Below are 57,671 nucleotides of genomic sequence, written 5' to 3' on the forward strand. Positions count from 1 at the left end.
AAATCTGCCGGCACTGCCTTCGATGGTTCGAATCCGTCTCCCTCCACCATATTCTCCTTAATTGGAAAATCGAAAAGCCAACTCATTGAGTTGGCTTTTTTCGTTTCTGAGCTATGTATCCTTCTAAACGTGTCTTTCTAAACTTATCTTTCTAAACACGGTCCTCAACTTCCTAAACACTAACCCATTACAACCCAAGAAAGGCTAAGCGATCTAGCCCATTCAAACATCAGTGTTCCCATACTTCTGCATGACGCTCACAAGCCAGATAAGCAGCGCAGCCTAAGCAATTGGTCGATACATGTTCTTGGCATTCATTCGCCATTCTCTGTTTCTGCTGCAAAGTAATCTCAGGCTCCAATACGGGTTCAAAGAACTTGGTCATTACTCATCACATCCAAATAGAATCAATTAGTTAGTTAGTTAGTTAGTTAGTTAGTTAGTTAGTTAGTTAGTTAGTTAGTCTCAGGTTAATCCAACCTTTGAGCAAGATACATCTCTTAATATTTGTCGTGATGACACATTTCCGCTACTCATGTTCTTTGTCGATTCCGCACGTTTCGTCATATTGGCATTGTTCCTTGAATCAAAACCCCTTCCCCCCACCCAAAAAAAGCTCAAAGCCAATTTCCCTGCTGCGACTTATAGATACATATCATTAGACGCAAAAAAGCCCCTGATGATTTCTCAGCAGGGGCTTTATATTATTTGGTGTCATTCCGAATAACTACATCCTATTGATGTTGAGTTAAATCCTGGAATTAACCTTGAATACCAACAATTAACCAAGGTGCATTTTGAGTCGTTAGGTCACGCTCTAAGTGCCAGATATCAGTGATATCTTCTTCAATGCCGTCTGCGGTGTCACGGTAGCGACCGCTAAACTGAAGGCTTAGCTGTGCTTTACTACCATCGTGGTCTGCGCGAACGATTTCAGCATCAACGTACATTACGTCTGTGTGCTGATCACCGTCTAGCTTGTTACGCTCAGCTTTTAGGTCTTCAAATAGGCTTGGAGATACGTATTCTTCAATCGTGTTTAGCTCGTTGTGATTCCATGCACCTTGCAGTGTACGGTAGTGCTCACGAGAACCGTTGATGAATGCCGCTTGATCAAAACCTGGTGGGTAGTTATGTGGAACATCGCTTTGTGCACCAAAACCGAAACCACCAGCGCTATTTTGCGAATGGGGTTGTGATTGAGGCTGTGCTTGCTCGAAGTTATGAACATTTGGTTGTTGCTTAGGTTGTTCAAACTTGTTCTGACCCATGCCGCCGAATGCTGGCTGTTGACCACGTGCATTCTGCTGATTCATTGAGCCCTGCTTCGCACCCAGCATTCCGCGTAGGAATTTAAACGCTAGGAAAGCAATCAGACCCATGATCAGAATATCCATGAACTGGATACCTTCAAATGCGCCACCAAAGAATGCAGCTAAAAGACCACCAGCAAGTAAACCACCTAGCAGACCGCCCATAAGGCCTTTCTTGCTAGAGTTAGCTGCTGCTGTTTTCTTGCCAGTTTGATCTTGTCGGATCGAATTTGTGTTTTGTTGTTTTGGTGCTGGAGCCGTTTTAAAGCTTTTGCCAAATGACTTACCACCACCAAACTTTTTCGCTTCCGCGATTGGCGTCACCGCGACTGTTACCAACAGGATCGCGACTAGTGAGAAAAATCGTTTCATTATTATCCTTTATAGGTTTTTTTATCTTTCGACACCTTAATCATACTCGTTAACAAAGAACAATGAAATATTCACGACGTTTACACATGTATCATAATATTGCGGCTATTAATTGATTACTAAACTAGCGAAGGGATTGACGGCACTCTGGGGCAGCATTAAAATATTGAACGATGTTCATTTAATAGAAAGTACTCATGGCAAGACGAAACGATCATACTCGCGAACAATTAGTGCAATTAACCTTAAAGACGGTAACCGACTTCTTAGAAGAGCACTCTTATCACGAGCTAAGTCTACGTAAAATTGCCAATATGATTGGCTATGTCCCTAGCACCTTGGTGAATGTATTTGGTAACTACAACCTACTCCTTTTACACGTTGTTGCTCAAACATTAGATGAACTGTCGTCCCAATCTGCTTCTGCTGTTGAACAATCGAGCAACCCTCAACAGGCTCTTTTTAATCTTGCATACTGCTATCACGATTTTGCACAAAAACACCCTCACCGTTGGCAGCTTATCTTTGAGCACAACATGAATGGTGAAAACCTTCCTGAATGGCAATCGAACCGTATTGATAGAATGACAGGTATGTTAGAGCAATTGCTGGTAGCTATTGCTCCTGAACACACAGAAAGCGAAGTCATTAAAGCCAGCCGTGTATTATGGTCTGGAGTACATGGAATTACTCTACTTAGCGTTGATGATAAATTTTTCGCCTCTGAACCTATCGATGGTAAAGAGTTGATCAATAACCTAATCTCAAACTACTTAACCAACTGGTAATCATTCAAGGAAAGACAATGAACAACAGCAGCCAATCTTCGCTGTTAACGCAAAAAAGGTTCCTACCCTACTTTATTACTCAATTTCTAGGCGCCTTTAATGACAACATATTCAAAAATGTTCTGTTACTGTTTGTTGCTTTCGCAAGCGTAGATACGCTGCCTATTTCCAGCAATCTATTCATTAATTTGGCCGCTGGTCTTTTTATTCTGCCCTTCTTCCTGTTTTCTGCTTTGGCTGGTGTACTGGCTGACAAATACGAAAAATCTTGGTTTATACGTAAAGTTAAGCTCCTTGAAGTGGCGATCATGTCACTGGGTGCGATCGGGTTTATCTACGAAAGCTACGGGATACTACTCCTACTTCTGTTCCTAATGGGAACGCAAAGTGCCTTCTTTGGCCCGGTGAAATACGCACTGCTTCCACAACAATTGGAAACCAAAGAGCTGGTATCCGGCAACGCTTTAGTCGAAACCGGCACATTCTTAGCCATCCTTATTGGTACTCTAGGTGCCGGTATTATTGCATCTGAAGAAAGCGCGAAGCTCATTGCCGCGGTATGTATTGTTTCTTTCGCCGTGCTTGGCTATGTATCAAGCTGCTTTATTCCACAAGCGCCGAGTAACGCACCAGATCTGAAAGTAAAGTGGCAGCCAGTAAAGCTAACCCGCGCGACACTGGCGATTGCAAAAAAAGATCGCCCAACGTTTCAAGCTCTGATGTCTATCAGCTGGTTCTGGTTCCTTGGCGCTGCTTATCTAACTCAGTTTCCAAACTTCACAAAGCTCCACTTGAACGGCACTGAAAGCTCGGTTGCCTTTTTGTTAGCTCTATTCTCGGTCGGTATTGCGATAGGTTCTTTGGCTTGCGATAAGTTATCAAATCACAGAATTGAAATCGGCATCGTACCAATGGGTAGCCTAGGTATGTCGATTTTTGGGCTATTGATGGCGATATCCATTCCTGAGTCCTTGCCTGAATTTACTTCTTTCCATCAATTCGTGACGTATTCAGAGCTGTGGCCGCTGTTTGCTTATCTTCTGCTCTTGGGTGTCTCTGGCGGTATCTTCATTGTTCCTCTGTATTCTCTGATGCAGTTTCGAGCGAAACCAGATGAACGCGCTCAAGTGATTGCCGGGCTCAACATCTACAATTCACTATTCATGGTGGGAAGCGCCGTTTTGGGTATTGTTTGCCTGAGTGTTCTCGATCTTTCTATTCCACAGCTATTTGTGTTGCTCGCGATAGGGAATACTTTGGTTATGCTGTACCTGTTTTATCAGGTGCCTATCTACGCTTTCCGTTTCTTTACATGGGTGGTCACTCACACCATGTACCGAGTTAAGCACAAGAACTTACACCATCTTCCAGAGAATGGCGGCGCACTGATCGTATGCAACCATGTGAGTTATATGGATGCACTGCTTCTGAGTGCGGTTTGCCCTCGCTTGATTCGGTTTGTGATGGAAGAGGATTACGCCAAGCTGCCTCCACTACGTCGATTCTTAAAAAGAGCAGGAGTTATTCCAATCTCCGCGACCAACCGAAACTCGATTAGAAACGCTTTCAAAGAAGTTGAACGAGCCCTAGATGAAGGGCACATCGTCTGTATTTTCCCTGAAGGCAAGCTAACCGCTGATGGCGAAGTAGCCGAATTCATGCGTGGTATGGAGCTGATTATCAAACGATCTCCTGTACCTGTGATTCCAATGGCACTTAAAGGGTTATGGGGCAGTTACTTCAGTCGTTATAAAGGTCAAGCTTTCAAGGGACTACCCACCCGTTTCAGGGCCAAGTTAGAGATAGAAGCTGCCGAACCTATGCTAGCCAAGGAAGCTTCATGCGACACGCTTCGACAGTCAGTCTCTGATCTTCGCGGCTCACTACGCTAAATAACCAAGCCTTTATTCATATCAGCTGAACAAACGTTTAGTTTTACTTAACGTTTGTTCAATTCATTTAGACTTACTTACCATTGCGTTAAGCGTATAGTCTTCCACTACGCTGCCAATACTAGACGCGACGAATTAAATATAATGAATCTAAAAAAGTCTGTTCCATTTTATCTTGCTGCTCTGTTTTGCTTAACCCCATGGGTGAGTTCACCGACGGCACTCGTGATCGGCTTCCTTCTTGCGAGCTTAGGTTTAGTCCCTGAGCATCTAGAAGTGGGCAAACTCACCAAAAAGCTACTGGCCTACTCGATTGTCGGCTTAGGTTTTGGCATTCAGTTTGAGAAAGCATTAGCGGTCACAGGCGATGGTATTGGCCTCATTGTCACGACGATTATTGGTACCTTGGTCATTGGTTGGTTCTTGGCAAAACGCATGGGATTAGATCGCACCACGGGTTACCTTATCTCTTCTGGTACCGCAATTTGTGGTGGTAGCGCCATTGCCGCCGTAGCACCGGCCATCAAAGCTGATGATGAACAGATTGGCTTGGCGTTAGCCACTGTATTTGTGTTGAACTCGGTCGCCCTTTTCTTGTTCCCAATGATTGGCCATGCACTAGAGTTAAGCCAACAAACTTTCGGAACATGGGCTGCCATCGCGATTCATGATACTTCCTCTGTAGTCGGCGCAGCATCAGCATATGGCGAAGAAGCACTGACCACAGCAACCACATTGAAGCTCGCTCGCGCACTTTGGATTATCCCAATCGCGTTAGTCAGTGCAATGATCTTCAAGAACGATCAAAAGAAGATTACGATTCCTTACTTCATTTTCTTCTATTGCGCTGCTATTGCTGTTAGTGACTTGCTGCCACAATTTGAGATGGTCTATCAAGGTATCTTTGATGTGTCTAAGCGTGCATTGGTGGTGTGTCTATTCTTGATTGGTTGCGGTATTTCAGTAGAGAAGCTTAAAGCTGCTGGGCCGAAGCCATTGATGTTTGGTATTACAATGTGGACGATGATTTCGACAGGCTCATTAGCGTGGTTAACTCTCGCATAATACGCCTAATTACACCCAATACGTAAAGATGCACTGTAGATTGGTTAATGTATTAACCAGACACTCAGATTAACGAGCAACAAAACAAAAAGGCAAAGCTCTAATGGGCTTTGCCCCTATCGTTTTTAGTGAAAATATCGTTTGTAGTAAAGATATTCTTTGTTACAACAATCACGAATCAAACAGGGGCTTATCACTCTTCTTGCTCTCTCTTTTCATTAAAACAAGTACCACAACCAGCGCAAATGCAGTAAGTTCAGCCAATGAACGAGTCAGTCCTGACGAAACGAGCGCTTGGCCTATCTGCAGCAAAACCGCAATGATGAGGGCAACTTTCATAATAAGACCTTATTCTATAATCCGTTATTTATAGAGCTTATTATGATGGATGGTTATAAAGATAATAAATTCTGTTTTGAACTATCTAATTGCTAAATTAACTAACCTAGCGTAACTGCCCCTCTAGCCACTTAATAAACGTTCTTACCTTAGGTCGCTTTTCAGTGCCTAACGGACAGATCAATTCGTATCCTTTATCAGTATCCATACTTGGATAAGGCGTTATGAGCTCACCAGTCTCAATGTACGGCTTTACAAAATGATAGCGCCCCATTGCCACGCCGATATTATGCAGAGCACTCTGTACGCCCATATCGCGATGACTCACACAATAAAACTGCTCAAACAGATTTACATCGAGTTGATTGTGCTTGATCCAACGCTGCCACACATCAGAGCCTAGCGCATGAATGAAATTAATCCGGTGTAACGACTCTAAACCATCATCAAAGATGTCGTGTTCAGCGGCATAACTCGGCGTACACACCGGAATATACTTTTCACCAAACAGACGCTGTCGATGCATATCTTTGAGATCTTCAGCACCATAGTAAATGGCGACATCGAGATGATTTTGATGAAAGTCTTGCTCTTCTTGAGAGAAAATATTGAGGTTGAACTTTGGGTATCGCTGTTTGAAATCAGCTAGCCTTGGTAGCAACCAACTGTTAGCAAAGGCAGGACTGGTACCGATATTGATCTGCCCATACAAGTCTGTGTTAGTAATGTCTTCGATTTCGCCAAAAATAGAGCTCAACGACTTCGATAACGTGCGTTGAAAGCGTTGCCCTTCTTCGGTCAGTTCCAGCTTACGAGTGCCTCGTACAAACAAATTAAACCCAAGCTCTCCTTCCAACACTTTGATTCGATGGCTAACGGCTCCCTGAGTCAGATGCAACTTTTTTGCGGCTAACGTAAAGCTCATTTTCTCGGCAGCAACATTAAAAGTATGAAGATTTCTAAGTAAAGATTGATGGTTAGCCATACGAACTCATGCATTAAAAATTTTAATCCATAGTACTACCCGTTTCGTTTGTTTGCATTAAGAAATAAGTTTCTAATAGCCGCAGTTACTTAAAACCCTGCCTCGATCAATATTTAACTCCATAAGTTGACGAGCAGAAACATTAAAAAAATTAATTACAAACTTAGGGGCACGTATGAATATACTCGGGTATATGCAAAAAGTAGGTAAGGCATTGATGGTTCCCGTAGCCACACTGCCAGCTGCAGCAATCCTTATGGGGATCGGCTACTGGTTGGATCCTGTTGGTTGGGGTTCTGAAAGTATCTTAGCCGCATTCTTGATCAAATCAGGTGGTGCGATCATCGACAACATGGCGGTTCTGTTCGCGGTGGGTGTCGCATTTGGTTTAAGCCGTGATAAAAATGGTTCTGCCGCACTGTCTGGTTTTGTGATGTTCCTCGTCGTGACCACGCTACTTGCTCCAGGCTCAGTTGCTCAATTGATGGATGTTGAGTTAAGTGAAGTACCAGCGGCATTCGGAAAAATCAGCAACCAATTCGTGGGTATCATTGTCGGTATCATCTCTGCTGAGATCTACAATCGCTACTCAACGGTTGAGCTTCCTCAAGCTTTAGCTTTCTTCAGCGGTAAGCGTTTGGTTCCTATCCTTACCTCAATCGCAGGTATGGCGCTCTCTTTTGCTCTGTTATACATCTGGCCTGCTGTTTACGATGCTCTGATCGTTCTAGGAATTAAACTAGAAAGCATGGGCGCTGTGGGTGCCGGTCTGTTTGGTTTCTTCAACCGTTTGTTCCTATCCGTTGGTATGCACCACGCACTTTATCCTGTGTTCTGGTTCGACGTTGTGGGTATTAACGATATTCCAAACTTCCTCGGCGGTGCACAATCTATCGCTAACGGTACGGGTATTCCGGGTAAAACAGGTATGTACCAAGCGGGCTTCTTCCCTATCATGATGTTTGGCCTACCAGCAGCAGCATTGGCGATGTACCACTGCGCTGACGCGAAAAACAAGAACCAAGTATTCGCAATCATGCTTGCCGCTGCAATGGCTTCGTTCTTCACAGGCATTACAGAACCGCTAGAGTTCAGCTTTATGTTTCTAGCACCTGTATTGTTCCTAGTGCACGCTGTGTTAACAGGTCTGTCGCTTTACATTGCAGCAAGCATGGAATGGATGGCAGGCTTCGGCTTCTCTGCAGGCTTTGTTGACTTAGTGCTATCAAGCCAAAACCCGTTAGCGACTAACTGGTACATGTTACTAGTTCAAGGTGTGGTGTTCTTCGCGCTTTACTACGGTATTTTCCGTTTCGCTATCATCAAGTTCAATCTCCGTACTCCGGGTCGTGGTGAAGAGATGGAAGCAGAACGCGAGACAGAATCTCCAGAAGCGTTAGTTAGCCTAACCAACAACTACATCGAAGCTATTGGTGGTGCAGACAACATTCTAGAAGTGGACAACTGTATTACTCGCTTACGCTTAACAGTAAAAGACTCTTCAGAAGCAGACAGTGACAAACTGAAAAAACTAGGTGCTGCAGGCGTCGTTCCTATCGGAAAAGGTGGACTACAAGTCATTATCGGTTTAGGTAAGGTAGATAAGGTTGCTGAACAAATGAAGAAGGCACTCGCTTAAGCTAAACAGCCAGATGCAAAGATAAAAGCCTTAATGACCAGATAGAATATTAAGAATTTGTGATGGTTTCACCACCATCACAACCCCCTGAAGCGCAATTACGACTAGTCACCGTGTATTGCGCTTCATTTTATTGTTCTCAGTTCTATTTAGAACGTATCTGCTGTAACCACTGTGCCAATCCTGCGCGTGAAACCTTAATGCCTAGCTGTTCTTGATGAGGCATTAGATAGTACTCGACAGGAAATTTGAACCGTTCAAGACGGCCATTTAATTGCTCGGCAAACCATTCTTTGGTTGGTAAATCCGTACAATCCACAATAGCGACAGGTCGAAACCCGAATTCATCATCTTCAATCGGAACGATAAACGCCTGATTGATTAAAGATAACTGATTCAGTGCTCGTTCAATTTCTTCACAGTGGATATTCTCTCCCCCAGAAATAAACTGATTATCAGCACGACCAATTATCGACACTTGTTCGCCATCCCATTCGCCGAGGTCTTTACTGTCGAACCAACCGTTCTCATCCACCAATGGTGTTAACTCGCCCTGATAGTAATAACCAGAAGCAAGCGTATTGCCGCCAATAAAGATACGTTGATCTTCAATTTTCAACTGGCGTTGGTCGAGAACAAAACCTGCAGTATTACTAGAATCGACTGGCTTCGCGGTCACTGTTGAAGCTGCTTCTGTCATACCGTAGCCAAGCCAAGTTTCAATGCCCATTTGTTGAGCTTCAAGCCCTAGCGCTTCTGGGATATGGCTACCGCCTAAAAGCACATGAGTTAAAGTAAGTGCTTGCTTACTCTTTAGTAGCCTATGTAGTTGAGTAGCCACTAAAGAGGCATGGCTGCAACCTTCAATGTCTGTTTCAAGTTGGCCTGGCCCTATTTTGATGCAGCCACCAGCCGCCAACCAACGATGGATAATCGCCAATCCCGACACATGGTACATCGGTAAGCTAAGCAACCAAGTGTCAGCTTGTTCAAAGTTGAAAACGTCTAGTAAACCCTGAGCTGAACATAAGTGTTGCTGTAACGTGTGAGCCACCGCTTTCGGGTTTCCAGTAGAGCCAGAAGTGAATATGATGCTTGCTAGATTTTGCGGATTGAAGTTGGAGTCTTGAGATGTCGTTATCCTATTATCATCACCATCGACCTTCACTTCATCTAAGCAAGACAAGGTCACCAACTGAGTATTCAAATCGACAGTCTCTGATTGCTCTATCCCGCTACTGTCCAAAAGCCAAAGGTAGCTTTGTTGACCTGCTTGATATAAGGAATCGAGCTTTTGCTTCAGGCGTAAGCTAGGCTGAGGCATGGTGAAAGCGCAAATAACACCCAAATTGAGTGCGGCAAGATAAGCAGGAATCACTTCAGCTTGGTTCTTACCAACAATCATCAGTACATCACCTTCAGATAGACCTTGATGAGATAGCTGTTGTTGGTACTCACTCACCAGCACAGACACTTGCTGCCAAGTGTAAGCGCGGTTAGGAATCACTAACGCTGCTTGATGTGGGTTCTGCTGCGCCCACTGTACCCAGAGCGGGTGAGGATTAGATTGTGGACGCATCATAAGATAACCAAGTTATAGATTGAGAACGGTCTAAGCCAATCGAACGATCAGCCTAAGAAGACCAAATCAATTGCTGTTGTTCAAGCGTTGAAACTGGAAGCTGACAACCCGGCCAAGAGACTTCTAGCTGTTGCTGATACAAGCCAATCGTATCAAGCCCTGGAACTTCATTAGGCAAGTACTGTTGTGCCAATCGAGCAATCTGAGTTAAGCCAAGGCTAGACTCTATGCTTGAGCTTAGTACAGGTTTAATACCAAGCTGCTCCGCACGCTCAATGATTGCCACACAACGCTCTACTGAGCCAATCAAGGTTGGTTTAATCACAACCGCTTTAACACCCGTTAAGTCGCTAAGATCAAATTCTGGGCTTCGCACCGCTTCTTGCAATGTTTCGTCCCATGCAATCGCAACACCGTGGTCAATAGCAAAAGCTAAGCTGTCTTCTGGCTTCTGACAAGGCTCTTCAATAAAGCTAATACGCTGACGCAGTGACGGCGAAATGTATTTAATGAACTGCTTGGCTTTTTCTGGTTTCCACGCGCGGTTGGCGTCAAGTCTTAGGGTCAAATCAGGGATCGACTCAAGGAATAAGCTGACAAGCATGCCATCACGAATCGCTTCATAAAGACCAACTTTTACTTTGGCAACCTTCTCGCCTTTCATCTCATTCAGCACAGGGATCAATTCATCTGGATCGCCTGTACACAACGGCGCGGCTTGGTAGTTACCTTCCGCATTGAGTTCGCCTCGTAATTCCATTATCGCCATCGAAAAACCGAAGGCAACAGAAGGATATAACTCATCAAAAGGCGTTTGAGGGTTATTGTGGCTCCAAAGCTCTAATTCGTGTTGCAGCTGAATGCCAGCTTGTTCAGCATCTTCTTGGCTAAAACCTGGCAAAGGCGCAACTTCGCCAAAACCAGTTTTACCATCACACTCAAGTTGGATGATATAGCCAACGCGTTCGTTCAACTTATTGTCACGAAGAATCACACCACTATCCATAGGTAATTGATAACGGTAGAGTTTAGCGTGACGCTGAGAATTCACTGAGTTCATAAAGTTTCCTAAAAAACGGGGAACATCAAAACAAAACGAGCCGCTATTAGCGACTCATTTTAAAGAAGAGAAAGACTATGGGTTACGCGGAAATTTGTCGAAATCAGGTCGACGTTTCTCGTTGAATGCGTTTCGGCCTTCTTGGCCTTCTTCTGTCATGTAGAACATCATGGTTGCGTTACCCGCCAACTCTTGAAGGCCTGCTTGGCCGTCACAGTCTGCGTTTAGTGCGGCTTTCAAGCAACGCAGTGCCATTGGGCTGTGTTGAAGAACTTCACGACACCAACGAACCGTTTCTTTTTCTAGGTCAGCAACAGGCACGACTGTGTTTACTAGACCCATGTCCAATGCTTCTTGAGCATCGTAGAAACGACACAAGAACCAGATTTCACGCGCTTTCTTTTGGCCAACGATACGAGCCATGTAAGAAGCACCCCAACCGCCATCGAATGAACCTACTTTAGGACCCGTCTGACCGAACTGAGCGTTTTCAGCTGCGATAGTAAGGTCTGCCATCATGTGAAGTACATGACCGCCACCAACTGCCCAACCCGATACCGCTGCGATTACTGGTTTTGGACAAGTACGAATTTGACGTTGGAAATCAAGTACGTTCAGGTGATGTGTACCTGAATCATCTTGATAACCGCCGTAGTCACCACGGATACTTTGGTCACCACCAGAACAGAACGCCTTCTCACCAAGACCCGTCAAAATGATTACGCCAACCTTCTCGTCATAACGAGCATCAGCCAATGCATTGATCATCTCTTTTACGGTTTGTGGACGGAACGCATTGTGGACTTGAGGACGAGCAATCGTGATTTTCGCAATACCGTCGTCAGACTTGTGGTACTGAATATCTTCAAATTGACTGCTTTCATCGCGCCAGTTAACTGCTGCGTAAAGTTCTTCTTCTGTGATGCCTACTGTTTTAGCCATGGTGATTCCCATTGTTCTATTAGAGACCACGACTAACGAATAGTCGTGACGGTGTTGCTCTGCTTTTGATAGTGCTTGATACGAGAGAACCGCTCAGTCAGTTTAGCGGCGACTGGCGATACATTGGATGATCAGGTTGGAAAACAACTCTGGTTGCTCAAAATGAACATTATGACCAGCGTAATCAACCTGACTATATTCAAAGCCACTATTCTCAGCTAGCTCCATGAATTTACGATCTTTTTCACCACACACATAATGCAATTGATGCTCATGAGATTTCAATGTGGCACGTAAATCCGGTTGCTTAGCTAACGAAGTAGATAACAACATATTTGCTACGGATACTCCAAGGTTACCACTACGCTTTATGACCAAAGTTTGTCTTTGCTCATGATTTAGTGAAGAAAAGACGCTTTGTTGATACCAATCGTCTAAAACATCTTCAATCGACTGCTGCGCAAAGCGGACAGCCCACTGCGTATCATGTACTAACCTTTGTGCTCGTTCTTCATCACACTCCAGACCAAAGTTGCCACCTTCAATAATGACTTTCTCAAGATTGAGCGTTTCGAAGCAAGGGCTTGTCACCCCATACATGGCAAGCCTACCACCCATAGAGTAGCCAATCACCACGATAGGATAATCCGCAGGAAGATCGTTGAGCGCAAGTTGAGAAGTGATGCACTGAACGATTTTCTTGCAGCAATGATCAAAGCCTACCGGATCGATAAAGCGACTTTGTCCGTGCCCGGGCAAATCTATGCAAAGACGAGGAAAGTCCTCTAGATATGGATGACATGCGCTCCAATCATCACCGCTTCCGAGTAAACCATGTAGAAAAACAAGCAAAGGTTTGTCAGAAGATTCTTGTACAGCTGGGTAATAATTGGAGTAAAGCATGTAAAGTCCTTAGGCTAATGCCTCGGTGAGCATTGAACTGAATTGTTTCAGCAAAGTAGACGCTTGTTCGGGAGGCGTCTTAACTTCAACGAGCAAGGTACCCTGACCTTGTTCGAAATGTTGTTCGACAATCGTTTGATAGCAATTCAAAGTTTCTGGCGCCGCATAACCAAGCTGGAATTGCGCAGCAGCGTGTTCAAAACTGAAACCATGGGGCATTTTATAAAGTGACTGTTTTTGCTGCTCTGGTACCGGCAACAAGTCAAAGATCGCACCGCCATCATTGTTAGTCACAACAATCACCATCGGCGTTACATTGTGAGTAAACAGAGCCAGTGAATTGAGGTCGTAAAGCAAAGAGGTATCGCCAATCAACATTATCAAGGGGTTTTGGTTGGCTTTCACCACACCCGCAGCCGTCGCCACCAAGCCATCAATGCCCGATGCGCCACGATTACTGTAAACTTGATTCGCAGATATTGATGACAGCATATCCACCAGCCTTACCATCAAGCTGTTTCCCACAAACAACTCTCTGTCTTTAAGTCTAGTCGACAAGTCAACTGCAACGCTCAACTCGGTCAGTTGGTCATTATTGGATATTTGTGCCAATGCCAATTGTTGAACCGTATTCGCGATTTCGACCAAAGGTGCAGCCCAACCTGCATGTTGACCTAACAAGGTAGGTAAATGCTGTTCTGACACCCATGACTCGATATCAGCAACGATATGGGTTTGAGGCAGATGATCTTGGTTGATTCGGTGCGTATCTGGTGACACAACAATGTATTGTGACGAGCAGAATGATGAAGCTTGCGACTTTATCCAATGATTAAGGCGCTTAGAAACAACACGCTCACCGAACTGAAGGATGAAATCACATTGATTGAGTTGCGCTTTAGCTACGTCACTCTGCATCCACAGATCATAATGCTTCCAATCACTTGTGACACCTGATTGAGGATCGCAAAAAACTGGCCAGCCTAATGCAGTGGCAAACTGCTGAGCTTTTGTCGCTTGTTCAATATCGAGCGAACCGAGAATAACCACACCCTTACGTCCAAGATACTCACTTGGAGCAATCGGTTGTGTATTCACTTGATTAGGTAAAAACGTTTGGCTGTAACAAGCTGTTCCCGACTTCCACCCAGAGATACTGGATGTGTATTCCGCATACATTTCCGCGCTATTCGCAGAATATAGAGGCTCAGGGAACGGACAGTTGATATGAATCGCACCGCCAACATTGCGTTGTTTCGCTAGCGCGTTATCAACGGATGTCAGAAGCCAATTCAATGAAATCTGTGTGGTTGGACTGGGTAGATTTAAAGCACTTTCAACATGGGAAGAAAAGATGCCTTGCTGTTGAATCGCTTGATTAGCGCCACAGTCGACTAAATCGATAGGTCGATCAGAGGTCAGCAAAATCAGTTTCTCTCGTGTCAGTCCAGATTCAGCCGTCGCAGGAAGCAAATTCGCCACAGCAGTACCAGAGGTGACAATCACGGCAACTGGCTTATTGCTGGCTTTTGCTAAACCTAACGCAAGAAAACCAAGCCCACGCTCATCAAAGTGCGTGTGCAGTGTCAGTTTTGGATTGGCTTCGGCTTCGAGTGTTAATGGTGTTGAGCGCGAGCCTGGCGCAACACAAACATGTTCAACGCCGCTGCGGGCTAACTCTTCAAGTAACGTATTACACCAAACTCTATTTAATACGGCTTGGTCGTGGTTCATGACGCCACACCCAATGGTGGATGATCTGAAATTAAGCTGAGCAGAGTCGACATTTTCTTATTCAACTCTTGCCACTCATGTTCAGCAACCGATCCCGGTACGATCCCGGCACCCGCAAACAGTTGTACTTGATCGTTTACAATCAAGGCACTTCGAATCGCGACACAGAATTCAGCGCGTTGATGGCTAATATAACCAACAGAGCCTGCATACCAACCTCTCGCAAACGGTTCGTGTTCAAGTATGAAATCCATCGCTTCTTTACGAGGTAATCCCGCTACCGCAGCCGTCGGCTGTAAGGCAGCAAGCAACTGCACACCATTGACGCCGTTATTGAGCTGAGCATGGATATTACGTTTAAGATGTTGCACCTTACGCAAACGCACTAGGCGCGCCTCTTTTTCAACGTGTACCGTTTGAGAATGAGGAGTGAGACGCTCAATAATGTCGTCGACCACATACTGGTTTTCATTGAGGTTTTTACTGTCTTGAGAAAGCCAATTGGCTAACTCCATATCTTCTGTCGCGTTTTCTCCGCGACCAATGGTTCCAGCAAGCGCTTCAGTATCAAGCTCAGTGCCATATCGACTGTACAAACGCTCTGGCGTTGAGCCGATAAAGCTGTGTTTGGAATCCAATACCAACATAAAGTGAAAGCTGTGATGGTTTTGCAGGTAGCTGGCCTTAAGCAACTGAGCCGCGCAGATTGGCGCATCGAGTTGCAATGTGGTTTTACGCGCCAAAACGACTTTTTTGTACTCTTCGTCGCTAATGCCTTTCAGCACTTTATCGACAAGGTTGCCCCACTGCTCTCGTTCTGGAACATGGTTAATCTGCTCAATGTGCGCCGACAAAGGGGCCAATATCGCCGCTTCGACAGAAAGCTTATTTAGAGCATTAATAGAAGCAACACGATCAGGGGATAAGTTGACGGCTAACGACCAAGTATTGTCAAAGCGGATCAGTTCAACCTGAGGAAGGAAGAAAAACGATTCCATGCAACGGCGGTTTTTTGCGGTGTGCCCGTCAAACGAGCGCCCACCCCAGATTCGTTGGTCTTCACCAAGAATTGCGTACGCGGGAGCGGGATCAGAAAAAGTATGTATTTGCCCGAGCGCAACGACCTCTTCACGAGTATCACGTGACTGCCAGTAGAACTTTGGAAAGAGCGGTTGAGCATGAAGCCATTCTATAAATGCAAACGATGGTTTTTGCGTTAGAACTTCAACACAACGAACTTCACTTGCTTGGGCATTTTGTACTCGCTCAATCAAAGCGGAGATAGTTTGCTGGAAATGTGACAAATCGACCTCGTTCACATCTAAATTATTATTATATTAGTTTGATACTTTATGGGCAGCACCCACTTAGATCAAGAATCTACTATATCTTTTGAACATTCGTGTGATTTTAAGCGATCTAGCCCCTTTATTCACCTTAGCCAATAACAAAGAAAGCGATTAATTAAAATTTAGAAAAGAGTGACAACAAAAAGACCAAACGTGACACTGAAATGCGACATTCATCAGATTTTTATTCTATCAAACCCCATTTTGCGGTACTTTAATAAAGTATTTAAATTAATTTCAGGAAATCGGCAATGCAAAATATCGGGATGTCGTCAAAACTCAACAATGTATGCTACGAAATCAGGGGGCCTGTACTCAAACATGCTAAGCGCATGGAAGAAGAAGGGCATAAAATACTGAAGCTTAATATTGGTAACCCCGCCCCATTTGGTTTTGACGCCCCTGATGAAATCCTTGTTGATGTAATCCGTAACCTACCGACATCTCAAGGTTATTGCGACTCAAAAGGCATCTATTCAGCCCGTAAAGCGGTTGTTCAGCACTACCAGAAAAAAGGCCTACGTAACCTTGATGTAGAAGACGTTTACATTGGCAACGGCGCATCAGAGCTTATCGTGATGTCTATGCAGGCGCTACTGGATAATGGTGATGAAATCTTAGTTCCTGCTCCGGATTACCCACTATGGACAGCGTCTGTTGCACTTTCTGGTGGTACACCGGTTCACTACATGTGTGATGAGGATGCAGATTGGTATCCAGACCTTGATGACATGCGTGCGAAGATCTCACCAAAGACTCGCGGCATCGTTCTTATCAACCCGAACAACCCAACAGGCGCTGTATACAGCCGTGATTTCCTATTACAAGTTGTTGAAATTGCTCGTGAGCACGGGTTAATTATCTTCGCTGATGAAATCTACGACAAAGTGCTTTACGACGGTGCGGTACACACTTCAGTTGCAACGCTTGCCGAAGATGTATTAATGGTCACATTCAACGGTCTGTCTAAGGCTTACCGTGTATGTGGTTTCCGTGGTGGCTGGATGTTCTTAACGGGTCCAAAACACATAGCGAAAGGCTACGTTGAAGGGCTAGAAATGCTGGCCTCGATGCGTTTGTGTGCCAACGTGCCAATGCAACACGCGATCCAAACCGCGCTCGGCGGCTATCAGAGTATTAATGAACTGATTCTGCCAGGCGGTCGACTACTTGAGCAACGCGACCGCGCATGGGAGCTGATCAACAAGATCCCTGGCGTTTCTTGTGTTAAACCGAAAGGCGCAATGTACCTGTTCCCTAAGATCGATACCAAGATGTACAACATCAAAGACGATCAGAAGTTTGTGCTCGACTTCCTTAAGCAAGAGAAGGTGCTATTGGTTCAAGGTACTGGCTTCAACTGGCCAAAACCGGATCACTTCCGCATCGTGACTCTGCCACATATCGAAGATCTAGAAATCGCGATTGGTCGTCTAGAGCGCTTCTTGCAGACTTACAGCCAAGACGACCTCATCGAAGGTTAATAAGCACAAAGAAAGATGGCTACAATTTGCTGTTTTAAAAGACTTTAACTTGTATTCATTCACTTCTATGCTTAAAAGGCTCCTGTTTGGGAGCCTTTTTTGTATCCGCTGTCTCGTGTCCCTGTGCAAACACAAGATACGAGTGGAGCATTGCTTATACCAATCACAGTAAGTAAGTGTTCAGAAATAGCGCAGGGAAAAAACTTGAGAACAAGGCAGCTCTTTTCGACAAGCAGCTTTGATAAGTAGTTATTCTACAATCAAAAATTCTAACAAAGTTATCGAGTTTTTTAACAAGCTAGGATGACCAGTTATTTACTACGATTGGTACTATAAGGACATTTATGAAACAGAGCCATTTCTTCGCCCATCTCGCACGCATGAAGCTTATCCAACGCTGGCCTTTGATGCGCTCAGTCTCAAGCGAGAACATTTCAGAGCATAGCCTACAGGTCGCTTTCGTCGCCCACGCCTTGGCGCTTATCAAAAACAAGAAGTTTGATGACAAACTCAACCCAGAACACATTGCTCTGCTTGGCATGTACCACGATACCAGTGAAGTGCTAACAGGTGATTTGCCGACGCCAGTTAAATACTACAATCCAGACATCGCACAAGAGTATAAGAAGATAGAAGCGGCAGCAGAGCAAAGACTGCTTTCAATGCTGCCAGAAGAGTTCCGAGACGACTTCGCACCCTTCTTAATATCTGGAACAGCAAGTAAAGAAGAACAAAGCATCGTTAAGCAAGCCGACACTATCTGCGCTTACCTCAAGTGTTTGGAGGAGCTCAGTGCGGGCAACCATGAGTACGAACAAGCGAAACGCCGACTAGAAGAGACTCTCGAACAGCGTAAAAGCCCGGAAATGGACTACTTTCTCACCACATTTGCGCCGAGCTTTGAATTATCACTAGACGAGATAAGCTAGCTGGGTATAAGTTGAGTGTAATTAGCTAAATAAATCAATTTGATAGGTGCTATTTTGAATTCTCCACTCGAACCACCATTTGAACTCGAACAAGAATGGCAACATCGAAATGACGATGAACATAAAATAAGGCGTGATGACCACCGTAGCCCGTATCAACGCGATCGTGCGCGGGTGCTTCACTCTGCCGCTTTTCGCCGCCTCCAAGCAAAAACCCAAGTTCATGGCACCACGGTAAACGATTTCCACCGAACTCGCCTTACTCATTCGCTAGAAGCCGCTCAGCTGGGTACCGGTATCGTTGCCCAGCTGAAAAAAAAGCAGCCCGAGTTTCGAGATTTGTTGCCTTCAGACAGTTTGATTGATTCATTGTGTCTTGCTCACGACATTGGCCACCCACCTTATGGGCATGGTGGCGAAGTCGCGTTGAACTATATGATGCGCGATCATGGTGGTTTTGAGGGCAATGCTCAAACATTTCGCATTGTCACGCAGCTAGAACCTTACACTGAACATCACGGGATGAACCTATCTCGACGCACTTTGTTAGGTCTGATTAAGTACCCTTCTTTGCTGAGTGAGGTTCAAGCTAAATTACAATCTGAGCCTGTTAAGCATCAACGACAGCTCCGAGCCAAAGATTGGATGCCAGCAAAATGCATCTACGATCATGATGAAGAACTTTTTAACTGGGTACTGGAGCCGCTTTCAAGCAGCGACCAACAGCTTCTAAAACAGAAAAGAAAAAAACACACCGAACCTCTTGAACATAATAAGACAAAATATAAGTCACTTGATTGTTCGATTATGGAGCTTGCTGATGACATCGCGTATGGCGTCCACGATTTAGAAGATGCGATTGTGCTTGGCTCTGTCACCAAATCTCAATGGGTCGAGTCGGCTTACCCTCAACTTAAAGAGATGGCAGACCCTTGGGTTTGTGAACACCTAGATTCAATCACAGAGATGCTTTTCTCTGGTGAGCAATATCGTCGAAAGGATGCGATTGGTGGGATAGTCAACGCACTGTTGACCAGTATTTCGATTGAACGAGTAGATGCTAGATTTGAGAATGTACTGCTTGCTTACAATGCGGTGCTTGAACCGAGCATGGACGCCACACTCGACAAACTGAAACACTTTGTCAGCGAGTTCGTGATTCAAGTGCCACAGGTTCAAGTGATCGAATATAAAGGTCAGCAGATTATCATGGATATGTTTGAAGCATTCAGCGCAGATCCTGAACGCTTGCTGCCACTACCTATCAAGATGCAATGGCTACAACATCAAGATGAGTCTCGAAAAATGCGCGTGATTGCGGATTACATTTCATCAATGACCGATGATCTTGCGCAGAAAATGCATCAGCAACTGTTCTCAGCTCATACCGAGTTTTAATTCCTGGCTCACTTTACTGAAACAGCTTAATCTAAGTAGTTTTTCTCAAACACGCCCGGTGGCATTTGATTGATTTGAAACTGAATCATTCGGTCAAATGCCGTTAGCAGAGGGCTAAAGTCTCGATCATTTTCTAACAAGCTCAACAGATGATAACCCGCCTCTACTGTCGAAAGGCTGTTTTCACTTGGCGCTTTGCGAATTCGGTAATTACCCTTGAGATCTTTCGGCAAGTGAACCGTATTCAGCGCATGCAAGTTACTCGATACTTGCCACATTTTGAACGCCTTCTTCCACGTGCCATCCAATAAAATCACACGCAGCTTCTTATTTGGAGATGTTGCCGACTCAACTGAAATAGAGTTTTCACTTGGGTATAAAATCACATGTTGGTAATGTTCATCGGCCAGCAATGCGTTCAATTGTTCGTTGTCTGAAAAATCTTCACCGACAAGCGTCACGCTGTTATTTAGAGATAACGAGAGGATACGCGCAGTTCCCATCGGGCGATGCTCTTCTGATGGGTGCTGAAGAATGATAAGCTCAACATTCGATTCGAGTGGTGTAACCCACTGGCAAATACAAGCTTTCAAAGCCTTGCTGCATTGGGGGCAATAACGAGACATGGATTTAATGTGTACCCTGTTTTAATTTTCACTTCACTTTTATGCGTCTTATTCCAATTTGAGCCAATACAAGCTTGGGTCGTATGGGATAGCAATGCGATTGCCGAGGGGCAATGGTGGCGGATCCTAACAGGAAACTTTTCACATACCAACTACTCGCACCTTCTGATGAATCTAGCAGGCTTATGGATCATCAGCTATCTGTTTCAACCGAGTAAAAAACAGCTTGTTTTTGCTCTGCTTGTGATTAGTTTAGTGACTGGAATCGCTCTGTTGTTTTCGAGTATTCAGATCTATGTTGGCCTATCTGGCACTTTGCATGGGTTGTTTGGCTTATTCGCGCTCAGTGAGGCTTTAAACGGTAGGAGATCAAGTTGGCTGTTAGTATTGGGATTAATCGCTAAGATCGCTTGGGAGCAGCTTATTGGCCCTTCTAGCACGACTGGTGAACTGATTAATGCTCGTGTCGCGATTGAAGCCCACCTAGCAGGTGCATTGGCCGGAGGCTTCATATCTATCGCTTCATTTCTAACAAGTAGACAAACGGATTAAAGTTGAATTCTTTCGCGGTTCTTTTTAACCGTGGCTTCACCTATCCCTTTCACACTCACCAAATCATCAGCAGTCGTAAATGCCCCGTTTTGATCCCTGTAATCGACGATCTCTTGAGCTTTCTTATCCCCAACACCAACCAATAGCGCTGACAGCTCTTCAGCTGTCGCGGTATTGATATTGACCGTAATTTCAATGCCATCGTAAAGCTCTGCCTTAGTTGGGCTGTCTGCATACGCTGCGGGGCTTAACAGAATCAGAAATGTAAGAAATAATGTTGAATATATCGTGCGCATAAACCGTTCCTTTGTTCAAAAAACGTAACTTATGCATTTGCTGCGCTAGATAAAACACTCACCAGACAAAAATAAAGCGGGTCACCTAAGTGACCCGCTTCGTTATACATCTAATTTTCATCAATTTGTTAGCTAGCTCGCAAACCGAGTTGCTACACTACTTTCAAGTTGTCTTCTCAAGTTGCATTACTCGGCAGAAGACTACCGAGTAAATTCAAAGCTTATTGAGCTTGACCAACGATGTAGTATTCAACGTCTGCATTTTTACGCAGTACGTTTAGTACATTAGTAAGGTCTTGTTGATTACCAACGCGCTCTAACTGTGCACCAAGTTGTGTGCTGTAAGCAGGGTTGATTTCAGCCGTTACTTTAGAAAGCTCAACAACAACGATGTTACCGTCTTGATCTTTAGATTGACCGAACACAGCTTGGCCGGCTTCTGGTTTCGCTAGAGCGAATACAGATGCCGCTAATGGCGAGTTACGGTCAATCGTTTCAAGTTCAGTGAACTCAAGGTTGTTGTCCGCTAGTACTGCTTCATTGCCTTGCTCAAGTTCGTTCACTAGAGAAACACCTAGCTCAACCGCTTGCTGCTCTGCTTGTACAGCAGACAATGCAGCGACAACTTGATCTTTCACTTCAGCTAGAGGAAGAACTGTCTCGTCGCGAGTCTCTTCTACACGTACAACAATAACGTGCTCAGGAGCCACTTCGATAACTTCAGAGTTCAAACCGTCTTCTTTCACTTCAGGGCTCAAGATAGCTTGCATTACTGCAGGCGTCATCAGAACTTCTGGAGCGTCAGCTTGAGAGATGAAATCAGTCGTCGTGATCTTTGCGTTGATAGCTTCAGCAGAGTCGTCTAGAGAATCTGGGAATTCAAACGCTACTTTTTCAAGTTCAGTTTGTTGCTCGTAGAACTGATCAACTGCGTGTTGGTCTAGAAGCTCTTGCTTAATATCAGTAGCAACTTCAGTGTAAGGCTGAGCTTGAGATGCTTTTACTTCGTCTAGCTTGATGATGTGGTAGCCAAAATCAGATTTAACTAAGCCAGTTGTATCGCCAATATTCACAAGAGCGAAAGCCGCGTCTTCGAATGCTGGGTCCATAACATCACGTTCAATCCAACCTAGGTCACCGCCAACGTCTGCACTACCGAAGTCGTCAGATTTCTCTTCTGCTAGCGTAGCAAAATCAGCGCCTGCATTTAGCTCGTCTAAGATTGACTGTGCTTTCGCTTCGTCATCACCTTGAACTAGGATGTGACTAACTTTGCGTTGCTCTTCAGTAGAGTACTTGTCTAGGTGCTCTTGGTAATATTTCTGTGCTTCCTCATCACTAACTTCAAGCTGCGATTTAAGAGCTTCAGCAGAAAGTTCGATGTAAGACACCTTAGCCTGCTCTGGACGAGTGTAAGCCGCAGGGTTCTCTTGGTAGTACAGTTCGATTTGCTCGTCAGTTAACTCGATATTTTTCGCTAGGTCAGCAACAGATAGTGTCACTGTACGAATGTCACGAGTTTGAGCAATAAGCTTGCTCTGAATATCAATTTCGCCTTGAAGAACAAATTCACTGCCTTGAAGTGCAGTCACAAGCTGGTTACGCATTAGGTCACGACGCATGTATTCAGCGAAGCTTTCTGCGCTGAAACCTGCACGACGTAATGCCGATTGGTAAACTTCTTGGTCGAATTGACCAGCCGTTTGGAACTGAGGCATTTCTAGAATCATGGTACGGATTTGAGAATCACTGATTCGTAGGCCTAGAGACTCTGCTTGCTGCTCAAGTAGAACATCGTTGATCATGCGATCAAGTACTGACTTACGGAAAGACTCAACGTATGTAGGGTCTGCAAGCATTTGAGCGAAGTAATCGCCAAGTTGAGATTGCATGCGATTACGTTCGTTTTGGTAAGCTTGTTCGAACTCACCACGAGCAATTTCTGTGTTGCCAACTTTAGCTGCTGCGTTGTTACCGCCACCGGTGATGTAGCTGCCTACACCTGCGAATACGAATGACAGGATAATCAACCCAAGGATAATTTTTACCGCGATGCTATTCACGCCTTCGCGTAATCGATCCATCATAATTTAAGTGCTCTCCGGATATGAAGCATTGGCTTCAAAATAAAAATCTATTCACGCGATATTATCAGAAAAAGAAATGCGCATCAGTAGGATGCGCATAATTTAAATAAGTTCAATGTGCTTTGCACATATACTGTTTAAAAATGAAACATCATTGTTCAAACAGTAAACGCATATTACTGCCTTCCCCTCACAAAAACTTGAGGTTTCAGCAACAAAAATTAGTTACATGCGTCTTTAAGTGCTTTACCCGCTTTGAAGCCAGGTACTTTAGCTTCTGCGATTTGGATCTCTTCACCAGTTTTTGGGTTACGACCTGTACGAGCAGCACGAGTACGAACACTGAAAGTACCAAAGCCAACAAGTGCAACTTGGTCGCCTGATTGTAGCGTTGTGCCAACTGCTTCGATGAAAGCGTCTAGAGCGCGACCAGCTGAAGCTTTAGAGATGTCTGCGTTTTCTGCGATTGATTCTACTAGTTGTGTTTTATTCACTGTTTTTCCCCTATGTGTCATCTGTGACTACTTCTCGATGACTGTACGTTCCATTTTGGTTTTAATTTAGCCGCAAGCCTTATTACAAAAGGGCTGCCGCTTTAGTCGAATAACTTAGCGTCCAAAAAAAACGCTGACAAGCCTTTTCGGGTCTATCAGCGTAATTCTTTACTTATTTTTGCTATGCATCACTATTTTTTCACGTCGAACTCGACCCCTGACGGATCTCGTTCTAGTGCGACTTTCAGTACTTCATCAATCCATTGAACCGGAATCACCTTCAAGTCAGCGATTACGTTGTCTGGAATCTCTTCCAAATCACGTTCATTGTCTTTAGGAATCAAGACCGTTTTAATACCACCGCGGTGCGCTGCAAGCAGCTTTTCTTTCAAGCCACCGATAGGTAAAACTTCACCACGAAGGGTAATTTCACCGGTCATACCAACCTCTGCTTTTACAGGGTTACCCGTTAAGCTAGAGACCAATGCAGTACACATTGCGATACCCGCACTCGGGCCATCTTTTGGCGTTGCACCTTCCGGTACGTGAACATGAATGTCACGTTTCTCGTAGAAATCGGTGTTAATACCCAAATTTTCCGCACGAGAGCGAACCACTGTCATTGCCGCTTGAATCGACTCTTTCATCACATCGCCTAGTGAACCGGTTTGCGTTAGCTTACCTTTACCTGGCATTGATTCAGTTTCGATGGTCAGTAGATCGCCACCTACTTGCGTCCATGCTAAGCCAGTTACTTGGCCGATACGGTTGCTTTCATCCGCTTTACCGAAGTCATGACGTTGCACACCTAAGTACTCTTTCAGGTTATCAATGTTAACCGTTACAGATTTAAGGTCGCTGTCTAACAAGATATTCTTCACTGCTTTACGACAGATCTTAGAGATTTCACGCTCTAGGCTACGCACACCCGCTTCACGCGTGTAGTAACGAATGATGCCGATGATTGCAGAGTCTTCAATCTCAATCTCATGAGGCTTAAGACCGTTGCGTTGAACTTGCTTGTCCAATAGGTGGCTCTTAGCAATGTTCAGCTTTTCATCTTCTGTGTAACCCGACAGGCGAATCACTTCCATACGGTCCAATAGTGGGCCCGGAATATCCATCGAGTTAGACGTTGCAACAAACATCACATCAGATAAATCGTAATCGACTTCTAGGTAGTGATCGTTAAATGCGTTGTTTTGCTCAGGGTCTAGTACTTCTAGAAGCGCAGAAGATGGGTCGCCACGCATATCAGAAGACATCTTATCGATTTCATCTAATAGGAACAGTGGGTTCTTAACACCAACTTTAGACATCTTCTGGATTAATTTACCCGGAAGTGAACCGATGTACGTACGACGGTGACCACGAATCTCAGCTTCATCACGAACGCCGCCTAGCGCCATACGTGTGTACTTACGACCCGTTGCCGCGGCAATCGAACGGCCTAGTGAAGTTTTACCAACACCAGGAGGACCAACAAGACAAAGGATTGGACCTTTTAGTTTGTTGATACGGTTTTGTACTGCCAAGTATTCGAGAATACGTTCTTTAACACGTTCTAAGCCGTAGTGATCTTCGTTTAAGATCTCTTCCGCTTTCGCTAAATTCTTTTTAACTTTTGAACGCTTAGCCCAAGGAACGCCTACCATCCAATCAATGTAACTACGTACTACTGTTGCTTCAGCAGACATTGGCGACATCATTTTCAGTTTTTGCAGTTCTTGCTCAGTTTTTTCACGAGCTTCTTGAGGCATCTTAGAATCTTCGATCTTCTTCTTCAGAGTCTCGAATTCATCAGGCGCGTCGTCCATCTCGCCCAGTTCTTTCTGAATCGCTTTCATTTGCTCATTCAGATAGTACTCACGCTGAGACTTTTCCATCTGTTTCTTAACGCGGCCACGGATGCGTTTTTCAACTTGCAGGATATCAATTTCTGACTCCATTTGGCCCATCAAGAATTCCAGGCGTTCCGTCACATCTGAAATTTCTAGAACGTGCTGCTTATCTACCAGTTTAAGTGGCATGTGCGCAGCAATCGTATCAGCAAGGCGAGCAGCCTCATCAATACCGTTCAGCGAGGTTAGAACCTCTGGTGGAATCTTTTTGTTCAGCTTAATAAAGCCCTCGAATTGATTGATCGCACTGCGAACAACCACTTCTTGTTCTTTTTCGTCAAGTTCTGAGGTTACAACGTATTCGGCATCCGCTAAGAAAAACTCACTCTCTTTGAACTGGTGAATTTTTGCACGCTGCTGACCTTCGACAAGTACTTTTACGGTACCATCTGGCAGCTTTAGCAACTGAAGAATAGTAGCGACTGTACCTACGTTAAATAGGTCGTCGATTGAAGGCTCATCAGTGTCCGCTTCTTTCTGCGCTACAAGTAGTACTTGTTTGTTAGCTTCCATTGCCGATTCAAGGCAAGTAATCGATTTTTCACGACCAACAAACAATGGAATAACCATGTGTGGGTAAACCACTACATCACGTAGAGGTAGCACGGGGATTTCGATACGCTCGGAACGTTCCAAGTTCATATATTTCTCTCTTCCGCTTTAACTTATAAAGCAGTATATGGGGCTTAAACGACTGGATTCAATGGAAGAATAAAAAAAAGGAGGTAATTGCTTACCTCCTTTTTCAATTTGAGTGTGTAGTCTTAAAAAGACCTACTCTGCAACAGCTGCTTGGTTATCTGAGTTACTGTAAATCAATAGTGGTTCTGACTCACCATTAATTACCGACTCATCAATCACAACCTTGCTTACATCAGTTGAAGATGGCAGTTCGTACATAGTTTCTAGTAGAACACCTTCCAAGATAGAGCGTAGACCACGAGCACCCGTTTTACGGTTCATTGCTTTCTTCGCAATTGCGCGTAGGGCGTCTTCACGGAATTCTAACTCTGTATCCTCAAGTTCAAATAATGCAGCGTACTGTTTTGTCAGTGCATTCTTTGGCTCACAAAGGATTTGGATTAGCGCTTCTTCATCAAGCTCTGTCAGTGTTGTTGTAACAGGTAGACGACCAATGAATTCTGGAATCAAACCATACTTCACTAGATCTTCAGGTTCTACTTGAGTGAACAGTTCACCGATAGTTTTGGTTTCGTCTTTTGAACGCACTTCTGCGCCAAAGCCGATACCTGAACCTGTTTCTACACGTTGCTCAATCACTTTATCTAGGCCGGCAAACGCACCACCACAGATAAATAGGATCTTAGACGTGTCCACTTGCAAGAACTCTTGCTGTGGATGCTTACGACCACCTTGAGGTGGAACTGAAGCCACTGTACCTTCAACAAGTTTTAATAGAGCTTGCTGTACACCTTCACCAGACACGTCACGCGTGATCGATGGGTTTTCAGCTTTACGAGAAATCTTATCGATTTCATCGATGTAAACAATGCCGCGTTCCGCTTTCGCTACGTCGTAATCACATTTCTGAAGCAACTTCTGGATGATGTTTTCAACATCTTCGCCCACATAACCCGCTTCGGTTAGTGTTGTTGCATCTGCCATTGTGAAAGGAACGTCTAGGAAACGAGCCAGTGTTTCAGCCAGTAGGGTTTTACCACTACCAGTAGGACCGATAAGAAGAATGTTACTCTTACCTAGCTCTACGCCTTCAGCCGTCGTATCACCATTACGTAAACGCTTGTAGTGGTTATATACTGCAACTGCTAGCACTTTTTTCGCGTATTCTTGACCGATTACATAGTCGTCAAGATGCTCACGAATCTCACGCGGCGTTGGCAGCGATTCCGATTCTTTCTTTGGAAGAACATCTTTAATTTCTTCACGAATAATGTCGTTACAAAGATCGACACATTCATCACAAATGTAAACAGAAGGACCTGCGATTAACTTGCGAACTTCGTGCTGGCTTTTGCCACAGAAAGAGCAGTAAAGCAATTTACCGCTACCACCCTCTTTGCTTTTATCTGTCATTCGCTAACCTCTTAGCCTTTACTCTCTATGTTTGAGTGTATATCAATTTGAATCACTTTGCGTTAAACAATTGCCCTGCAATTATTGACCGCGGTGATTAAGAACTGAATCCACCAAACCGTATTCTACAGCCTGATCAGCAGACATGAAATTGTCACGATCTGTATCACGCTCAACAACCTCTAGAGGCTGACCTGTGTGCTCTGCCAATAGTTTGTTTAGCTTTTGCTTGATCGTTAGGATCTCTTGCGCGTGAATTTGAATATCAGACGCTTGGCCTTGGAAGCCGCCAAGTGGCTGGTGAATCATTACACGTGAGTTTGGAAGCACGTGACGCTTACCCGGAGTACCACCCGCTAGTAAGAATGCACCCATAGAGCAAGCTTGACCCATACATACTGTGCTCACGTTTGGCTTGATGAACTGCATTGTGTCATAGATAGACATGCCCGCTGTTACGCTACCGCCAGGTGAGTTGATGTAAAGGTAGATATCTTTGTCTGGGTTTTCTGATTCCAAGAAAAGCAGTTGAGCCACGACAAGATTTGCCATGTGGTCTTCCACTTGACCTGTTAAGAAAATGATACGTTCTTTTAATAGACGAGAATAAATATCGTAAGAACGTTCACCACGGGAAGTCTGTTCAACCACCATAGGAACTAGTGCGTCCATAATCGATGGCATTGTATTTTTTTCTTGGTAGCTCATATTCTTATGTCCCTAAAATAAATGGCCCGAATGATTAAATCATACGGACCATTGTTAGCAGAATTGTTGACCGTACGTCAACCTTCTACGTCAGATATTACTATATTAAGCAGGTTGCTGATTCATTAGCTCGTTGAAGCTAACTTCTTTATCAGAAACTTGAGCTTTAGCGATGATTGCATCAATAGCTTGCTCTTCTAGAGCAACATTGCGCATGTTGTTCATCATTTGCTCGTTTTGCTCGTAGTAAGCAATAACTTCTGTTGGATCTTCGTATGCTGTAGCCATCTCTTCGATGATAGCTTTAACTTTCTCGTCATCAGCTTTTAGCTCTTCAGTCTTGATTACTTCACCAAGAAGAAGACCTACAACTACACGACGTTTAGCTTGCTCTTCGAACAGCTCACGTGGAAGTTGGTCAGCAGCTTCAGTGTTACCACCGAAACGTTGAGCAGCTTGTTGACGTAGAACACCGATCTCTTGATCGATTAGAGCAGAAGGTACGTCGATGTTGTTTTCGTTAACTAGACCGTCGATTGCTTGCTCTTTGATGCGGTTCTTAACTGCTTGCTTAAGCTCACGCTCCATGTTCTTACGAACTTCAGCTTTAAGGCCTTCAACGCCTTCAGCTGCGCCGAACTTAGAAACGAATTCTTCGTTTAGTTCTGGAAGCTCACGAGCTTCAACTTTGTTCAGCTTGATAGAGAACTTAGCAGCTTTACCTTTTAGGTTTTCAGCGTGGTAATCTTCTGGGAAGTTTACTTCGATTTCGAATTCCATACCTGCTGTTTTACCAACGATACCGTCTTCAAAACCAGGGATCATGCGACCAGCACCCATCTCTAGTGGGAAGTTCTCAGCTTTACCGCCTTCGAACTCTTCACCGTCGATAGAACCAACGAAGTCGATAGTTGCACGAGAACCAGCGTCAGCAGCAGCTTCAACTTCAGTCCAAGTTGCTTGTTGCTTACGTAGAGTTTCGATCATCTCTTCAACGTCAGCTTCTTTAACTTCTACTGCTGGTTTCTCAACAGTGATGTTTTCTAGACCTTTCAGTTCAACTTCTGGGTAAACTTCAAAAGTTGCGTTGAATACTAGGTCAGCGCCTTCGTTGTTTTCAACTGGTGCGAAAGTAGGTGCGCCAGCTGGGTTGATTTTCTCTTTAACGATCGCTTCGATGAAGTGACGTTGCATTACTTCGCCCATCACGTCTTGACGTACTGCTTTGCCGTACATTTTAGCAACCATCTTCATTGGCACTTTGCCTTTACGGAAGCCATCGAAACGACGGTTTTTCGCGATGTTGCGTAGTTCAGCTGTAACTGCATCTTCGATGTTAGCAGCAGGAACAGTAATATTAAGACGGCGCTCTAGGCCTTCTAGCGTTTCAACAGTAACTTGCATTATATAAACCTCAAAACTGGCTCAGTAATCTGAGCATATGAGCCGTAACTTAGCTTTAATTCAAAAGCCGACGTTGTTGGCTGCATCCTTGTGTAGTGCTCTATCCGAACACCTAATTTAAAATCGAGCATTGATGTCTGAATTGATTATTCAACCAAACACCAGACTAATCAGCGATATCTTCGTTCTTCACGCGTCGATTAAAACGCAATAAAGCTTGTTTTCGAAAACAAGAAAGGTATCTCCGATTAGCCTCAGGACAGAAATTTTAGACGCGACATTCTAGCGATCTGTTTAATCTCTGTCGAGCCGTTCACCTCTGCATGATGATGAATGCTCTAAATTCGTCCAACTAAATGATACAAAAACGATCAAATCATCACTTAGCACAACAGAAATGGGGACAATAGCGACTTTTTCAAGGGAATCGAGGGCTTTTTTTGCTAAAAACCTTAAAAAGAGATCTTGCTCTTGTTTTACCCCTCAGAGTCGATAACTTTTTCAACAATCCCCGTTACAAACCCTTAACCTACATCCATCTGGCGACTGTCTACTTTCAGCAAACACTACCGCTATTTGCTACCATAAACGAGAGAAGACAGGCTTGATTATTTACCAAAGAAATGAGCGGAGAGCCTTCATGTTTCAAGCTTTGAGAATCCCAATCCTATTAATGGCCACATACAGTTTACTAATGGTGTTCGGCGGTCATTGGGTGTGGAACACAAGCCATGAAAGTTTGTTAAATGATCATCAATCTAAACTAGACCGATTTTCGGTTCATATTTCAAGCCAACTCGACAAGTTCGCGCACATTCCCGAGCTGCTTTCAAAAGACAAAGAGTTGGTCGATGCTCTTCACTCTCCAAGTAACTCTGCGCAAATCGAACTCACCAATCGCTACCTAGAACACGTAAATTCGGTGATTCAAGCATCGGACACCTATCTGTTAGATAGCATTGGCACCACCATAGCAGCCAGTAACTGGAATCTACCCCGTTCTTTTATTCGTCGAAATTTTGCTTTCCGTCCCTACTTTCAAGAAGCGATTCTTGGCAATGAAAATCAATACTTTGCGCTAGGTTCAACCTCTGGGAAACGAGGCTATTATTATTCTTACCCGGTCTCCTATGCCGCCGAGATTATTGGCGTCATTGTCGTAAAGATGGATTTATCGCTGATTGAAGCAAGTTGGAAAGGCAAACAGAGTTTTTTTGTTGCTGACGATAAAGACCAGATCGTATTTATGTCGAGTAATCCTGAGTGGCTGTTCAAAAGCCTTCAACCACTAAGCGACGAACAACACACTCGAATTCAAGAAAGCAGGCAGTATCTCGATACAGAAATAGAAAACCTGCACTTCTCGGGTGACTTAGAGAGCGCTACTAGTAATATTGAGTCTCCCCACAAACTTGTCCAAGAGCAGTTCTTTAGCTCCTCACGCTTCCTAGCCGAGCCAAAACTCACCATACGAGTATTTTCACCAACTCACTTAGTTTGGTGGGACTTGGTTGCTTACCTTGTGGTTTTGAGCCTTATTTTTGCGATTATTTATCTAACGATGCAACTCAATCACCATCGACAACAAAGACGAGCTCAGATAGACAGACTGCAATCCGAAGCCAAGCAAAAGCTAGAATTTCAAGTGCTTGAACGAACATCAGAGTTGCATGTCGAGATTAAGCACCGAATCGAAACCGAACATGTACTGAGGCAGACACAAGACGAACTCATCCAAGCCGCAAAACTGGCAGTGTTGGGGCAAATGTCAGCAAGCATCAGCCATGAACTGAATAACCCGCTTGCTGCGATTCGCAGCTATGCCGACAATGGCCGACTGTTTCTTGCCAAAGAAAAAACCGAGCGTGTCGATGACAACCTATCGCGAATCTCGGCGCTCACTGACCGTATGGCTAAGATAAGCCACCAGCTTCGTTCCTTTGCAAAGAAATCCACTGCGGAAGAGCTGCACACGTTACAAATACTGCCAGTATTGCACTCGTCAAAAGAACTGATGAGGCCACAACTCAAGAGTGAACGAGTTAAGGTCAACGAACTCCCTGAAACCTTTGATGCTTGCGTGCTCGCCAACGCCATTCAACTGGAGCAAGTGATCATTAACCTGCTGACTAACGCGATTCAGGCGATGGAACAACAAGACGACAAACAATTAGCTATTCTGTTAGAGATTAGGAAGCCCGACCATCAACAAGCCAAGACCTTGCTGATTCATGTCGATGACAATGGCCCAGGCTTCACCTCCCCTTCTAACGGAAATTTTTTTGAACCCTTCCATACCACCAAGAAAAATGGACTTGGACTTGGGCTATCGATTTCTCAACAAATAATCAGCGGAATAAATGGCAAGCTAGTTACCGATCACAGCCCACAAGGTGGTGCTCGATTTAGTATTGAGTTACCCATAGTTCCAACAAAAGAATCAGATTAGTCGCTAAGCAAACCAGTACACCTTCACCAACAATAAAAATAAAAGATTAAAGGAATAACTATGTGTCACGTCTATTTCATTGATGATGAATCCGATCTGAGAATGGCTATTGAACAGAGCTTTGAGCTCGCCGATATTGATGCCGAATTCTTTCCCGATGCGGAGTCTGCTCTGCTCGCGATTCAAGAGAACGGCTTACCTCACGTCATCATCACTGATATCTGTCTACCGGGCCTTTCCGGGCATGATCTGCTCAACACCGTGATGCACAAAGACAAAGAGATCCCCGTGATTATGATTACTGGTCACGGCGATATTTCGATGGCTGTACAAGCGATCCAAGATGGCGCCTATGACTTCATCGAAAAGCCGTTCGCCAATGAACGTTTAATCGAAACCACCAAACGAGCAATAGAAAAACGTCAACTCACACTCGAGAATCTTGAATTGAAGCGCTCTTTAAAGGCCAGTAAAGCGCTTGGGCCGAGAATCATTGGTGACACGCAATCAATGACCGACCTGCGTTCTATCATCACTCATGTGGCAGATACTAACGCTGACATTTTACTCTTTGGTGAAACTGGCACAGGCAAAGAGTTAGTCGCACGCTCTCTACATGAACAAAGCAGCCGGCGAGAACAAAACTTCGTCGCCGTCAATTGCGGTGCGGTACCGGAAAACCTGATAGAGAGTGAACTGTATGGTCATGAGAAAGGTGCGTTCACTGGCGCAGAAAGCAAGCGAGTGGGTAAATTTGAATTTGCTCAAGGCGGAACTCTATTCTTAGATGAAATTGAGTCCATGCCTATGCAGGCACAAATTCGCCTGTTGCGCGTCTTACAAGAGCGCGTTATTGAAAGGGTTGGCTCAAACGGTTTAGTGCCTCTCGATATTCGAGTAATCGCCGCAACCAAAGTTGACCTAAAGAAGGCGGCTGAAGAAGGCGTTTTCCGCCAAGACCTCTATTATCGACTCAACGTTGTGACCCTAGATTTACCGCCGTTAAGAAGCCGTCAAGAAGACATCCCTGCACTCTTCCATCACTTCTTACTGGTCGCTGCTGCACGTTATGGCAAGACAGCACCAGCACTTCCACAAAAGGAGCTGCACGCGCTTTTAGCCCATGATTGGCCGGGAAATGTACGAGAATTGCGTAATACAGCTGAGCGGTTTGTACTTTTAGGTAAGCTTTCTCACTTATCAGACAACACCAATCAAGTCACTCAAGAACTGTCTTTGGCAGAACTGGTGTCTGACTTTGAGAAAAACACGTTAAAACAAGCGCTTATTGAGTGTAATGGCAGCATAAAAGAGACTATGGATAGACTGCAACTTCCACGAAAAACCCTCTACGATAAAATGCAAAAACACCAACTAGTTAAAGAGTCATACCGACAGAGCGAAAACTAAATTAAATTTGGGAGCAAGATCACCTATACTTATTTCACAACAGGATGTTATGCAACCAAGGTGGTAAGGAGGTCATTATGGGCGAGAAAACAAAAGTTCCCTCGATCACCGATACGTTTGAAATTGACGGTATTTTTTACACTGACAATCATGTCAACTTAGACACGCCAGAATTAGAGGCAAAAAGAGCGCTGTATGAGCCGATTGATTCTGGCTCTCGATATGGAAAAATCATTGATGAGGAGGTTTAGCCCTCCCCATCACTTCGCTATGATTTCACTCTCTATTTCGTGATGATCTCCGGCCCCATCAAGGTAGTCGGTAACCATGTTGATACCCAAGGTACGTAGGTTACGATAATCAGGAATAAGAACATCACGCCAACCCATGGCAGTGCGGCTTTTACTACGTTCATCATCGACATCTTCGCGACCCCTGCGGTCACAAACAAGTTGAGCCCCACAGGCGGTGTTATCATCCCTATCTCCATGTTCACCACCATCATGATACCTAGGTGAATTGGGTCGATGCCCAGTGCAATTGCAATTGGGAATACCAACGGAGCAACGATGATCAGCAAACCTGATGGCTCCATGAACTGCCCACCAATCAAGAGTAGAACGTTCACCACAATCAAGAAGGTGATTGGACCTAAACCTGCAGACAACATAGATTCCGTGATCATCTGAGGAATACGTTCTTCTGTCAGTACATGCTTAAGAATCAGAGCATTGGCAATGATAAACAACAACATGATGGTCAGCTTACCCGCATCATAGAGCGTGTCTTTGGTGTCTTTATGGAAAAACGTTTGGAACACTTTCACCAAAGCAGGCTTTGTATTTTTCTTGTCCGCAAACGGCCCCATATCTTTATAGATAAAGTTGGCAATGAAGAACGCATAAACCGCTGCAACAGCAGCCGCTTCTGTCGGAGTAAAGATACCGCCGTAGATACCACCTAAAATGATAACAATCAGCAACAAGCCCCAGCTCGCATCCTTCGCGGCTGCGAACATCTCACCCCAGCCCACAAATGGCTGTGCAGGAATTTTCTTGATACGTGCTGCAATGTAGATAGCTATCATCAACATCACACCCGCCAACAGGCCAGGAATCACGCCGCCTAAGAACATACGACCGACAGATACATCCGTCGCCGCAGCGTAAACCACCATAACGATGGATGGTGGAATCAAGATACCCAAAGTACCCGCGTTACAGATAACCCCTGCCGCGAACTCTTTTGTGTAGCCGTTTTTGATCATACCCGCGATAACAATACTACCGATTGCCACTACCGTTGCTGGAGACGACCCAGATAACGCTGCGAACATCATACACGCCACAACCGATGCCATTGCTAAACCGCCGCGGAACCAACCCACCATTGCAATAGCAAAACGGATAATACGTTTCGCCACACCACCAGTAGACATAAAACTAGAGGCCAAAATAAAGAAAGGAATCGCTAAGAGTGTGTAGTGACCTGCAAATGCATTAAACAGCGTTTGTGCAACGGATGCCAAAGAAGCATCTGAATGCATCAATAAGAATATGACGCTTGATAAACCGAGGGAAATCGCAATTGGCACACCGACCAACATGAAAGCAATTACCATCAAAAATAGAAATAACATTGCCATGATTAGTCTTCCTTACCGTTAGATTTTGTACCCGACTCGTTCGCCTTGTTTTGCTTAGTCGCATCCAATACCGCTGTCGCGTCTTCATCAGAACCCGCTAACACATCAGCTTTCAATGCATCCAGCTCTTCTTCGGCTTCATGCCCCGCTATCATGCGGTCAAGCTTGCCTGTTACTACTTGGTAAGCAACTTGGGCAAAACGGAACGTCAGCATTGCCATACCAATAGGCAGTGCCATGTAAGGAATAAAACGTGGCAGTTTCTCGTATCGCTCGCCTTCATTCATCCAGTCGGCAAGGAACTGAAGCATCTCTGGCATTGGAATATCATCGGTCTCGTACCAAGCGCGCTCAGTCGCGAACGGGTACCAGTAATTCCAAGAACCTATAAGAAGTAAGATTGAGAATGCTAGGCAGCTTGTGACGGCGATTAACGCATACACTTTGCGTAGCTTTTCTGGGGCAAGGTTGATGATCACATCAACACCAATGTGGAAATGTTTTTTAACGCCATAAGATGCGCCCACTAACACCATCCAAGCGAACATGAACACCGTCAGTTCTAGTGCCCATAAGATATTACCATTGAATGCGTATCGAAATACCACATTGGCAAAAGTAAGTAGCGTCATTGCGCCAAGGAAAAATGCGATTAATGACTCTTCAATCACATCCGTAACTCTTCCGACTTTGGGAAAAAAAGAGGTTTCCAGTGCTGGTTCGCTAGAATTTGGTTGTTCCATTTGAGGATTATCCATAATTGACTCCGCTTATAGTTATTTTAATAAGGAGTGGCGAAATGCACGCCACTCCCTTAGCGGTGTTATTGGTTTGAAGCTAACGCTGCATCGATAAGGTCTGAACCGATGTCTTTTTCAAACTTCTTCCATACTGGTTGAAGTGCAGTTACCCATGCTTCACGCTGTTCAGGCGTAAGCGTACGAACCTCACCACCCGCTTCGATGATGTTGTTTTTGTTCGCTAGGTTAACTTTTGAAGATTCTGCGTTACGAGTCTCAGACACTTCTTGAACGATTGTGCCAAGTTGCGTACGTACATCTTCAGGTAGGTCTTTCCAGAAGTCGTTCGACGTTACTACCAGGTAATCAAGAATACCGTGGTTAGTTTCTGTCACGCCGTCTTGTACTTCAAAGAACTTCTTACCGTAGATGTTTGACCATGTGTTCTCTTGGCCATCGATAACCTTAGTTTGTAGGCCACCGTATACTTCTTTGAAAGACATCTTCTGTGGGTTAGCACCCAGTTGTTCAAACTGAGCCACCAATACGTCTGATGCTTGAACACGGAATTTCAAACCTTCCGCGTCTTCAGGATTGATAAGAGGTTTGTTTGCTGACATCTGTTTCATGCCATTGTGCCAAAACGCTAGACCTTGAAGGCCACGACGCTTCATCGCATTCTTCAGTTTTTCGCCAGATTCTGAGTTTTGGAAACGGTCAACGGCTTCTACGTCTTCAAATAGGAAAGGAAGGTCAAAAATGCGGTATTTCTTAGTGAACTTCTCAAATTTAGACAACGATGGCGCCGCCATTTGAACATCACCATTTAACAGGGCTTCCAGTACCTTATTATCATCGTAAAGTGTTGAGTTAGGGAAAACTTGCATACAAGCTTTGCCATTCATTTCCGTGTTTACTCGCTCTTCCAGTAAAGAAGCGGCAATGCCTTTCGGGTGCTTATCGGTATTGGTTACATGACTGAATTTAATCACGATTTCACCTGGATCACAGTTTGCAGCAGCATTAAAACTTGTGAGCGCCAGAGCAGAGACAGACAGCAGGGTAAGAGGCTTAAACATTATTATTCTCCTTAGTAAACAAAACAGCCCTTCAATGGGAACTGCGTGCTTTCACTAAGGCAATTAGCGCGCCACATTGACACAAATCATTAACAACCCTTTAACTATAAGGCTTCATGATATCTGCCTGCTGCAATCACCAACTCGCTGCAAAAATCAATGGGTGGGAAATGACACATAGAATATTTGTAAATGGGTGGGAGTTGACCAACGCATCACTAATGGATACGGCCGAATGAGGTCTGACCAAAAGCTCGATAGTCGATGATACCTTGAAGTAATTTCTACCTATCCTGTAGAGTGCTGCACAACTTAGTCAGATTTACTACAACGCTACTTAATAAGAGTTGATATCAATGAGCCAGATCTACCATCACCCAGTACAAATTTACTATGAAGATACCGATCACTCTGGTGTGGTTTATCACCCTAACTTTCTTAAATACTTCGAGCGTGCGCGCGAGCATGTCTTGGGTAGCGATAAACTGGCTGAATTGTGGAATGAGCACGGACTAGGTTTTGCGGTGTATAAAGCCAACATGACTTTTCAAGATGGGGTTGAGTTCGCTGAGATCTGCGACATCCGAACCTCTTTTGAACTCGATGGAAAATACAAAACGTTATGGCGACAAGAGGTTTGGCGTAAAGATGCTACTAAGCCTGCCGTGATTGGTGATATTGAAATGGTCTGTCTTGATAAAGATAAGCAACTGCAGCCCGTGCCTGCTGAAGTATTAAAAGCGATGCTTGGAGAGTCGAGCTAACTTCATCTCACCAAACTAGATTAGAAGAGATGAGACGACGAAAAGGTTCTCATCTCTATCTGCATGGGTAACAAATTTCCACCAAGAGTCACCGCAAAGCGATATTGGTCATCTAATCGGCCCAAGCAACATTGCCAACTTGTAGAACTATCGGTTTGCTCAGTAACATCCAACCCAACTCCACTGTATATGCTGATTTCACCATGCAATCTAATTTCATCCTGCAAGTTTGGTTGAAAATCCGAAGAGTGAATTGGCAATGTTTGCTCCGTCAGATTGGAGAAATCGAACGAAAAGCTTCGCAACGATGTGGCTAGCCCCTTGCCCGTCGCTTTGATATACGACTCCTTCAGCGCCCAAAGATCGAAAAAACGCTCTCTCTGTTCTTCTTTGTTGAGCTCAAGTAAATCTGTCAATTCCGTATCTGAAAAGTAGTGTTTCATGATCGAGTCGATATTGGTCGAGCTTCTGGCATGTTCAATATCAACACCTAGCTGAACTTGCTTACCTTCTCTCTGGCAAACTGCGATTAACAAATGTTCTTTGCTATGACTGATATTGAAATTCAGGCCGGTTTCTATTTGTTGTTTCTCAATTAATCTTGGCTTCCCTTTCTCACCATATTCTAAGCGCCACGCTTCAGGCATCAAATCAGAATAGCTAGACAGCACCTTTCTTAGGTAGTTTCTAACATACAGGGCCTGAATTTGAGATGAAGGCATTCGATAGCGTTCAACTTTGGCTATCTCGTCGACCGTCAGTCTCTTTTTGAGCTGAGATACAATGTCTGGCTGGTCATTTAAGTTACTCAGAGAACATAGCCACAAATCAACAACGGGAGTTTTCATTTAACTCGAACTCACTTCTATAAATCACTCTTCAAAACACGATTGGAACAATCCAATCGAACAAATTTAACTCAGCTATGAATTAAGTGGAACCTAGAGAATACGGGAGGGAAACCCCCTTCATATGAGGACTTAAAACTAATTTTTCAAATAATAACAAATTAAAACACAGATCACACTTAGCCTTACACAAGAGGCATCCATTAAATGTTACTTACAAAAATATGACATAGATCTCACCAACTCCAAATATAGAGTAAAAACACTAAAAAACAACCCATACCCATTAATTATCAATAAGTTAATTAAATTAAAAATACAAAAATCAAAACCATGCCAAATTCATCTGGTCTGAACAGATCATAGTGGCCTCTGGGAGCATTGTATCGACCACTCACCTCGGGTAGCCTGCTCAACCATTAAACAAATTCACACGTTTTCTTTGCGGATACCGACTTGTCGTTTAGTCAGACTTTGAACAGGATTTTAATGGACATCGCCTCAACATTTGAATGCCACCGTCGCGCATGAAACACCTCCCCCACACTCGTAAGTCAACGCACTTCGAAAAACTAATTTCTATCTGGTTGCCGCCACTCAGCAACCTGAATTTTCAGCTGCGCTTCCCTAAGTCTGTTTCAGATTTTCTTTCTATAGCTTTAAAAGCGCAGCCTCAAAACACGACATCACTTTCTGTGATTTCTAGTGGAGACTCATAATGAGCCAACCCGAGACAAATACACCGGAATCAGTCGACGATTCTCGATTGAATAAACGCCTTAAAGATATGCCTGTCGCTATCGTTGGTATGGCGAGCATGTTTGCAAACTCTCGCTACCTGAATAAATTTTGGGATCTTATCAGCGAAAAGATCGATGCGATTACTGAAGTACCAGATACGCACTGGCGTCCAGAAGATTACTACGACTCAGATCGTACTACGCCAGACAAATCCTACTGTAAGCGCGGTGGTTTCATCCCAGAAGTAGACTTCAACCCTATGGAGTTCGGTCTTCCGCCAAATATCCTAGAACTGACAGACACTTCACAGCTGCTTTCTCTGATCGTTGCAAAAGAAGTACTTGAAGATGCCAAGCTGCCTGAAGGCTACGATCGCGATAAGATCGGTATCACGCTGGGTGTTGGTGGTGGTCAAAAGATCGCTCAAAGCCTAAATGCACGTCTTCAATACCCTGTTTTGAAAAAAGTATTCAAGAGCAGTGGTATCAGCGACGACGACAGCGAAATGCTGATCAAAAAGTTCCAAGACCAATACATCCACTGGGAAGAGAACTCATTCCCTGGTTCATTAGGTAACGTAATTTCAGGTCGTATTGCTAACCGCTTTGACCTTGGTGGCATCAACTGTGTGGTAGATGCTGCGTGTGCAGGTTCTCTAGCCGCAATGCGCATGGCACTGAGCGAGCTGGTTGAAGGCCGCAGCGAAATGATGATCACAGGTGGTGTGTGTACTGATAACTCGCCAACCATGTACATGAGTTTCTCTAAAACACCTGCATTTACCACCAATGAAACCATTCAACCTTTCGACATCGACTCAAAAGGGATGATGATTGGTGAAGGCATCGGCATGGTTGCTCTTAAGCGTCTTGAAGATGCTGAGCGCGATGGCGACAGAATCTACTCAGTGATTAAAGGTGTTGGTTCTTCTTCGGACGGTAAGTTCAAGAGTATCTACGCGCCCCGCCCTGAAGGACAAGCAAAAGCACTAAAACGCGCTTACGATGATGCTGGTTTCGCACCGCACACGCTTGGCCTTTTAGAAGCGCACGGCACAGGTACAGCAGCAGGTGATGTTGCTGAATTTGGTGGCCTAAACTCGGTATTCAGTGAGAACAATGAAGAGAAGCAACACATTGCGTTAGGCTCTGTGAAATCTCAAATTGGTCACACTAAATCAACTGCGGGTACTGCCGGCCTAATTAAAGCTGCATTAGCACTGCACCACAAAGTACTGCCGCCAACGATCAACGTATCGGCTCCGAATCCTAAGTTGGATATCGAGAACTCACCGTTCTACCTAAACACACAAACGCGTCCTTGGATGAAACGTGTCGACGGCACACCACGCCGTGCAGGCATCAGCTCATTTGGTTTTGGTGGCACTAACTTCCACGTTGTATTAGAAGAGTACACGCCAGAGCACGCTCGCGGTGACAAATACCGTCAGCGCCAAGTGCCGCAAACTCTGTTATTCAGCGCAGAATCTCGTCAAGCACTGATCAATGAACTTAAACAGGTTTCAACTCAAACTGCAGATGCTGCGTTCAAACTAGAAGCGCTTGCTGAGCACCACGCTCTACGCGAAGTTGACGCTAAGCATGCTCGTATTGGTTTAGTCGTGACTGACCAAGCAGACCTTCAAGCGCAACTGACTCAAGCGGTTTCTATGCTTGAGAGCCAAACCAAAACACATTGGCAGATGCCAAACGGTACTAGCTACCGTGAGTCGGCACTGATTGCTGAAAACGGCGCTGGTAAAGTGGCAGCACTATTTGCAGGTCAAGGTTCGCAATACCTAAACATGGGTCGCGAGCTTGCTTGTCATTACCCTGAAATGCGTCAACAGCTTGCTCAAGCGGATCAGGTATTTGGTCAACACAAGAAAACGGCTCTGTCGCAAATTCTGTTCCCAATTCCAACCTTCACACCAGAAGCAACCAAAGCTCAAGAGGCGGTGCTAACCAATACGGCCAATGCGCAAAGTGCGATTGGTACTGTGTCTATGGGTCAGTTCGACATCATGACTCAAGCTGGCTTCAAAGCAGACATGGTCGCAGGCCACAGCTTTGGTGAGCTAAGCGCACTATGTGCATCAGGTGTTATCTCGCAAGACGATTACTACCAGCTAGCTTTCGCTCGTGGCGATGCGATGGCGGCGACACCAGAACAAGGCGACAGCGGTACTATGTTTGCGGTCATCCTAGACGCAGACAAGCTTCCAGCCGTTGAAAGCTGCATCAGCCAATTCGAAGGCGTGAGCATTGCCAACTACAACGCTCCGACTCAACTGGTTATTGCAGGTCCAACTGCAACGGTTCAACAAGCAGCACAAGCGCTAACAGAACAAGGCTTCAAAGCGATTGCTCTACCAGTATCCGGTGCTTTCCACACACCACTTGTTGCTCACGCTCAAAAGCCATTTGCTGCGGCAATTGATAAAGCTTCATTCAGCGCTCCAACGCTGCCGCTTTACTCAAACGCAACGGGCAAACTGCACAGCAAAGACGCTAAAGCGATCAAGAAAGCGTTCAAGCAACACATGCTGCAATCGGTTCGTTTCAGCGAGCAAATTGAAGCGATGTATGAAGCTGGTGCGCGTGTATTCGTTGAGTTCGGTCCGAAGAACATTCTTCAAAAGCTGGTTGAAAAAACATTGGCTGATAAGAACGAAGAACTTTACGCAATCAGCATCAACCCAAGCCCTAAAGGCGACAGTGACCAACAGCTTCGCTTAGCTGCGGTTCAACTGTGTGTGGCAGGTGTTTCATTAGACAACATTGACCCTTACCAAGCTGACATTGCTGAACCTGCGAAGGCATCACCAATGAACATCAAGCTGAATGCAACCAACTACATCAGCCCTGCTACTCGTAAGAAAATGGATCAATCATTGGCTTCGGGCAACGTCACCGAAAAGACTGAGATTGTTGAAGTGAAAGTTGAAGTCGAGAAAATCGTGGAAAAAGAAGTGATTAAAACAGAAATCGTTGAAGTACCTGTGGCTGCTCCTCAAGCTTCAAATGTACAACAGTCAGTTACTCCTGCACCAAGTGCACAAGTAGTAACAGCAGCTCAGAAGCCTCAAGTGGCGCAACCTGCACCAGCGACTATTCAACCAGCAGCTCAAGTAACAGTTGATGAATCTTCACTGCAATCGTTCTTCAATGCTCAACAACAAGCAGCAGAAGTACATCAGCAATTCTTGGCGATTCCTCAGCAATACGGTGACACGTTCAACACCCTAATGTCTGAGCAAGCGAAAATGGCAACAGCAGGCGTAGCAATTCCTGAGAACCTACAGCGTTCTATGGAAATGTTCCACCAGCACCAAGCTGAAACGCTAAAAGCTCACGCTCATTACCTAGAAATGCAAGCGCACAGCAACAGCTCTGCACTTAATATGCTGACGCAAGGTTCAGTACAAACGGCACAACCAACCTTCGTTGCGTCTGTAAATGCTCAGCCTGCGATTCAAGCGACTCCAACAACTATCGTTCAACAGCCTGTAGCTCAAGTACAATCGACTTCTGTACAAGCAGCACCTGTTCAAAATGCGGTAGCTCAGAAAGCTCCTGCACCGCAAGTAGCGGCTCAAGCGGCAGCGCCTGTTGCAGCCCAACCTGTACCAGTTAAAGCACAACCAGCTCCTGTAGCTGCACCAGTAGCAGTACAATCAGCAGATGCTGAAAAAGTGATGCTAGAAGTGGTCGCTGAGAAAACGGGTTACCCAACGGAAATGCTTGATCTAGAAATGGACATGGAAGCAGACCTTGGTATCGACTCAATCAAGCGCGTAGAGATCCTTGGTACCGTTCAAGACGAAATGCCAAACCTACCTGAGCTGAACCCTGAAGATTTAGCTGAGTGTCGTACTCTTGGCGAAATCGTCGAGTACATGAACAGTAAAAGCATGAACAGCAAGATGCCAGCATCAGCGCCTGTGTCAGCACAGCCAAGCGCAACTGCTCCTGTTCAAGCCGCTAACGGTCTTGATGCGAAAGTCGTTCAACAAACCATGCTAGAAGTGGTTGCTGAGAAGACAGGTTACCCAACGGAAATGCTTGATCTAGAAATGGATATGGAAGCAGACCTTGGCATCGACTCAATCAAACGTGTTGAGATTCTTGGTACGGTTCAAGATGAACTGCCTACTCTTCCAGAGCTAAACCCTGAAGACTTAGCTGAGTGCCGTACTCTTGGCGAAATCGTTGCTTACATGAACAGCAAGCTTCCAACTTCGGCACCAGTAATCGCTCAAACTGCAGCAACTTCAGTTCAAGCAGCTAGCGGTTTAGATGCAGCTGTAGTTCAGAAAACCATGTTAGAAGTGGTAGCAGAGAAGACGGGCTACCCAACTGAAATGCTAGACCTAGCAATGGACATGGAAGCTGACCTTGGTATCGACTCAATCAAGCGTGTTGAAATTCTAGGTACGGTTCAAGACGAACTACCGACTCTTCCAGAGCTAAACCCTGAAGATCTCGCTGAGTGTCGTACTCTAGGCGAGATCGTCGACTATATGAACAGTAAGCTTCCGGTGTCTGCTCCAGTAGCAACTCAAGCATCTGCACCAGTACAAGCAGTATCAAACGGTTTAAACGCAGAACAAGTTCAAAGCACAATGTTGAGCGTAGTCGCGGATAAAACGGGCTACCCAACAGAGATGCTAGACCTAGCAATGGACATGGAAGCAGACCTTGGCATCGACTCAATCAAACGTGTTGAGATCCTTGGTACGGTTCAAGACCAGCTACCAACATTGCCAGAGCTGAACCCTGAAGACTTGGCTGAGTGTCGTACTCTTGGCGAAATCGTTGACTACATGAATAGCAAGCTAGGCGCTAATGAGGCTCCTAACGCAGCACCTGTTTCAGATGCAGTTGCAGAAAGCACGAGCAACGACCTAAACCCTGCTCATGTTCAATCCACAATGATGGAAGTGGTTGCCGACAAAACAGGTTACCCGGCAGAAATGCTCGACCTAGCAATGGACATGGAAGCTGACCTTGGTATCGACTCAATCAAACGCGTTGAAATTCTAGGTACGGTTCAAGACCAGCTACCAACGCTACCAGAGCTAAACCCTGAAGACTTAGCTGAGTGTCGTACGCTTGGTGAAATCGTTACCTACATGCAAAGCAAGCTATCCGCTGCTGCACCCGTAGCGACTCCAAAAGCTGAATCAGTAACGCCTATCGCAGAAACAGCGACAGCGGAACTTCCTCCACACAATGAGGTAGCGCTAAAAAAGCTACCAGCGGCAGATAAACTCGTCGATTGTTTCTCAAAAGACGCTTGTGTCGTGATCACAGATGATGGTCACAACACCGGTGTTCTAGCAGAAAAGTTGACCGCTAACGGCATTCAAGTTGCTGTAGTGCGTAGTGCTCTTTCTGCCGCATCACCTTTAAACAGTGAAATCGCAAGCTACACACTCAACAGTATCGATGATGCTGGTGTGACTGCGGTTATTAACGACATCGAAGCAGACCTTAAAACGTCGAACAAAGTGATTGCTGGCTTCATTCACCTACAAGCTATCGTTGATGCTAAACAAAGCAACGAGCAAGCGGTTAACTTGAATGCAGACTCAAGAGCTTCGCTAACCACTGCGTTCTTGTTCGCCAAGCACCTAAATGGCCAACTGAATGCCGTTTCTGGTCGTAGCGTGTTCTTCACACTAAGCCGTATCGATGGTGGCTTTGGTTACCTAGATACTAAGCAATTAGCGAATGCAGAACTTAACCAAGCCGCGTTGTCTGGTCTAACTAAGACACTGAGCCATGAATGGTCAAACGTATTCTGCCGCGCATTGGATGCTGACGCTTCGATTGATGCTCGTCATCTTGCTGAAGCTATCACAGGCGAACTGTTCGATATCGATACCAACACGGTTGAAATCGGCCTTAGCCATGCGGAAAACGGTGAATCTGGTCGTTCAACATTGATTGCTGCAACACCAGGTGCTGCACAAACGAAGAACACAGGCGCTCAACTCACCAAGAGCGACAAAGTTCTGGTGACGGGTGGCGCTAAAGGCGTGACGTTTGAATGTGCACTAACGCTTGCTAAGCAATGCAAATCTCATTTCATTCTTGCAGGTCGTAGTAAGCATATTACTTCAGCTGAGCTACCTCAATGGGCACAAGGCAAGCAAGAGAAAGAGCTAAAACCAGCGGCTATCGCTCACCTACAAGCAACAGGTGACAAACCAACGCCGAAGAAAGTTGATGCCTTGCTAAAGCCTGTATTGAGCAGCCTTGAAATCAACGCAGCACTTGCCGCTTTCAACGAGATTGGCGCGAGCGCTGAATACCTAAGCCTAGATGTATCGAACCATGAGTCAGTAGCGAAAACGCTGGCAAATTTCGAAGGCATCACAGGTCTTATCCACGGTGCTGGTGTACTGGCTGACAAACACATTCAAGACAAAACGCTTGATGAACTGAACATGGTTTACGGCACGAAAGTGGGCGGATTAGAAGCAGTTCTTGGTGGTCTTGATAGCAGCAAGCTAAAACTGATTGCTATGTTCTCTTCGGCGGCGGGTTTCTACGGAAACACAGGCCAAAGTGACTACTCAATGTCTAACGAAATCCTAAACAAAGCGGCTCTGCAACTGTCTGCTCGCAACCCTCAAGCGAAAGTGATGAGCTTCAACTGGGGACCGTGGGACGGTGGCATGGTCAACGCAGCACTGAAACGTATGTTCACCGAGCGCGGCGTGTACGTGATTCCTCTTCAAGCAGGTGCAGAACTATTTAGTTCTCAACTGCTGAACGAAACTGGCATTCAACTGCTGGTTGGTACGAGCATGCAAGGTTCTGACAACAAGGAAGCTGCTGTAAAAAAGCTTAATGCGGAGTCTGTGCATCTTGCAAAGAGTCCGCTGAATACAAGCATCACTGTGACACGTCGTCTTGATCCTAAGGCTTTGCCTTTCATTCAAGATCACTGCATTGCCGGTAACCCAGTGTTACCGACAGTGTGTGCTATCCAATGGATGCGTGAAGTGACAGAGCAACTGTTAGGGGTGAACGTTAGCGTTCACAACTACAAACTGCTTAAGGGTGTGATTTTTGATACTGATGAAGTGCAAGAGCTAACGCTTGTCTTGTCTGCAGACACTAAGAAGCCGTCCTCTGATGCTAAATCAAAAGAGCAGCTAAAAGCAGTGATCAGTTGCCAAGGGCGACCACAGTATCAAGCTCAGTTGCAAGTTGCCTCTGTACAAGTATCTGAAGATGTTCAACAAGCGTCAGTAAAACGCTTTGAGGCCAACACTTCAGCACCTGTAACAACGGCACAAGCTCTATACAGTGACGGCACTCTGTTTCATGGACCAAGATTGCAAGGTATTACCTCAGTCGAACGCTTTGACGACTTAGGCTTATTGGCTCAATGCCAGTTGCCTCAGATTGAAAACAGCGACTGCGGATCATTTATTCCTAAGCAAGGCTTTGGCGATAGCCAACCATTTGCTGAAGATTATCTGTTGCAAGCCATGTTGGTATGGGCTCGATTGAAATACGGCGCGGCAAGCCTACCGTCTGCAATCGGTGAGTTTGTTTGTTACGCACCGATGCACAATGGCGACCAAGGTTGGCTAGAGCTAAGTGTGATAAAAAGCACGGCTCGTTCGCTGCAAGCTGATATCTCGCTTTACCACCAAGATGGTCGTTTAAGTGCGGTAATGAAAGGTGCCAAAGTCACCATCAGCAAGAGCTTAAATGACGCATTTTTGCCGAAGTCTAGCTCAACAGGTTCGAAGAAAGAGTCTAATAAGAACGCAGAAAAGGAGCAATTGTCATAGTGACTGTTCCTACTAATAAAGCGATGCCATTGCGCATCGCTCTTTTAGCTCAGCCAGCAAACGCGGCTGAGCTTTCTGCCGACTTATTCCCCTCGTTCCCAGGCATGATAACTGTTGTGGTTGATGGCAATTTTAATCAAGCACTTAGCCATGCGATTGAGACTGTAAATCAAGGCACTGCTGTTAAACTCTGTTTGGATTCTCACTCTCCATCATTGGTGATGTTGAGTGCGCTGAATGCTGCTCAGAATAAGATTCACCCACACGCGAATTTAGCGGGCTTTGCCGAAACTCTCGATCTGGATAATGGAGATAGCGTTCAACTTGCTCTTGAGATGTCACGCCGCCCCGCTTCAGATTTAAGCCATCAACAACAATACTCCACGATCTCTGCTTCGCAGCAGTTTGATGAATTGTTGAATATGGTTAATGCGATATCGAGCCGTTCATTGCCGAGCCATTCATTACCTAACCATTACTGGTTCACTGAGCCGAACAAAGCACGTGTTGCTGCGTTAACCTTCAGCGAGGAAAACCAGAAATCCACCAGCCTGATCTTGACTCAAGCGACCGGTTTGCAAGAACCAAAGCCCTTGCTATCGAGCGAGCGTTTGATGTTTGTGGTTTCTGGCAATGACCTAGCTGAATTGGTTTCTCAGCTAGCCACATTAAAAGATGAGCTTAATTACATTAGCGATTCGGCTGACAGCGAACTTGCTATCGCCAACTTAATGCATTCAAACCTAAGTCACTTCCAAAGCGTTCAGCACAATGTTGGCGGTGGGGCGAACATCGTGATTCAAGCCGCTTCAATTGATGCTGCAATACAAGAGATCACAGCGCTAGAAAATGCGTTGCCAAAAGTAATGGCTGACAATAGCCAATACAAAACGCCAGCGGGCAGTTGTTTCTCACCGAAGCCTCAAAGTAAAGGTGGCGTTGCATTTGTTTACCCTGGTGTTGGCACGGTTTATCCCGGTATGTTGCGCGAATTTCACCACCATTTCCCACAGTTATTTGCTCGTTTAGAACGTGAAGGTAACTTGAAGGAGATGCTTCAGGCTGAAAAAACCTATGCTGAAGACGCGCAAGAAATGTCGCTCAGTGAATTGGCAATTGCAGGCGTCGGCAGTAGTTATCTGTTAACACAACTGCTATGTGATGAATTCAAAGTGCAGCCAGATTTCGCTTTGGGTTACTCCAAGGGTGAAGCTTCCATGTGGGCCAGCTTAAATGTTTGGAAGAACCCACATGCGCTGATTGAGATGACTCAAACTAGCCCTATTTTCACCACGGCAATTTCTGGCGAGCTCACTGCAGTGCGTCAAGATTGGCAGCTGAACGGCGACGAAAGCATCCAATGGAACAGCTTTGTGGTTCGCAGTGATGCACAAGCGATTGAGGCTCTGTTACCAGAATTCCCACGCGCTTATCTCGCTATCATCCAAGGCGACACTTGCGTGCTAGCAGGTTGTGAAAGCACATGTCGTGCACTACTCAAAAAACTGGGTAAACGTGGCATTGCCGCGAATCGTGTTACCGCAATGCACACCACACCAGCATTGAGCCAACATAGCCAAGTGCGTGAGTTTTACACGCAACCACTGTTCGACGAATTGCCAAAGCATATCCGCTTTATCAGCGCAGCAGGTCTACCGACTGGCGCACCAATCAATATAGACAGCGATAGCATCGCCCTTTCGATTGCCGATACTTTCTGTTCAACGCTGGATTTCACCGCGTTGATCCAGAGTGCTCGTCAACAAGGTGCGCGTCTGTTTGTCGAAGTAGGTGCCGATCGTCAAACCAGCACATTGATCGACAAGATCAATCGTAGCGACAACGTAGCAGACCAGCATTGCACAATCGCTTCCAATGCCAAAGGCGGTGACGATGTTGTCACGCTCATCAAATGCATTGGTCAGCTCATTACTCATCAAATCCCACTGTCTGTCGAGCCACTTATTCAAGGGCTAGAACAACAGATCACCGCCGCTAAGCAATTAAGTGGTGTGTCTCAAGGCAGCGCAGTGAATCATCAAGGAGAGCTAGTATGAGTTCTCAATCGAAGCCATCTCAATATCAAGCTCAGAACAAACAGCGAGTGAAGTGCAATAAGATCGCGATTGTCGGTATTGCTAACCAATACCCAGAAGCGGATACGCCAAAAGACTTTTGGCAAAACTTGCTAGATAAAAAAGATTCTCGCACCACATTAAGCGCTGAAAAGTTAGGTGCTAAACCTGAAAGCTATCAGGGCGTGCAAGGTGAGTCGGATCGCTTTTATTGTGATAAAGGCGGCTACATCGAAAACTTCAATTTCGATAGCAATGGCTACCGCTTAACAGCAGAATCGTTCAACGGTGTTGACCAGAGTTTCCTATGGGCTTTGGACACGAGTCGTAAGGCGTTATTCGACGCAGGTATTGATCTGAATGCCGATGTTTTAGAGCGCACAGGCGTGATCATGGGTGCCCTTTCGTTCCCAACAACACGCTCGAACGACCTGTTTCTGCCGATGTATCACTCGGTCGTCGAAAAGGCACTACAAGCTAAATTGGCTAATGACCAGTTTTCGCTGCTACCAACCAATGAAACCGCGCAAGACCTTAATCCGATCAATGGTGCCGCTGCACACAACGCCTCTAAGTTAGTGGCTGATGCATTAGGTTTAGGCAACGTACAACTTAGCCTAGATGCGGCATGTGCAAGCTCAGTGTATTCATTGAAGTTAGCGTGTGATTACTTGAACACAGGCAAGGCCGACATGATGTTAGCAGGCGCGGTATCCGGTGCTGACCCATTCTTTATCAACATGGGTTTTTCCATCTTCCACGCTTACCCTGATCACGGTGTGTCGGTTCCGTTTGATAGCAATAGTAAAGGCTTGTTTGCTGGCGAAGGTGCCGGTGTTTTAGTGCTAAAACGTTTGGCTGATGCAGAGCGTGATGGCGACAATATCTACGCAGTCGTCAGCGGTATTGGCTTGTCGAACGATGGCCGTGGCCAGTTCGTATTAAGCCCAAATAGCAAAGGACAAGTACAAGCCTTTGAACGCGCTTACGAGGCATCAAACCTAACACCAGAAAGCATCGAAGTGATTGAGTGTCACGCAACCGGCACGCCATTAGGTGACAAGGTTGAGTTAACCTCAATGGAGCGTTTCTTTGCTGACAAATTGAATGGCTCTAACCCGCCATTGATTGGCTCTGCGAAGTCAAACCTCGGTCATTTACTGACTGCGGCAGGTATGCCGGGGATCATGAAGATGATCTTTGCGATGAAAGAAGGTGTACTTCCGCCAAGTATTAATTTGGACAAGCCACTGTCTTCACCAGAAGGTTTATTTGGTTCACAGACCCTACCAACACAGGTTCAACCTTGGCCAAGTAAAGCGGGCAACCAAGAGCGCTGTGCGGGTGTTTCGGTATTTGGTTTCGGTGGTTGTAATGCTCACTTACTGCTTGAAGCGTATTCAGACACGAGTCATGTAAACCAGACTCAAGAATCGGTTTCTCCAAGCCTACAGCCGTCTAATTTAAGCATTACTGGTCTAGCGTCTCACTTCGGTTCTCTGCAAAGCATCAACGCGCTAAGCACTGCGATTGAGACCAACAACGATGCTTTCATAGCCTTGCCTAAGAAGCGCTGGAAAGGCTTAGACCAACATCCAGAACTACTGAATCAGTTTGGTTTACACGGTATTCCAAATGGCGCGTACATCGATCAATTCGATCTCGATTTCCTGCGCTTCAAAGTGCCGCCAAATGAAGATGACCGTTTGATCTCTCAGCAGTTGCTACTGATGAAAGTTGCAGACGAAGCCATCAAAGATGCCAAGCTTGTTGCAGGCCAAAAGGTTGCGGTTTTAGTTGCGATGGAAACAGAGCTTGAGATGCACCAATTCCGTGGACGCGTAAACCTGCATAGCCAATTGGCTGACAGCTTTGCCAACATGGGTATCGAACTAACTCAAGACGAATACCAAGCGCTAGAAACCATCGCGATGGACAGTGTGATGGACGCAGCCAAGCTGAACCAATACACCAGTTTCATCGGCAATATCATGGCTTCGCGTATCTCTTCATTGTGGGACTTTAATGGCCCTGCCTTTACGATTTCAGCTGCTGAACAGTCGGTTGCTCGTTGTATTGATGTTGCACAAAACTTGATGTCACAAGAATCGATGGATGCCGTTGTGATTGCAGCCGTCGACCTAAGCGGCAGTGCAGAACATGTGATTCTGAAGAACAGCGTAAGCCCAGTGACGCTAGCTCCAAAATTCGGACAGCTGCAAGATGGCAGTTGGAATGTCGGTGAAGGTGCAGGTGCGATTGTTCTTGTTGAAGAAAACCAAGTAGCGGGCAACCAAGATGCGGCTTACGGCAGCATCAACGCCTTAGCTTTTGGTTCAAGCGAGAATAACAACGCCGTTGTTGATGAGTTACTGACTCAAGTCGGTATGAGCTCGAACGATGTTTCTCTGCTTGAGCTTAACCATGCACCAGAATCTTCATCTCATCAGTTTTCGTCTCTAAGTTTAGGGAACACAAAGACTACTCAAGCAAGTCAACGTGTGGGTCATTGCTCTGCTGCTTCTGGTATGGCAAGCCTGCTACACGGTCTGCTCAACCTGAACCTTGCACCTCTGAATCCGAATGTCAGTTCTAAGAGCGCGATTGTTGCCAACATCAGCGAAGGACAATGTTCACAGCTGCTACTAAGCCAATCGAGTGTTGAATCTCAATCACTTTCCGTTCGTTTAAGCAATGAACTGGCGAGCGATGCTAAACGTCAATTAGTTAAGCAAGTGACTCTTGGTGGTCGTGATATCTATCAACATATTGCCCAAACCCCAGTGACCAACTTGGCAACGATTCAACAGAAAGCTTCTGGTAAACAAGCAGCAAGAGTGGCGTCGGTTCCAACGACAGCAAGCATTCAAGCAGCCCTTGCACAAAAAGAGTTAGAGAAGAATGCATTAGCGCAAAACGCGATAGAGCCAGTCATCGAAACTCCTAAATCAGTATCCCCTACTCTGGCGCCAACTCGCCACAGTCAGCTAACAGGTAACCACAGCAATATGACTCATGTCCTATCCGCTAAAAATGGCGCGTCTCAAATCGACGCAGCTTCACAGCAGCCGCAAAATCTAAGCCAAAACCAAGCTTTTGCTCAAAACCAGCAAGCGGCTCAACAGGTACACAAAGCATTCCTGCACACACGTGCCCAAGGCATGCAGATGGCTGATGCGCTATTAAAAGCACAGTTAAACGCAATTACGTCTGGTTTAGATAGCTCAGCCGAAACATCAGCTCAGCCTGTTCAAGCTCAACCGACTCAGGTTCAGTCAGCGCCAGTAAACGTACTTGCGACGCCAGCACCAGTAAAACCTATCCGTAAGCCATGTATCTGGGATTACGATGATCTGGTTGAATACGCTGAAGGCGACATCGCTAACGTATTTGGCCCTGACTACGCGATCATCGATAGCTACTCGCGCCGCGTTCGCCTACCAACCACAGACTACCTATTGGTATCTCGCGTAACCAAGCTCAACGCGACAGTGAACGAGTACAAGCCAAGCACCATGACCACAGAGTACGACATCCCAGTTGATGCGCCGTACCTTGTTGATGGTCAAATCCCTTGGGCTGTAGCGGTAGAATCTGGTCAGTGCGACCTAATGCTGATCAGCTACTTAGGCATTGACTTCGAAAACAAGGGCGAACGTGTGTATCGTCTGCTTGATTGCACATTAACTTTCCTTGGTGACTTGCCTCGTGGTGGCGATACGCTACGTTACGACATCTCAATCAACAGCTTTGCTCGCAATGGCGACACACTACTGTTCTTCTTCTCTTACGAATGTTTCGTTGGCGACAAGATGATCCTGAAAATGGATAACGGCTGTGCGGGCTTCTTCACTGATGAAGAGCTAGCCGATGGCAAGGGCGTGATTCACACTGAAGATGAAATCAAGGCTCGTAAACTTGCCACTAAGCAACGTTTCGACCCTATGTTGCACTGCCCTAAAACGCAGTTTAACCACCAAGAACTGCGCCACCTACTGACTGCAAACATTGCAGAGTGTTTTGGTCCAACTCACCAATCCAATCGCCACCAGCCTTCTTTGTGCTTCAGCTCAGAGAAGTTCATGATGATCGAAAAGGTTAGCCGCGTTGAACCACAAGGCGGCACATGGGGACTTGGTCTGATTGAAGGTCATAAGCAGCTAGAGCCTGAGCACTGGTACTTCCCTTGCCACTTCAAAGATGACTCCGTAATGGCAGGATCTTTGATGGCAGAAGGTTGTGGTCAACTGCTTCAGTTTTTCATGATGCACCTTGGCATGCATACACTTGTTCAAAATGGTCGTTTCCAACCGCTTGAGAATGCGCCTCAACAAGTACGCTGTCGTGGTCAAGTTCTACCACAATCGGCAGAACTGACTTACCGCATGGAAGTGACCGAGATTGGTCTAAGCCCTCGCCCATACGCAAAAGCTAACATCGATATTTTGCTGAACGGCAAAGTGATTGTTGATTTCCAAAACTTGGGTGTGATGATCAAAGAAGACGACGAATGTACTCGTTACCTGCCTTCTTTAGAAACAGCTGTCGCGACTCCTGTTATCGAAAACTTGGACAATGAAAGCTTGGGCCATACGCCAGCAGTGAACCAACAAGCTTCAGCAAATGCGCCACTGATGGCTCAAATTGAAGACCTAGAAACTGCACCAAACAAAGGTGTCGTTCCTCTTCAACACGTTGAAGCGCCGGTGACTCCAGATTACCCAAATCGCACACCCGATACGGTTCCGTTTACGCCTTACCACATGTTCGAATTCGCAACCGGCGATATCGAGAAATGTTTCGGCCCTGACTTCTCTATCTACCGTGGCATGATTCCACCACGTACTCCGTGTGGCGATCTGCAGCTAACCACTCGTGTCGTAGAGATTGATGGCAAGCGTGGCGACTTCAAGAAGCCTTCATCGTGTATTGCAGAATACGAAGTGCCAGAAAACGCATGGTACTATGATGAAAATAGCCACCAGACCTTGATGCCTTACTCGGTACTGATGGAGATTTCACTGCAGCCAAACGGCTTCATCTCAGGCTACATGGGCACAACTCTGGGCTTCCCAGGTGAAGAACTGTTTTTCCGTAACCTAGATGGCAGCGGCAAAATGCTGCGTAACGTCGACTTGCGTGGCAAAACGATTACCAACGATTCTCGTCTGCTTTCAACGGTAATGATGGGTACTAACATCGTACAGAGCTTCAGCTTCGAACTGAGTACTGACGGCGTGCCTTTCTACCAAGGTACGGCGGTATTTGGTTACTTCAAGGGCGCAGCACTGAAAGATCAACTTGGTTTGGACAACGGTAAAGTGACTCACCCTTGGCACGTTGATAACAACCGCACGCCGGATGTAAACATCAACCTACTAGATAAAACAACGCGTTACTTCAATGCACCTGTTTCTGCTACTGGTGAAGTGCAAGAGCACTACCAATTGGCTGGCGGTCGCTTGAACTTTATCGATACTGTGCAGATCACCAGCGATGGTGGTAAAGACGGCCTAGGTTACCTATACGCTGAGCGCACGATTGACCCAAGCGATTGGTTCTTCCAGTTCCACTTCCATCAAGATCCAGTAATGCCAGGTTCTCTAGGTGTCGAAGCGATCATCGAACTGATGCAAACCTACGCGCTAAACAAAGACCTTGGTGCTGGCTTCCGCAATCCGAAGTTTGGTCAAATCCAATCTGAAGTGAAATGGAAATATCGTGGTCAGATTAACCCTCTGAACAAACAGATGTCTCTGGATGTACATATCACTGCGATTAAAGACGAAGACGGTAAACGTATCATCGTTGGCGACGCAAACCTGAGCAAAGATGGTCTGCGTATTTACGAAGTGAAAGACATCGCAATTTGTATCGAAGAAGCATAAGCCTGACACGGATCTAGGAAAGAAATAATTATGACAACTCAAACTACAATCAATAACGAAAAGCTATCTCCGTGGCCTTGGCAGATCGAAGAGAGCACAACTCGCTTTGATAACGCAGCAATGTCGACAATATTGAAAGACTTAAGCCTTGCTTGTTACGTCGTGAACCACCCAGAAAAAGGTTTAGGCGTAAGCCAAAAATCTGAGATTGCATCGGGCGATTCAGCAAGCTCAGCGAACAGCCAACCTGTTAGCGCCTTTGCTCCTGCTCTTGGTACACAAAGCCTAGGCGACGAAGATTTTCGTCGCTGTCACGGCGTGAAATACGCTTACTATGCGGGCGCAATGGCAAACGGCATTTCATCTGAAGAGTTGGTGATTGCGCTTGGCCAAGCTGGCATTCTTTGTTCATTTGGCGCGGCGGGCTTAATCCCGTCTCGCGTTGAACAAGCGATCAACCGTATTCAAGCAGCACTGCCAAACGGCCCTTATGCGTTTAACCTGATTCACAGCCCAAGCGAACCCGCACTAGAGCGCGGCAGTGTTGAACTATTTTTGAAGCACAAAGTGAAAACCGTTGAGGCTTCAGCATTCTTAGGTTTAACACCGCAAATCGTTCACTACCGTGCCGCAGGCCTTAGCCGCGATGCACAAGGTGAGATTCAGATTGGCAACAAGGTTATTGCTAAGGTAAGCCGTACTGAAGTCGCGAGTAAGTTCATGCAACCAGCTCCAGCTAAAATGCTGCAAGCTCTAGTTGATGAAGGTCGAATCACAGCAGAACAGATGGAACTAGCACAGCTAGTTCCTATGGCTGATGACATTACTGCAGAAGCTGACTCTGGTGGTCACACGGATAACCGTCCGCTAGTAACACTGCTACCAACGATTCTAGCGCTGAAAGAGCAAATCCAAGCGCAGTACCAGTTCAAAACACCACTGCGTGTTGGCTGTGGTGGTGGTGTAGGCACGCCTGACGCGGCTCTAGCGACGTTTAACATGGGTGCGGCATACATTGTTACCGGCTCTATCAACCAAGCGTGTGTTGAGGCTGGCGCGAGCGAACACACTCGTAAGCTGCTTTCGACAACCGAAATGGCTGACGTGACTATGGCTCCGGCGGCAGACATGTTCGAAATGGGCGTGAAACTGCAAGTGGTTAAGCGTGGCACCTTGTTCCCAATGCGTGCCAACAAACTGTATGAGCTATACACACGTTACGACTCGATTGAAGCGATTCCAGTTGAAGAGCGCCAAAAGCTAGAGAAGCAGGTATTCCGTTCAACACTGGATGACATTTGGGCGGGAACTGTGGCGCACTTTAACGAGCGTGACCCTAAACAGATTGAACGTGCTGAAGGCAACCCAAAGCGTAAGATGGCGTTGATCTTCCGTTGGTACTTAGGGCTTTCTAGCCGTTGGTCAAATACCGGTGAACAAGGTCGTGAAATGGATTACCAAGTATGGGCTGGCCCGGCACTTGGCGCATTCAACGCCTGGGCGAAAGACAGCTATCTAGATGATTACCAACAGCGTAATGCCGTTGATCTTGCTAAGCATCTGATGCACGGTGCTGCGTACTTAGCTCGTGTTAACCTGCTGACCTCACAAGGTATCAAGCTTAATCCGGAACTAGCACGCTGGAAGCCGACGCAAAGAATGGCTTAAGTGCCGAGTAGCTAGCTAAATTTTACCAAATAAAAAAGCGACCTTAATTAGGTCGCTTTTCTTTGAATCATCGAAATGTCATTGCAGTCGTTGGTTATTTGATCGCTTTATTTAGCTTCTCGCCAACCACATCTAAACGCCAACCTTGCATAACATCTGGCAGATTTTCAGGATTACGATCGTACTTCCAAATCCAGCTTAACACTTGATTAAGTTGCTTCTTCGACGCCAAAAACTCAGTCGCTAAACCACTGTGTTGCGATGCTGTTTTCACTTCATCTTTCAACACTTTGAAGAGTTGCTTGTAACCTGGGTAGTCCATTAGACGCTCTACTGGCGCTGGGTATTCTTCTTCTGGCGTATGCTCAGCTAACTTAACGATTGAACTGATTTTAGCGCCATGGCGACGTACAGAGCGGTAATCAAAACCTTCTTGCTCCATGTGCTTAGGGTCTTTCATCGCGAAACGCGCTACTGCCCATAAGTCTTGCTCTTTAAAGACAAAGTTCAGCGCTAAATCGCGCTTGATTGCTTCTTTTAGACGCCAAGTTGCTAAAGGTCGTAAGATCGCTAACTGTTGAGGCTTTAGCTGCCACGCGCCTTTAATATCAAGGTAAGCGTTATCTGGGTTTGCTTTACGGATGCGCTTAG

General features: G+C 45.5%; 40 protein-coding genes and 1 pseudogene (1 of these 41 running past the window's edge). 17 read left to right on the forward strand and 24 right to left on the reverse strand.

What is annotated here, in order from left to right:
* Positions 1-229: 229 nt before the first annotated feature.
* Both ACED42_RS11075 and ACED42_RS11080 read right to left on the reverse strand, forming a co-directional pair.
* On the reverse strand, positions 230-385 hold the full coding sequence (locus ACED42_RS11075; protein WP_167852952.1) for a hypothetical protein: 156 nt from the start codon (positions 383-385) through the stop codon (positions 230-232).
* 376 nt (positions 386-761) lie between these two features.
* Positions 762-1,685 carry a Tim44 domain-containing protein gene (locus ACED42_RS11080; protein ID WP_009847262.1) on the reverse strand — a complete coding sequence of 308 codons (924 nt, stop codon included), beginning with the start codon at positions 1,683-1,685 and terminating at the stop codon, positions 762-764.
* 197 nt (positions 1,686-1,882) lie between these two features.
* Between ACED42_RS11080 and ACED42_RS11085 the strand changes: the two genes are divergently transcribed.
* From ACED42_RS11085 to ACED42_RS11095, 3 genes are all read left to right on the forward strand, one after another.
* Positions 1,883-2,473, forward strand: coding sequence for a TetR/AcrR family transcriptional regulator (locus ACED42_RS11085; RefSeq protein WP_012604487.1), 591 nt, complete (start codon positions 1,883-1,885; stop codon positions 2,471-2,473).
* A 17-nt stretch (positions 2,474-2,490) separates the two neighbouring features.
* Entirely contained in the window at positions 2,491-4,365 is a 1,875-nt protein-coding gene (locus ACED42_RS11090) for an MFS transporter (RefSeq protein WP_371702564.1), read from the forward strand.
* Positions 4,366-4,509: 144 nt separating this feature from the next.
* A complete protein-coding gene (locus ACED42_RS11095) occupies positions 4,510-5,430 on the forward strand; it encodes a YeiH family protein (RefSeq protein WP_029223440.1) in 921 nt (306 codons plus the stop codon).
* A 171-nt stretch (positions 5,431-5,601) separates the two neighbouring features.
* On the opposite strand, the gene ACED42_RS11100 is transcribed toward ACED42_RS11095, so the two are convergent.
* On the reverse strand, positions 5,602-5,769 hold the full coding sequence (locus ACED42_RS11100; protein ID WP_371702566.1) for a hypothetical protein: 168 nt from the start codon (positions 5,767-5,769) through the stop codon (positions 5,602-5,604).
* A gap of 106 nt (positions 5,770-5,875) precedes the next feature.
* Positions 5,876-6,754 carry a LysR substrate-binding domain-containing protein gene (locus ACED42_RS11105; RefSeq protein WP_017098789.1) on the reverse strand — a complete coding sequence of 293 codons (879 nt, stop codon included), beginning with the start codon at positions 6,752-6,754 and terminating at the stop codon, positions 5,876-5,878.
* A 193-nt stretch (positions 6,755-6,947) separates the two neighbouring features.
* On the opposite strand from ACED42_RS11105, the gene nagE reads away from it, so the two are divergent.
* Positions 6,948-8,393: an N-acetylglucosamine-specific PTS transporter subunit IIBC gene (nagE, locus tag ACED42_RS11110; protein WP_371702606.1), complete on the forward strand. Its 1,446-nt coding sequence runs from the start codon at positions 6,948-6,950 to the stop codon at positions 8,391-8,393.
* Positions 8,394-8,538: 145 nt separating this feature from the next.
* Here nagE and menE read toward each other — a convergent pair whose 3' ends face one another.
* From menE to ACED42_RS11140, 6 genes are all read right to left on the reverse strand, one after another.
* A complete protein-coding gene (gene menE / locus ACED42_RS11115) occupies positions 8,539-9,975 on the reverse strand; it encodes an o-succinylbenzoate--CoA ligase (protein WP_371702567.1) in 1,437 nt (478 codons plus the stop codon).
* 52 nt (positions 9,976-10,027) lie between these two features.
* Positions 10,028-11,035, reverse strand: a complete 1,008-nt coding sequence (gene menC, locus ACED42_RS11120; protein WP_371702569.1) for an o-succinylbenzoate synthase — start codon at positions 11,033-11,035, stop codon at positions 10,028-10,030.
* Between the two features lie 75 nt (positions 11,036-11,110).
* Positions 11,111-11,977 (reverse strand): 1,4-dihydroxy-2-naphthoyl-CoA synthase, encoded by an 867-nt coding sequence (gene menB, locus ACED42_RS11125; protein ID WP_010439547.1) that lies wholly within the window; start codon positions 11,975-11,977, stop codon positions 11,111-11,113.
* Positions 11,978-12,079: 102 nt separating this feature from the next.
* The gene (menH, locus tag ACED42_RS11130) at positions 12,080-12,880 is read right to left on the reverse strand and encodes a 2-succinyl-6-hydroxy-2,4-cyclohexadiene-1-carboxylate synthase (RefSeq protein ID WP_017103207.1); all 801 of its coding nucleotides are present in this window, start codon (positions 12,878-12,880) and stop codon (positions 12,080-12,082) included.
* Between the two features lie 9 nt (positions 12,881-12,889).
* The gene (gene menD / locus ACED42_RS11135) at positions 12,890-14,614 is read right to left on the reverse strand and encodes a 2-succinyl-5-enolpyruvyl-6-hydroxy-3-cyclohexene-1-carboxylic-acid synthase (RefSeq protein WP_371702570.1); all 1,725 of its coding nucleotides are present in this window, start codon (positions 14,612-14,614) and stop codon (positions 12,890-12,892) included.
* Positions 14,611-15,918 (reverse strand): isochorismate synthase MenF, encoded by a 1,308-nt coding sequence (locus ACED42_RS11140; protein ID WP_029225431.1) that lies wholly within the window; start codon positions 15,916-15,918, stop codon positions 14,611-14,613. The genes menD and ACED42_RS11140 overlap by 4 nt, the downstream gene beginning before the upstream one ends.
* A gap of 296 nt (positions 15,919-16,214) precedes the next feature.
* On the opposite strand from ACED42_RS11140, the gene ACED42_RS11145 reads away from it, so the two are divergent.
* The 3 genes from ACED42_RS11145 (at position 16,215) to ACED42_RS11155 (ending at position 19,774) form a co-directional block, all read left to right on the forward strand.
* Positions 16,215-17,447, forward strand: a complete 1,233-nt coding sequence (locus ACED42_RS11145) for a pyridoxal phosphate-dependent aminotransferase (protein WP_371702571.1) — start codon at positions 16,215-16,217, stop codon at positions 17,445-17,447.
* A gap of 344 nt (positions 17,448-17,791) precedes the next feature.
* Positions 17,792-18,376, forward strand: coding sequence for a 5'-deoxynucleotidase (gene yfbR, locus ACED42_RS11150; protein WP_371702573.1), 585 nt, complete (start codon positions 17,792-17,794; stop codon positions 18,374-18,376).
* A gap of 54 nt (positions 18,377-18,430) precedes the next feature.
* Positions 18,431-19,774: an anti-phage deoxyguanosine triphosphatase gene (locus ACED42_RS11155; protein WP_371702574.1), complete on the forward strand. Its 1,344-nt coding sequence runs from the start codon at positions 18,431-18,433 to the stop codon at positions 19,772-19,774.
* Between the two features lie 26 nt (positions 19,775-19,800).
* On the opposite strand, the gene ACED42_RS11160 is transcribed toward ACED42_RS11155, so the two are convergent.
* Positions 19,801-20,400, reverse strand: a complete 600-nt coding sequence (locus tag ACED42_RS11160; RefSeq protein ID WP_371702575.1) for a tRNA-uridine aminocarboxypropyltransferase — start codon at positions 20,398-20,400, stop codon at positions 19,801-19,803.
* A 9-nt stretch (positions 20,401-20,409) separates the two neighbouring features.
* Here ACED42_RS11160 and rrtA point away from each other — a divergent pair, with 9 nt between their 5' ends.
* On the forward strand, positions 20,410-20,952 hold the full coding sequence (rrtA, locus tag ACED42_RS11165; RefSeq protein WP_371702577.1) for a rhombosortase: 543 nt from the start codon (positions 20,410-20,412) through the stop codon (positions 20,950-20,952).
* On the opposite strand, the gene ACED42_RS11170 is transcribed toward rrtA, so the two are convergent.
* From ACED42_RS11170 to ACED42_RS11205, 8 genes and pseudogenes are all read right to left on the reverse strand, one after another.
* Positions 20,949-21,248: a ComEA family DNA-binding protein gene (locus ACED42_RS11170; protein WP_012604502.1), complete on the reverse strand. Its 300-nt coding sequence runs from the start codon at positions 21,246-21,248 to the stop codon at positions 20,949-20,951. The genes rrtA and ACED42_RS11170 overlap by 4 nt on opposite strands.
* Positions 21,249-21,469: 221 nt before the next feature.
* Complete coding sequence (ppiD, locus tag ACED42_RS11175; RefSeq protein WP_371702579.1) at positions 21,470-23,335, reverse strand: peptidylprolyl isomerase; 1,866 nt, start codon at positions 23,333-23,335, stop codon at positions 21,470-21,472.
* Positions 23,336-23,556: 221 nt separating this feature from the next.
* Complete coding sequence (locus ACED42_RS11180; protein WP_012604504.1) at positions 23,557-23,850, reverse strand: HU family DNA-binding protein; 294 nt, start codon at positions 23,848-23,850, stop codon at positions 23,557-23,559.
* A 170-nt stretch (positions 23,851-24,020) separates the two neighbouring features.
* Positions 24,021-26,372, reverse strand: coding sequence for an endopeptidase La (gene lon, locus ACED42_RS11185; protein ID WP_012604505.1), 2,352 nt, complete (start codon positions 26,370-26,372; stop codon positions 24,021-24,023).
* Between the two features lie 132 nt (positions 26,373-26,504).
* The gene (gene clpX / locus ACED42_RS11190; protein WP_009847283.1) at positions 26,505-27,785 is read right to left on the reverse strand and encodes an ATP-dependent protease ATP-binding subunit ClpX; all 1,281 of its coding nucleotides are present in this window, start codon (positions 27,783-27,785) and stop codon (positions 26,505-26,507) included.
* Between the two features lie 81 nt (positions 27,786-27,866).
* Positions 27,867-28,493 carry an ATP-dependent Clp endopeptidase proteolytic subunit ClpP gene (gene clpP, locus ACED42_RS11195; RefSeq protein ID WP_004736080.1) on the reverse strand — a complete coding sequence of 209 codons (627 nt, stop codon included), beginning with the start codon at positions 28,491-28,493 and terminating at the stop codon, positions 27,867-27,869.
* A gap of 105 nt (positions 28,494-28,598) precedes the next feature.
* The gene (gene tig / locus ACED42_RS11200; protein WP_004736079.1) at positions 28,599-29,897 is read right to left on the reverse strand and encodes a trigger factor; all 1,299 of its coding nucleotides are present in this window, start codon (positions 29,895-29,897) and stop codon (positions 28,599-28,601) included.
* A 294-nt stretch (positions 29,898-30,191) separates the two neighbouring features.
* A pseudogene (locus ACED42_RS11205) lies at positions 30,192-30,374 on the reverse strand (hypothetical protein); the annotation flags it as partial.
* Between the two features lie 163 nt (positions 30,375-30,537).
* Between ACED42_RS11205 and ACED42_RS11210 the strand changes: the two are divergent.
* The 3 genes from ACED42_RS11210 (at position 30,538) to ACED42_RS11220 (ending at position 34,007) form a co-directional block, all read left to right on the forward strand.
* The gene (locus ACED42_RS11210) at positions 30,538-32,346 is read left to right on the forward strand and encodes an ATP-binding protein (protein ID WP_371702581.1); all 1,809 of its coding nucleotides are present in this window, start codon (positions 30,538-30,540) and stop codon (positions 32,344-32,346) included.
* 60 nt (positions 32,347-32,406) lie between these two features.
* A complete protein-coding gene (locus ACED42_RS11215) occupies positions 32,407-33,756 on the forward strand; it encodes a sigma-54 dependent transcriptional regulator (protein ID WP_017101580.1) in 1,350 nt (449 codons plus the stop codon).
* Between the two features lie 77 nt (positions 33,757-33,833).
* Positions 33,834-34,007 carry a hypothetical protein gene (locus tag ACED42_RS11220; protein ID WP_017101579.1) on the forward strand — a complete coding sequence of 58 codons (174 nt, stop codon included), beginning with the start codon at positions 33,834-33,836 and terminating at the stop codon, positions 34,005-34,007.
* Between the two features lie 32 nt (positions 34,008-34,039).
* Here ACED42_RS11220 and ACED42_RS11225 read toward each other — a convergent pair whose 3' ends face one another.
* From ACED42_RS11225 to ACED42_RS11235, 3 genes are all read right to left on the reverse strand, one after another.
* The gene (locus ACED42_RS11225) at positions 34,040-35,401 is read right to left on the reverse strand and encodes a TRAP transporter large permease (protein ID WP_004736074.1); all 1,362 of its coding nucleotides are present in this window, start codon (positions 35,399-35,401) and stop codon (positions 34,040-34,042) included.
* Between the two features lie 2 nt (positions 35,402-35,403).
* Positions 35,404-36,159, reverse strand: coding sequence for a TRAP transporter small permease (locus ACED42_RS11230; RefSeq protein ID WP_371702582.1), 756 nt, complete (start codon positions 36,157-36,159; stop codon positions 35,404-35,406).
* A gap of 65 nt (positions 36,160-36,224) precedes the next feature.
* Positions 36,225-37,220 (reverse strand): TRAP transporter substrate-binding protein, encoded by a 996-nt coding sequence (locus ACED42_RS11235; protein ID WP_012604509.1) that lies wholly within the window; start codon positions 37,218-37,220, stop codon positions 36,225-36,227.
* A 356-nt stretch (positions 37,221-37,576) separates the two neighbouring features.
* On the opposite strand from ACED42_RS11235, the gene ACED42_RS11240 reads away from it, so the two are divergent.
* A complete protein-coding gene (locus ACED42_RS11240) occupies positions 37,577-37,984 on the forward strand; it encodes a thioesterase family protein (RefSeq protein WP_048607892.1) in 408 nt (135 codons plus the stop codon).
* Positions 37,985-38,004: 20 nt separating this feature from the next.
* On the opposite strand, the gene ACED42_RS11245 is transcribed toward ACED42_RS11240, so the two are convergent.
* On the reverse strand, positions 38,005-38,832 hold the full coding sequence (locus ACED42_RS11245) for a 4'-phosphopantetheinyl transferase superfamily protein (protein ID WP_371702585.1): 828 nt from the start codon (positions 38,830-38,832) through the stop codon (positions 38,005-38,007).
* Positions 38,833-39,359: 527 nt separating this feature from the next.
* Here ACED42_RS11245 and ACED42_RS11250 point away from each other — a divergent pair.
* The 5 genes from ACED42_RS11250 to pfaD are packed head-to-tail and all read left to right on the forward strand — an operon-like array spanning position 39,360 to position 57,020.
* Entirely contained in the window at positions 39,360-39,551 is a 192-nt protein-coding gene (locus ACED42_RS11250; protein WP_081324588.1) for a hypothetical protein, read from the forward strand.
* Complete coding sequence (locus ACED42_RS11255; RefSeq protein WP_371702587.1) at positions 39,551-47,389, forward strand: phosphopantetheine-binding protein; 7,839 nt, start codon at positions 39,551-39,553, stop codon at positions 47,387-47,389. Before ACED42_RS11250 ends, ACED42_RS11255 begins: the two co-directional genes overlap by 1 nt.
* Positions 47,389-49,446: a PfaB family protein gene (locus ACED42_RS11260; protein WP_371702589.1), complete on the forward strand. Its 2,058-nt coding sequence runs from the start codon at positions 47,389-47,391 to the stop codon at positions 49,444-49,446. Before ACED42_RS11255 ends, ACED42_RS11260 begins: the two co-directional genes overlap by 1 nt.
* A complete protein-coding gene (locus ACED42_RS11265) occupies positions 49,443-55,352 on the forward strand; it encodes a beta-ketoacyl synthase N-terminal-like domain-containing protein (protein ID WP_371702591.1) in 5,910 nt (1,969 codons plus the stop codon). Before ACED42_RS11260 ends, ACED42_RS11265 begins: the two co-directional genes overlap by 4 nt.
* Before the next feature lie 30 nt (positions 55,353-55,382).
* Positions 55,383-57,020, forward strand: coding sequence for an eicosapentaenoate synthase subunit PfaD (pfaD, locus tag ACED42_RS11270; protein ID WP_371702593.1), 1,638 nt, complete (start codon positions 55,383-55,385; stop codon positions 57,018-57,020).
* A gap of 94 nt (positions 57,021-57,114) precedes the next feature.
* Here the strand turns inward: pfaD and rnd are convergent, their stop codons facing one another.
* Positions 57,115-57,671, reverse strand: partial view of a ribonuclease D gene (gene rnd, locus ACED42_RS11275; RefSeq protein WP_371702595.1) — the 3' portion only. Its footprint extends 562 nt past the window's final position; the window shows 557 of its 1,119 coding nt (coding positions 563-1,119); the start codon falls outside the window, past its right edge — the gene reads right to left on this strand; it ends in the stop codon at positions 57,115-57,117.

It is taken from the genome of Vibrio sp. FF145 (assembly GCF_041439075.1).
GTDB classification, from domain to species: domain Bacteria; phylum Pseudomonadota; class Gammaproteobacteria; order Enterobacterales; family Vibrionaceae; genus Vibrio; species Vibrio tasmaniensis_A.

Excerpts from the sequence above, each read along its gene's own strand:
- ACED42_RS11075 (WP_167852952.1), bottom strand. The coding sequence starts at position 385 with ATGACCAAGTTCTTTGAACCCGTATTGGAGCCTGAGATTACTTTGCAG.
- ACED42_RS11080 (WP_009847262.1), bottom strand. The coding sequence starts at position 1,685 with ATGAAACGATTTTTCTCACTAGTCGCGATCCTGTTGGTAACAGTCGCG.
- ACED42_RS11085 (WP_012604487.1), top strand. The coding sequence starts at position 1,883 with ATGGCAAGACGAAACGATCATACTCGCGAACAATTAGTGCAATTAACC.
- ACED42_RS11090 (WP_371702564.1), top strand. The coding sequence starts at position 2,491 with ATGAACAACAGCAGCCAATCTTCGCTGTTAACGCAAAAAAGGTTCCTA.
- ACED42_RS11095 (WP_029223440.1), top strand. The coding sequence starts at position 4,510 with ATGAATCTAAAAAAGTCTGTTCCATTTTATCTTGCTGCTCTGTTTTGC.
- ACED42_RS11100 (WP_371702566.1), bottom strand. The coding sequence starts at position 5,769 with ATGAAAGTTGCCCTCATCATTGCGGTTTTGCTGCAGATAGGCCAAGCG.
- ACED42_RS11105 (WP_017098789.1), bottom strand. The coding sequence starts at position 6,754 with ATGGCTAACCATCAATCTTTACTTAGAAATCTTCATACTTTTAATGTT.
- nagE (WP_371702606.1), top strand. The coding sequence starts at position 6,948 with ATGCAAAAAGTAGGTAAGGCATTGATGGTTCCCGTAGCCACACTGCCA.
- menE (WP_371702567.1), bottom strand. The coding sequence starts at position 9,975 with ATGATGCGTCCACAATCTAATCCTCACCCGCTCTGGGTACAGTGGGCG.
- menC (WP_371702569.1), bottom strand. The coding sequence starts at position 11,035 with ATGAACTCAGTGAATTCTCAGCGTCACGCTAAACTCTACCGTTATCAA.
- menB (WP_010439547.1), bottom strand. The coding sequence starts at position 11,977 with ATGGCTAAAACAGTAGGCATCACAGAAGAAGAACTTTACGCAGCAGTT.
- menH (WP_017103207.1), bottom strand. The coding sequence starts at position 12,880 with ATGCTTTACTCCAATTATTACCCAGCTGTACAAGAATCTTCTGACAAA.
- menD (WP_371702570.1), bottom strand. The coding sequence starts at position 14,614 with ATGAACCACGACCAAGCCGTATTAAATAGAGTTTGGTGTAATACGTTA.
- ACED42_RS11145 (WP_371702571.1), top strand. The coding sequence starts at position 16,215 with ATGCAAAATATCGGGATGTCGTCAAAACTCAACAATGTATGCTACGAA.
- yfbR (WP_371702573.1), top strand. The coding sequence starts at position 17,792 with ATGAAACAGAGCCATTTCTTCGCCCATCTCGCACGCATGAAGCTTATC.
- ACED42_RS11160 (WP_371702575.1), bottom strand. The coding sequence starts at position 20,400 with ATGTCTCGTTATTGCCCCCAATGCAGCAAGGCTTTGAAAGCTTGTATT.
- ACED42_RS11170 (WP_012604502.1), bottom strand. The coding sequence starts at position 21,248 with ATGCGCACGATATATTCAACATTATTTCTTACATTTCTGATTCTGTTA.
- ppiD (WP_371702579.1), bottom strand. The coding sequence starts at position 23,335 with ATGATGGATCGATTACGCGAAGGCGTGAATAGCATCGCGGTAAAAATT.
- ACED42_RS11180 (WP_012604504.1), bottom strand. The coding sequence starts at position 23,850 with ATGACACATAGGGGAAAAACAGTGAATAAAACACAACTAGTAGAATCA.
- lon (WP_012604505.1), bottom strand. The coding sequence starts at position 26,372 with ATGAACTTGGAACGTTCCGAGCGTATCGAAATCCCCGTGCTACCTCTA.
- clpX (WP_009847283.1), bottom strand. The coding sequence starts at position 27,785 with ATGACAGATAAAAGCAAAGAGGGTGGTAGCGGTAAATTGCTTTACTGC.
- clpP (WP_004736080.1), bottom strand. The coding sequence starts at position 28,493 with ATGAGCTACCAAGAAAAAAATACAATGCCATCGATTATGGACGCACTA.
- tig (WP_004736079.1), bottom strand. The coding sequence starts at position 29,897 with ATGCAAGTTACTGTTGAAACGCTAGAAGGCCTAGAGCGCCGTCTTAAT.
- ACED42_RS11210 (WP_371702581.1), top strand. The coding sequence starts at position 30,538 with ATGTTTCAAGCTTTGAGAATCCCAATCCTATTAATGGCCACATACAGT.
- ACED42_RS11215 (WP_017101580.1), top strand. The coding sequence starts at position 32,407 with ATGTGTCACGTCTATTTCATTGATGATGAATCCGATCTGAGAATGGCT.
- ACED42_RS11220 (WP_017101579.1), top strand. The coding sequence starts at position 33,834 with ATGGGCGAGAAAACAAAAGTTCCCTCGATCACCGATACGTTTGAAATT.
- ACED42_RS11225 (WP_004736074.1), bottom strand. The coding sequence starts at position 35,401 with ATGGCAATGTTATTTCTATTTTTGATGGTAATTGCTTTCATGTTGGTC.
- ACED42_RS11230 (WP_371702582.1), bottom strand. The coding sequence starts at position 36,159 with ATGGATAATCCTCAAATGGAACAACCAAATTCTAGCGAACCAGCACTG.
- ACED42_RS11235 (WP_012604509.1), bottom strand. The coding sequence starts at position 37,220 with ATGTTTAAGCCTCTTACCCTGCTGTCTGTCTCTGCTCTGGCGCTCACA.
- ACED42_RS11240 (WP_048607892.1), top strand. The coding sequence starts at position 37,577 with ATGAGCCAGATCTACCATCACCCAGTACAAATTTACTATGAAGATACC.
- ACED42_RS11245 (WP_371702585.1), bottom strand. The coding sequence starts at position 38,832 with ATGAAAACTCCCGTTGTTGATTTGTGGCTATGTTCTCTGAGTAACTTA.
- ACED42_RS11250 (WP_081324588.1), top strand. The coding sequence starts at position 39,360 with ATGAAACACCTCCCCCACACTCGTAAGTCAACGCACTTCGAAAAACTA.
- ACED42_RS11255 (WP_371702587.1), top strand. The coding sequence starts at position 39,551 with ATGAGCCAACCCGAGACAAATACACCGGAATCAGTCGACGATTCTCGA.
- ACED42_RS11265 (WP_371702591.1), top strand. The coding sequence starts at position 49,443 with ATGAGTTCTCAATCGAAGCCATCTCAATATCAAGCTCAGAACAAACAG.
- pfaD (WP_371702593.1), top strand. The coding sequence starts at position 55,383 with ATGACAACTCAAACTACAATCAATAACGAAAAGCTATCTCCGTGGCCT.